The 57,671-nt window shown below is 38.3% G+C and carries 58 protein-coding genes and 2 pseudogenes (2 of these 60 only partly in view); 45 read left to right on the forward strand and 15 right to left on the reverse strand.

What is annotated here, in order from left to right; translation table 11 throughout:
* Together ACIROD_RS16125 and ACIROD_RS16130 are read right to left on the reverse strand one after the other, a co-directional pair.
* Window positions 1-182, reverse strand: the 5' portion of a protein-coding gene (locus tag ACIROD_RS16125; protein WP_101221634.1) for a DMT family transporter. 148 nt of this gene lie to the left of the window's left edge; only the first 182 of its 330 coding nucleotides appear in the window; its start codon is at window positions 180-182; its stop codon lies beyond the left edge, outside the window.
* Between the two features lie 757 nt (window positions 183-939).
* Window positions 940-1,431: a DEAD/DEAH box helicase family protein gene (locus ACIROD_RS16130; RefSeq protein ID WP_402942099.1), complete on the reverse strand. Its 492-nt coding sequence runs from the start codon at window positions 1,429-1,431 to the stop codon at window positions 940-942.
* 253 nt (window positions 1,432-1,684) lie between these two features.
* Here ACIROD_RS16130 and ACIROD_RS16135 point away from each other — a divergent pair, with 253 nt between their 5' ends.
* Window positions 1,685-2,146, forward strand: coding sequence for a GNAT family N-acetyltransferase (locus tag ACIROD_RS16135; protein WP_402942101.1), 462 nt, complete (start codon window positions 1,685-1,687; stop codon window positions 2,144-2,146).
* 71 nt (window positions 2,147-2,217) lie between these two features.
* Here ACIROD_RS16135 and ACIROD_RS16140 read toward each other — a convergent pair whose 3' ends face one another.
* Both ACIROD_RS16140 and ACIROD_RS16145 read right to left on the reverse strand, forming a co-directional pair.
* Window positions 2,218-2,520: a CotD family spore coat protein gene (locus tag ACIROD_RS16140; protein WP_402942103.1), complete on the reverse strand. Its 303-nt coding sequence runs from the start codon at window positions 2,518-2,520 to the stop codon at window positions 2,218-2,220.
* Between the two features lie 131 nt (window positions 2,521-2,651).
* Complete coding sequence (locus ACIROD_RS16145; RefSeq protein WP_402942104.1) at window positions 2,652-3,569, reverse strand: aminoglycoside phosphotransferase family protein; 918 nt, start codon at window positions 3,567-3,569, stop codon at window positions 2,652-2,654.
* A gap of 150 nt (window positions 3,570-3,719) precedes the next feature.
* Here ACIROD_RS16145 and ACIROD_RS16150 point away from each other — a divergent pair, with 150 nt between their 5' ends.
* The 3 genes from ACIROD_RS16150 to ACIROD_RS16160 all read left to right on the forward strand — a co-directional run bounded on the left by ACIROD_RS16150 (window position 3,720) and on the right by ACIROD_RS16160 (window position 5,484).
* A complete protein-coding gene (locus tag ACIROD_RS16150) occupies window positions 3,720-4,049 on the forward strand; it encodes an alpha/beta fold hydrolase (RefSeq protein WP_402942105.1) in 330 nt (109 codons plus the stop codon).
* Window positions 4,050-4,163: 114 nt separating this feature from the next.
* A complete protein-coding gene (locus tag ACIROD_RS16155; RefSeq protein WP_402942106.1) occupies window positions 4,164-4,427 on the forward strand; it encodes a hypothetical protein in 264 nt (87 codons plus the stop codon).
* 367 nt (window positions 4,428-4,794) lie between these two features.
* Window positions 4,795-5,484 (forward strand): N-acetylmuramoyl-L-alanine amidase family protein, encoded by a 690-nt coding sequence (locus ACIROD_RS16160; protein WP_260357265.1) that lies wholly within the window; start codon window positions 4,795-4,797, stop codon window positions 5,482-5,484.
* Window positions 5,485-6,501: 1,017 nt separating this feature from the next.
* Here the strand turns inward: ACIROD_RS16160 and ACIROD_RS16165 are convergent.
* Window positions 6,502-7,140, reverse strand: coding sequence for a LexA family protein (locus ACIROD_RS16165; protein WP_101221640.1), 639 nt, complete (start codon window positions 7,138-7,140; stop codon window positions 6,502-6,504).
* Between the two features lie 134 nt (window positions 7,141-7,274).
* Here ACIROD_RS16165 and ACIROD_RS16170 point away from each other — a divergent pair, with 134 nt between their 5' ends.
* Both ACIROD_RS16170 and ACIROD_RS16175 read left to right on the forward strand, forming a co-directional pair.
* On the forward strand, window positions 7,275-7,499 hold the full coding sequence (locus tag ACIROD_RS16170) for a helix-turn-helix transcriptional regulator (RefSeq protein ID WP_101221641.1): 225 nt from the start codon (window positions 7,275-7,277) through the stop codon (window positions 7,497-7,499).
* Window positions 7,500-8,256: 757 nt separating this feature from the next.
* Window positions 8,257-9,789 carry an esterase/lipase family protein gene (locus ACIROD_RS16175; protein ID WP_402942960.1) on the forward strand — a complete coding sequence of 511 codons (1,533 nt, stop codon included), beginning with the start codon at window positions 8,257-8,259 and terminating at the stop codon, window positions 9,787-9,789.
* A gap of 379 nt (window positions 9,790-10,168) precedes the next feature.
* Here the strand turns inward: ACIROD_RS16175 and ACIROD_RS16180 are convergent, their stop codons facing one another.
* Window positions 10,169-10,456, reverse strand: a complete 288-nt coding sequence (locus ACIROD_RS16180; RefSeq protein ID WP_101221642.1) for a hypothetical protein — start codon at window positions 10,454-10,456, stop codon at window positions 10,169-10,171.
* Between the two features lie 364 nt (window positions 10,457-10,820).
* Here ACIROD_RS16180 and ACIROD_RS16185 point away from each other — a divergent pair, with 364 nt between their 5' ends.
* Complete coding sequence (locus ACIROD_RS16185; protein ID WP_157830958.1) at window positions 10,821-11,435, forward strand: glucosaminidase domain-containing protein; 615 nt, start codon at window positions 10,821-10,823, stop codon at window positions 11,433-11,435.
* A 205-nt stretch (window positions 11,436-11,640) separates the two neighbouring features.
* Here the strand turns inward: ACIROD_RS16185 and lexA are convergent, their stop codons facing one another.
* Window positions 11,641-12,264, reverse strand: coding sequence for a transcriptional repressor LexA (lexA, locus tag ACIROD_RS16190; protein ID WP_101221643.1), 624 nt, complete (start codon window positions 12,262-12,264; stop codon window positions 11,641-11,643).
* A gap of 155 nt (window positions 12,265-12,419) precedes the next feature.
* Between lexA and yneA the strand changes: the two genes are divergently transcribed.
* From yneA to ACIROD_RS16220, 6 genes are all read left to right on the forward strand, one after another.
* Window positions 12,420-12,731, forward strand: a complete 312-nt coding sequence (gene yneA, locus ACIROD_RS16195) for a cell division suppressor protein YneA (RefSeq protein ID WP_101221644.1) — start codon at window positions 12,420-12,422, stop codon at window positions 12,729-12,731.
* A gap of 19 nt (window positions 12,732-12,750) precedes the next feature.
* Window positions 12,751-13,407 carry a YneB family resolvase-like protein gene (locus ACIROD_RS16200; RefSeq protein WP_101221645.1) on the forward strand — a complete coding sequence of 219 codons (657 nt, stop codon included), beginning with the start codon at window positions 12,751-12,753 and terminating at the stop codon, window positions 13,405-13,407.
* Between the two features lie 65 nt (window positions 13,408-13,472).
* The gene (locus tag ACIROD_RS16205; RefSeq protein ID WP_063592970.1) at window positions 13,473-13,706 is read left to right on the forward strand and encodes a DUF896 domain-containing protein; all 234 of its coding nucleotides are present in this window, start codon (window positions 13,473-13,475) and stop codon (window positions 13,704-13,706) included.
* Window positions 13,707-13,937: 231 nt separating this feature from the next.
* Window positions 13,938-15,941 (forward strand): transketolase, encoded by a 2,004-nt coding sequence (gene tkt / locus ACIROD_RS16210; protein WP_260357268.1) that lies wholly within the window; start codon window positions 13,938-13,940, stop codon window positions 15,939-15,941.
* A gap of 296 nt (window positions 15,942-16,237) precedes the next feature.
* A complete protein-coding gene (gene sirA, locus ACIROD_RS16215) occupies window positions 16,238-16,678 on the forward strand; it encodes a sporulation inhibitor of replication protein SirA (RefSeq protein ID WP_101221647.1) in 441 nt (146 codons plus the stop codon).
* A gap of 84 nt (window positions 16,679-16,762) precedes the next feature.
* Entirely contained in the window at window positions 16,763-16,978 is a 216-nt protein-coding gene (locus tag ACIROD_RS16220; protein ID WP_034312934.1) for a YneF family protein, read from the forward strand.
* Between the two features lie 323 nt (window positions 16,979-17,301).
* Here the strand turns inward: ACIROD_RS16220 and ACIROD_RS16225 are convergent.
* Window positions 17,302-18,111 (reverse strand): annotated as a pseudogene (locus ACIROD_RS16225) (zinc-binding dehydrogenase); the annotation flags it as partial.
* Window positions 18,112-18,231: 120 nt separating this feature from the next.
* Here ACIROD_RS16225 and ACIROD_RS16230 point away from each other — a divergent pair.
* The 6 genes from ACIROD_RS16230 to ACIROD_RS16255 all read left to right on the forward strand — a co-directional run bounded on the left by ACIROD_RS16230 (window position 18,232) and on the right by ACIROD_RS16255 (window position 21,373).
* A complete protein-coding gene (locus ACIROD_RS16230) occupies window positions 18,232-18,438 on the forward strand; it encodes a hypothetical protein (protein WP_230176530.1) in 207 nt (68 codons plus the stop codon).
* A complete protein-coding gene (locus ACIROD_RS16235; RefSeq protein ID WP_402942112.1) occupies window positions 18,435-18,734 on the forward strand; it encodes a spore coat protein in 300 nt (99 codons plus the stop codon). The genes ACIROD_RS16230 and ACIROD_RS16235 overlap by 4 nt, the downstream gene beginning before the upstream one ends.
* Before the next feature lie 179 nt (window positions 18,735-18,913).
* Window positions 18,914-19,333 carry an RrF2 family transcriptional regulator gene (locus ACIROD_RS16240; protein WP_101221650.1) on the forward strand — a complete coding sequence of 140 codons (420 nt, stop codon included), beginning with the start codon at window positions 18,914-18,916 and terminating at the stop codon, window positions 19,331-19,333.
* A 100-nt stretch (window positions 19,334-19,433) separates the two neighbouring features.
* Complete coding sequence (locus tag ACIROD_RS16245; RefSeq protein WP_402942114.1) at window positions 19,434-19,817, forward strand: IDEAL domain-containing protein; 384 nt, start codon at window positions 19,434-19,436, stop codon at window positions 19,815-19,817.
* Window positions 19,818-19,868: 51 nt separating this feature from the next.
* Window positions 19,869-20,183 carry a thioredoxin gene (gene trxA, locus ACIROD_RS16250; protein WP_230176528.1) on the forward strand — a complete coding sequence of 105 codons (315 nt, stop codon included), beginning with the start codon at window positions 19,869-19,871 and terminating at the stop codon, window positions 20,181-20,183.
* 68 nt (window positions 20,184-20,251) lie between these two features.
* A complete protein-coding gene (locus ACIROD_RS16255; protein ID WP_402942116.1) occupies window positions 20,252-21,373 on the forward strand; it encodes an NADH-dependent flavin oxidoreductase in 1,122 nt (373 codons plus the stop codon).
* 967 nt (window positions 21,374-22,340) lie between these two features.
* Here the strand turns inward: ACIROD_RS16255 and ACIROD_RS16260 are convergent.
* Both ACIROD_RS16260 and ACIROD_RS16265 read right to left on the reverse strand, forming a co-directional pair.
* On the reverse strand, window positions 22,341-22,739 hold the full coding sequence (locus ACIROD_RS16260) for a DoxX family protein (protein ID WP_101221655.1): 399 nt from the start codon (window positions 22,737-22,739) through the stop codon (window positions 22,341-22,343).
* Window positions 22,740-23,357: 618 nt separating this feature from the next.
* A complete protein-coding gene (locus ACIROD_RS16265; RefSeq protein ID WP_402942118.1) occupies window positions 23,358-23,489 on the reverse strand; it encodes a DUF4183 domain-containing protein in 132 nt (43 codons plus the stop codon).
* Between the two features lie 446 nt (window positions 23,490-23,935).
* Here ACIROD_RS16265 and ACIROD_RS16270 point away from each other — a divergent pair, with 446 nt between their 5' ends.
* Window positions 23,936-24,163, forward strand: coding sequence for a DUF4183 domain-containing protein (locus tag ACIROD_RS16270; RefSeq protein ID WP_402942120.1), 228 nt, complete (start codon window positions 23,936-23,938; stop codon window positions 24,161-24,163).
* Between the two features lie 252 nt (window positions 24,164-24,415).
* Here ACIROD_RS16270 and ACIROD_RS16275 read toward each other — a convergent pair whose 3' ends face one another.
* A complete protein-coding gene (locus tag ACIROD_RS16275) occupies window positions 24,416-24,589 on the reverse strand; it encodes an aspartyl-phosphate phosphatase Spo0E family protein (protein WP_101221656.1) in 174 nt (57 codons plus the stop codon).
* A 256-nt stretch (window positions 24,590-24,845) separates the two neighbouring features.
* Here ACIROD_RS16275 and ACIROD_RS16280 point away from each other — a divergent pair, with 256 nt between their 5' ends.
* The 8 genes from ACIROD_RS16280 (at window position 24,846) to ACIROD_RS16315 (ending at window position 33,302) form a co-directional block, all read left to right on the forward strand.
* A complete protein-coding gene (locus ACIROD_RS16280) occupies window positions 24,846-25,553 on the forward strand; it encodes a cytochrome c biogenesis protein CcdA (protein WP_402840790.1) in 708 nt (235 codons plus the stop codon).
* Window positions 25,554-25,966: 413 nt separating this feature from the next.
* On the forward strand, window positions 25,967-26,443 hold the full coding sequence (locus ACIROD_RS16285; protein ID WP_402942122.1) for a CcdC family protein: 477 nt from the start codon (window positions 25,967-25,969) through the stop codon (window positions 26,441-26,443).
* Between the two features lie 157 nt (window positions 26,444-26,600).
* Complete coding sequence (locus ACIROD_RS16290) at window positions 26,601-27,656, forward strand: YeeE/YedE thiosulfate transporter family protein (protein WP_402942124.1); 1,056 nt, start codon at window positions 26,601-26,603, stop codon at window positions 27,654-27,656.
* 40 nt (window positions 27,657-27,696) lie between these two features.
* On the forward strand, window positions 27,697-27,924 hold the full coding sequence (locus ACIROD_RS16295; protein WP_048685981.1) for a sulfurtransferase TusA family protein: 228 nt from the start codon (window positions 27,697-27,699) through the stop codon (window positions 27,922-27,924).
* Between the two features lie 127 nt (window positions 27,925-28,051).
* Entirely contained in the window at window positions 28,052-28,357 is a 306-nt protein-coding gene (locus tag ACIROD_RS16300; protein WP_101221659.1) for a DUF3219 family protein, read from the forward strand.
* Between the two features lie 80 nt (window positions 28,358-28,437).
* Entirely contained in the window at window positions 28,438-28,866 is a 429-nt protein-coding gene (locus ACIROD_RS16305; protein WP_137018029.1) for a DUF2621 domain-containing protein, read from the forward strand.
* A gap of 162 nt (window positions 28,867-29,028) precedes the next feature.
* Complete coding sequence (locus ACIROD_RS16310; protein ID WP_402942127.1) at window positions 29,029-30,174, forward strand: exonuclease SbcCD subunit D; 1,146 nt, start codon at window positions 29,029-29,031, stop codon at window positions 30,172-30,174.
* Window positions 30,171-33,302 carry an AAA family ATPase gene (locus ACIROD_RS16315; protein WP_402942128.1) on the forward strand — a complete coding sequence of 1,044 codons (3,132 nt, stop codon included), beginning with the start codon at window positions 30,171-30,173 and terminating at the stop codon, window positions 33,300-33,302. Before ACIROD_RS16310 ends, ACIROD_RS16315 begins: the two co-directional genes overlap by 4 nt.
* Window positions 33,303-33,365: 63 nt before the next feature.
* Here ACIROD_RS16315 and ACIROD_RS16320 read toward each other — a convergent pair whose 3' ends face one another.
* The gene (locus ACIROD_RS16320) at window positions 33,366-33,773 is read right to left on the reverse strand and encodes an Hsp20 family protein (RefSeq protein ID WP_402942130.1); all 408 of its coding nucleotides are present in this window, start codon (window positions 33,771-33,773) and stop codon (window positions 33,366-33,368) included.
* Window positions 33,774-33,823: 50 nt separating this feature from the next.
* On the opposite strand from ACIROD_RS16320, the gene ACIROD_RS16325 reads away from it, so the two are divergent.
* Entirely contained in the window at window positions 33,824-33,964 is a 141-nt protein-coding gene (locus tag ACIROD_RS16325) for a hypothetical protein (protein ID WP_402942132.1), read from the forward strand.
* A gap of 545 nt (window positions 33,965-34,509) precedes the next feature.
* Here the strand turns inward: ACIROD_RS16325 and ACIROD_RS16330 are convergent.
* The gene (locus tag ACIROD_RS16330; protein ID WP_402942134.1) at window positions 34,510-35,874 is read right to left on the reverse strand and encodes a citrate:proton symporter; all 1,365 of its coding nucleotides are present in this window, start codon (window positions 35,872-35,874) and stop codon (window positions 34,510-34,512) included.
* Between the two features lie 936 nt (window positions 35,875-36,810).
* Between ACIROD_RS16330 and ttdA the strand changes: the two genes are divergently transcribed.
* Together ttdA and ttdB are read left to right on the forward strand one after the other, a co-directional pair.
* Complete coding sequence (ttdA, locus tag ACIROD_RS16335) at window positions 36,811-37,722, forward strand: L(+)-tartrate dehydratase subunit alpha (RefSeq protein ID WP_402942136.1); 912 nt, start codon at window positions 36,811-36,813, stop codon at window positions 37,720-37,722.
* The gene (ttdB, locus tag ACIROD_RS16340) at window positions 37,719-38,330 is read left to right on the forward strand and encodes a L(+)-tartrate dehydratase subunit beta (protein ID WP_133345379.1); all 612 of its coding nucleotides are present in this window, start codon (window positions 37,719-37,721) and stop codon (window positions 38,328-38,330) included. The genes ttdA and ttdB overlap by 4 nt, the downstream gene beginning before the upstream one ends.
* Window positions 38,331-38,493: 163 nt before the next feature.
* Here ttdB and ACIROD_RS16345 read toward each other — a convergent pair whose 3' ends face one another.
* Window positions 38,494-39,285, reverse strand: a complete 792-nt coding sequence (locus tag ACIROD_RS16345; RefSeq protein WP_402942139.1) for a GntR family transcriptional regulator — start codon at window positions 39,283-39,285, stop codon at window positions 38,494-38,496.
* 876 nt (window positions 39,286-40,161) lie between these two features.
* Between ACIROD_RS16345 and ACIROD_RS16350 the strand changes: the two genes are divergently transcribed.
* The 7 genes from ACIROD_RS16350 to ACIROD_RS16380 all read left to right on the forward strand — a co-directional run bounded on the left by ACIROD_RS16350 (window position 40,162) and on the right by ACIROD_RS16380 (window position 49,094).
* On the forward strand, window positions 40,162-41,760 hold the full coding sequence (locus ACIROD_RS16350) for a long-chain-fatty-acid--CoA ligase (RefSeq protein WP_402942140.1): 1,599 nt from the start codon (window positions 40,162-40,164) through the stop codon (window positions 41,758-41,760).
* Between the two features lie 93 nt (window positions 41,761-41,853).
* The gene (locus ACIROD_RS16355) at window positions 41,854-43,122 is read left to right on the forward strand and encodes an MFS transporter (protein ID WP_101221668.1); all 1,269 of its coding nucleotides are present in this window, start codon (window positions 41,854-41,856) and stop codon (window positions 43,120-43,122) included.
* Between the two features lie 95 nt (window positions 43,123-43,217).
* Window positions 43,218-44,390: a thiolase family protein gene (locus ACIROD_RS16360; protein WP_402942143.1), complete on the forward strand. Its 1,173-nt coding sequence runs from the start codon at window positions 43,218-43,220 to the stop codon at window positions 44,388-44,390.
* Window positions 44,391-44,530: 140 nt separating this feature from the next.
* Window positions 44,531-45,679: an acyl-CoA dehydrogenase family protein gene (locus ACIROD_RS16365; protein WP_230176518.1), complete on the forward strand. Its 1,149-nt coding sequence runs from the start codon at window positions 44,531-44,533 to the stop codon at window positions 45,677-45,679.
* Window positions 45,680-45,748: 69 nt separating this feature from the next.
* Window positions 45,749-46,933 (forward strand): thiolase family protein, encoded by a 1,185-nt coding sequence (locus ACIROD_RS16370; protein ID WP_402942145.1) that lies wholly within the window; start codon window positions 45,749-45,751, stop codon window positions 46,931-46,933.
* An 86-nt stretch (window positions 46,934-47,019) separates the two neighbouring features.
* Entirely contained in the window at window positions 47,020-47,424 is a 405-nt protein-coding gene (locus ACIROD_RS16375; RefSeq protein WP_101221671.1) for a PaaI family thioesterase, read from the forward strand.
* Window positions 47,425-47,495: 71 nt separating this feature from the next.
* The gene (locus ACIROD_RS16380) at window positions 47,496-49,094 is read left to right on the forward strand and encodes a long-chain-fatty-acid--CoA ligase (RefSeq protein WP_402942147.1); all 1,599 of its coding nucleotides are present in this window, start codon (window positions 47,496-47,498) and stop codon (window positions 49,092-49,094) included.
* A 92-nt stretch (window positions 49,095-49,186) separates the two neighbouring features.
* Here ACIROD_RS16380 and ACIROD_RS16385 read toward each other — a convergent pair whose 3' ends face one another.
* Window positions 49,187-49,966 carry a hypothetical protein gene (locus tag ACIROD_RS16385; protein ID WP_402942149.1) on the reverse strand — a complete coding sequence of 260 codons (780 nt, stop codon included), beginning with the start codon at window positions 49,964-49,966 and terminating at the stop codon, window positions 49,187-49,189.
* A 231-nt stretch (window positions 49,967-50,197) separates the two neighbouring features.
* Here ACIROD_RS16385 and ACIROD_RS16390 point away from each other — a divergent pair.
* The 7 genes and pseudogenes from ACIROD_RS16390 to ACIROD_RS16420 form a co-directional block, all read left to right on the forward strand.
* Window positions 50,198-50,629: pseudogene (locus ACIROD_RS16390) on the forward strand (ATP-binding cassette domain-containing protein); the annotation flags it as partial.
* A gap of 223 nt (window positions 50,630-50,852) precedes the next feature.
* Window positions 50,853-52,073 (forward strand): M20 metallopeptidase family protein, encoded by a 1,221-nt coding sequence (locus tag ACIROD_RS16395; RefSeq protein WP_402942151.1) that lies wholly within the window; start codon window positions 50,853-50,855, stop codon window positions 52,071-52,073.
* 79 nt (window positions 52,074-52,152) lie between these two features.
* Window positions 52,153-52,977: a DUF3100 domain-containing protein gene (locus tag ACIROD_RS16400; RefSeq protein ID WP_402942153.1), complete on the forward strand. Its 825-nt coding sequence runs from the start codon at window positions 52,153-52,155 to the stop codon at window positions 52,975-52,977.
* Window positions 52,978-52,998: 21 nt separating this feature from the next.
* Window positions 52,999-53,442 (forward strand): hypothetical protein, encoded by a 444-nt coding sequence (locus ACIROD_RS16405; RefSeq protein ID WP_101221676.1) that lies wholly within the window; start codon window positions 52,999-53,001, stop codon window positions 53,440-53,442.
* A 1,011-nt stretch (window positions 53,443-54,453) separates the two neighbouring features.
* On the forward strand, window positions 54,454-55,773 hold the full coding sequence (locus ACIROD_RS16410) for a helix-turn-helix domain-containing protein (protein WP_402942155.1): 1,320 nt from the start codon (window positions 54,454-54,456) through the stop codon (window positions 55,771-55,773).
* A gap of 38 nt (window positions 55,774-55,811) precedes the next feature.
* Window positions 55,812-57,290, forward strand: coding sequence for a M81 family metallopeptidase (locus tag ACIROD_RS16415; protein ID WP_402942157.1), 1,479 nt, complete (start codon window positions 55,812-55,814; stop codon window positions 57,288-57,290).
* A gap of 22 nt (window positions 57,291-57,312) precedes the next feature.
* Window positions 57,313-57,671, forward strand: the 5' end (the start) of a protein-coding gene (locus tag ACIROD_RS16420) for an N-acyl-D-amino-acid deacylase family protein (RefSeq protein ID WP_402942159.1). The gene runs 1,264 nt beyond the window's last position; 359 of the gene's 1,623 nt are visible here — the first part of the coding sequence; the start codon lies at window positions 57,313-57,315; the stop codon falls past the right edge of the window.

Here is a 57,671-nt window from a genome sequence, read left to right on the forward strand (position 1 = left end):
GCATAAGCCGTTCCAAGCGGTATGGTTATTAATGATAATGACAGGCAATAAAAAGCCAAACCCATTCCAATTACCACACCAATGGAAGGGAATAACCTTTTAAACCCGTTTGATACTTTTAACATAGAACTGCCAAACACTTCACTTAGGATGGCTATTGCCAAAAACGCATAAGGATTCAAGATGAACTCCTCCTAAATATTGATCTATTTTCGACCACTTCCCCCAAGAATCTTATCATCTAAAGGACACATATTAAACTAAAACCACCTATAGTCAGTTTCATATTTTCTGTCTTTGCAATTCACGCTCAATATTCATCTTAAAGTGATACAATAAGCCGCTTCTTCGAACCGGTAGCAACATATAAGAAGGGTGAACAGGGATTTCTAGGAATTTTGTCGAATTATTCCTTTAACGATTACATTACTTAAGAAATAGGGAAACGGTAGAATATGAAATTAATTAATAGTTATTCGGATAAATTTACTTTTACACTGTGGGAAGAGCCTCTGTAAGTAGATAATTTATTTTAAAATATACCTTGATAGAATAAATTGATGATATAGCTAAACTTAGAATCCGTATTTCATCTCTATTAGAAACAACTATAATAGGATTAGGCTTCCCATTCTGCGGAGAATAGATCACGTTCACAACAATTTAGGTATCCCACTTTAGTGCATACTCTTTACAAAGCTAGTTAATTTAATCAGAGGTTACCGGGATGTAAAAAGGGATTTTCTATATGAAGATCCCTTTTTACTACTTCTTCTACTAACGACCCTTAAATCAAAAGCTAAACAAAAAGGGCTTTGGTAATACCGGTACGTTTATTTGGCTAAGAAAGCCAGCAGCAGACAAGAGTGGATTTTGAATAAACGTACGTATTTCATCAGAAAGGTCCATATCTGCATTTATAAGAAGATTTTCCTTTATTTAGGCAAGCTTCTCCATTATCCATTGTTTAATTAACTTAGCGACTTGGGGTGGCGAAGTGGTAGAAGTGTCCAAGGTAGGTATTGGTGGAACTGATGTTTTGGCTTCTTGAACTAACTTCTCAGATAGTTCATTCATATAATTAATACTGTCAGCCGTCCATTTGCCACGAGCCGATAATCGTTGTGTACGCGCTTCACCGTTACAATAAAGATGTAGGTAATGAACTGGATTAAATAAAGGGAAATGGTCGCAAATTTCAACATTATATGGATCGGGTACATTGCCGAATAATACGGAATTACGTCCGGAATAAGCACTATAATAGGCAACCTTCAACCAATTATCACATGCTGTTTGATAATCGTCATTGTTAACGATAAGATCCATATCAAATACATTGAAATCCACCATGATTTTCTGCAATTCCAGTGAAGTTGCTGATTTACCTGAGCCACTAATGCCAGTCACAATAAAAAGAGGGTAAGTCATGATCATCACCTTCCAGTATATTAAGGAAATAGGTTACTAATATCATAATGATATTTTCCACTTTATTTATTAGTATGTTCAAACTGTTAATTCGCATCTTTTTTTTACCCAGAATGAAAAAAGAACTTTGCCTGCCTCTCTAGGAATGTAATTCTTCTTTACGGCTATTGACTGGCCTATATAAATAATTGTACTTTGAATATGAACATTACTGGTATATGGAAATTCACAGGATATAGTCAGGGGGATAATTATGTATGTTAGTCAAACCAGGGATCATGAAGTAATTGCAAAACTAAATAGAAATGCCCACGATCTGCATGCAAAACTATATCCTAAGTATTTTAAGGAATATAATTATAGTGCAATGAAGGAATCTTTCAAAAGTTTGGTTGAAAATAACAGTTTTGTTTTTCTCGTTTTAAAAGAACATGAAGAACCGATCGGTTACGTATGGATTGAAATTAAAAAATATCCAGAAAGTGCTTTTAAAAATGCGTATAAATCAGTTTATGTGCATCAGCTTAGTATCGTTGAAAATCAAACCAAAAAAGGTTACGGTAAAATACTAATGAATGAGGTCTATGGAATTGCCAAAAAGAATGATATAGATTTAATTGAACTGGATTATTGGTTTGAAAACAAAGCTGCAAAAGAGTTTTATCAAAAACAACACTTTAAAAAGTATAGGGAGTTTGCATTTAGACAGTTGTAAATCCTTTGACACTCATTATTCAAAGGATGGAGGAAGGAATTAATAAAAACCCCGAATTGGGGTTTTTTTAATTAATATCTTACCATTCTCCTTGAAAAACTAGGGGGTTGAGGAACTCCACAAATAAAGCTTTGGGAATAACACTCTTTCACGATACTTCGGGTATGCGGTATATATGTGTTGAAGTGTTTATTCACCGTAGTTGTATGTGTCGGGTGAAAAACCGGAATCACCGTGTTGATGACATTGTTTTTTACATATTGCTTTGCTGGGGAGATTTGAGGTGGATTATACTGTGTAGGCATTCTGTGAGGTGGGCAATATTGTCGTGGACATTGACCGCCTTTCGGATGCCCCCAGGGCTTATTATACATTTAAACACCTCCTGGATTTTTTTTTGAAAGTCATTATTAGTTTATGAAAATAAATGATAAAGGGACTAGTATAAATGCCTTTATCAAAAATATCCTGGGCATATCAGATTTTTCACTCATTTTAAAAAGCATTAATTTAAACGAATTCGGTTAATCGCTTGACGAACAAATGACTTGTGTCTTTTTCGCCAATTATTTTCCTTGCTCTTTTCCAAGCCCCATTCAGGAAATGTAGATAACCGTAATGCGGCAAATAATTGCCAGTAGGGTAAGTTTGTAAAATTCACCTCAGGCATCAGGGTTTTATATTGATTGGTGAAGTCATTCATCGCTTGCATTCCAAAATGATAAAAGATTTCGAGTTGACTATTGGCAAGGTCAATCAAAGGGTCCCCTAAGCCTGAATCTTCCCAATCAATTATGGAAACTAGTTTACCCTCTATCCATAATAGATTTCCTGGCCAATAATCACCATGAAGAATCACTTCCTTATTAATGGACGGTAAAGGCGTGAAAAATTTTAACAAATCCCTAATCAAACTCATATTTAATGTTTCGTCCAGGATTACCCTATCTTTATTATTTAACATTTCGATATATGTATTTTCTAATTTAGGCAGGAATGATAAAGATAGATTTGCACAATCAACACGATGGATTTTTGCTAGATTTATTGCCGATTGTAAGATATGATCATTGAGATTTGAGGGTGTGAATTCTGACTTCCCTTCAATAAACTCAATAAGTATGCATGGCTTGGAAAAAATCTCGCACGATTGCTCTAGGTAATATGGCATCGGTACAGGCAAACCTGCAGCTTTCAATATCCCTAGGAGCTTGTGTTCATCAGCTGCAACATTTGGATTCCGTTTTAGGTCAGGATCACCATGCTGACGAACGATCATTTTCATGAGCCGTCCTGAAGGATGTAATACTTCAAGGCCTGTAACCTGAGCAGAAATTCCGCCTTTTAATTCCCATGCGCGAATTAGCTTGCTTCCTTGATCAAACTTTTGAACCAATTGTTCAAACTTACCATATTCATTCATCATACAACTCTCCTTTAAAAAATTTTAGCTATAGGATAAGTTTCCAGATAACTTTCGTAAAAATTAAAGCATTATGTTAGAACTTCAATAAATGAAACCAAAGCTTGTTACACTCGTAGAGTAATCTAAACAAAGTGAGGTGCGCTGATATTGAAAATAGAAAAATATAAAGTGGAAACACCAAAAGGGACGTTACAATATAATATTAGTGGAAAAGGCAAACCAAATATAGTTTTGATTAACGGTGGTTCTGGACCGATAGAGGGTTGGATGAAAATACTACCGGCAATTTCTGAAACATCATCTGTATTTTCCTATAATCGCTTTGGTGTTGCTGGCAGCGATAAACCTAAGGAAAGCCAAGACGGGAAAAGAATTGTTAACACTTTACGTGAGGCATTAACAATCGTGGGGTTTGAACCTCCATACTTATTGGTCGGACATTCGCTAGGCGGCCTATATGCTAATTTATATGCCTGACTTTACCCAAATGAAGTGGGGGGAATAGTTTTTTTAGAATCCAGTACAACGAAAGATATAAGCCTTAATGAATATCAAGGCAATGCCGTAAAAACCGTTAATAGGATGTTCAAGGTGTTTGATTCCTTATCCTCGCATAAACAATTCAATGAAGTTAATTTTGTAAAAAAAACTGTGGATCAAATCCAGCAAATTGATACATTTCCCGAAATGCCTGTATTTGTCATTACTGGTGGACAAGAAAATCGAATGATGCCAGAGGAAATTCGAAAAAAACGACTTAAGAATCAATTGGAATTGCTTTCATTGTCAAGAAACAGCAAACACATTGTCGCAAAAAAAGTGGGCATTTTCCGCAATTATCAGAACCAACTATAGTGATTGACTCAATCAAAGATTGTGCAGAACAATTAAATAAAACAAACCATAACTAAATAAATGCAAGCATTTAGTTAGAGTATTTTTGTTAATGTTGACTTTTTTAATCTCTCTATCTCCTTCTATCACTTTATTTGTAGACGCCCAATAATTCCTGATAGAAAAGTATAAAAATGGAAGAAGGCTTTTTAAAAATTCCGCGTCCATTTGGCGAATGTTATCGTATAATGCAAAACACCTTTAGGGTGTATTTTTTTTGGAACTGTGGCCGAGAGATGAATTCTTTATTTTGAAATTTCTTTAATCAGATAGTTATGTGTACAAGCATTTATTGATACGTAACATAAGATTAATAGAGGTGATAGAAATGGTAAAAGTATTTATTGATCCCGGCCACGGCGGTACGGATCCAGGCTCGGTGGGGAATGGATTGAGAGAAAAGGATTTAACTTTATCCATTGCAACTCGAATTAAAGACATCTTATTAATAGAATATAATAACGTTTCTGTAAAAATGAGCAGGTACCAAGATACGTACCCCTCTTTAAACGATAGGACGAATGCAGCGAACGCGTGGGGAGCCGACTTTTATCTCTCCATCCACATCAATGCCGGCGGCGGCACTGGGTATGAGGATTACGTTTATACGTCTACTAATCAGATTACGAAAACGTATCAAGATCATATTCATTCAGAGGTCTTGAAGCTTATCAACATCCAAGACAGAGGACAAAAAACAGGAGATTTACATGTGCTCCGTGAAACTGACATGCCTGCACTACTGACTGAAAATGGATTTATCGATAATGTCAATGACGCAGCCAAATTGAAAACGGCAGCCTTTATCGAATCACTGGCTCGCGGGCATGTAAACGGTTTAGTTAAATGCTTCGATCTTAAAAAGAAAAATACAGCTGTATACCACACAGTCGTTAATGGTGACACCGTATACTCCTTAAGCATGGCATATGGCAGTACGGTTCAGCAAATTAAAGATTGGAACGCTCTTGACAGTCAGTACACAATTACAGTAAACCAAAAATTGCGGGTTAAATGAATAATTAATAGTTGCCTGGTTAAATTATTTTTAACTTCCAGAAGCACACCACACAGGAAGCCCTTCTCAAAAAGAGTTTGTCTACAGTTTTTAAGGATTAGTACAATTTGAACGTTGATTTCCACTACAGGCACTCGTTTTCCGCGGGCGGTCCGGAAGCCTCCTCGACGCCTTTGCGCCTGGCGTGGACTTCCTTGGCCACGCATTTCCCTCAGGCGTCTCGCCACCCGCTCCAATCAACTTTGTTTTAACTTTTAGAGAGAACCTATTTTGTCTACAAACTCAGCCCCTCTCAAAAAGAGAGGGGCTTTTCCTCGTTCAGGAATATGCAAGTAATAAAATAGTCGTGTACATTCTACTGTCCTAAATGAGTACTTAGATAATAGCGGAAGAAGTGAAAGGGAAAAAAATTTGCACAGAAGGCAAAAGTGGAATTGAATATATACTCGCATTTTCCAAGAAACAAGCCTCTGACGGGATTCGAACCCGCACTCCTTTCGTAAGCATAGGCTAGGGGAGAACACGCTTCCCTACGGATTTTCACCGGCAGGAATTCCACCTGCCTCAGCGTATTTGCTTTTCGGTGCTTCTGAAACCCTTACCTTGCGACCCGGTGGCTACAAATGTTTTCCGGCGCTCTTCCCTTCTAGAGCTACAGAGGCAAATGCTTATCATCCTATTATAAGATTCCCATATGAGGTTGTGAACCGAATAATAAAAATATGATAATTTGATTGCCTAATACAGACAATTATATTCATTCTGCATGAAAGGGAAATCTGAAATAAAAGCCCGAGGAAGCTTATAGCTCCAAAAACATTCACTCAATGAAATAAGTAATCTGGGGAAAACGGATATGCCTTTGTTTATAGGCTGACACAAATTCTATTTATCCTTTGCAAAGACATATATAAAGAACAATACTAATAAGCACAAACCATGATGGCTTGTACCTAATATGTATCAGTCAACAAAGAGAACTAAATTAATACTCCATAAAGAAACTCTAAGTGGATATTAATCGTATATTTTAATGGCTTGAACCACTTTTCCTAAAATTCGAACTCTATCATTTTTGATGTTATAGGTTTTTTCTTCATAAAAAGGATCCGTGCTGCAGGGAGTGAGTGTGATGTTTTCTGCATCGATATTCACTTTTTTGACAGTGGCATCGTGACCATTTACCAAGACCACTCCGATTTTTCCTTTATCAACGTAGGTTGTTTTTTCAACGAGAATCAATGATCCGTCACTGAATTCTTTGTTCATGCTATTGCCATTCACTCTAAGGAAAAAATATTCTTTATTCGTTTTTAGCATCGAATTTAATGTCGGCATATAGGCTTCTATATATTCATTGGTAAAATTAGGCTCTCCAGCAGGGATATTGCCGTATACTCCAATTAATCTTACATTCTTTTCATTTAGAAATTCCATTCCTGGAGCATTTCTAACGTTAGGTGCTCCTTCAATGAGGTGGGATAGCGGTATTTCAAAGCATGAGGACATCATGCCCAATTTATCCATTAAAGGTTTATTCCGTCCGGATTCCCATGCTGATACTGCCGTTGGTGCCACCTTTAATATATTTGCCAAATCTTCTTGTGTCATTTTTCTTTCTTTTCTTAACATTTTAATCCGTTCACCAATGTGCATATTTCTTCACCTCTTACTTGAATATACACCATGAGTGAAGGTGAGTAAACTTAAAGTGCGTGAATTTTGCGAAAAATTGTTGGTAACTATACTTCAAGTGTGATATCATTTTTTTAGATAGGTGGTGACAAGATATGACAAACGTTAAGTTCACACTTAAACAAGCGAGGAAGTATAAAGGTTTAACACAGGAAGAAATGGCTAAAGTGCTGAAGATGGCCAAAAGGACTTACATTGACTATGAGCAATATAAGATTCCTTTGCGAATCGATAAGGCTTATTTGTTTGCTGAATGTGTAGGGTTCTCGATCGACGATATTATTTTTTTTGATCCCCACCTACACTTCAAATGTAGTTAAAGGATCAAGACTATTAATCATTTATTCACCAAAGTAACCATTCCTGGGGCAAAATTTAAGTAATGATCGAAACAGGGTGAAAAAATGGGAAAGGAAAATCAGATAAATAAATTATACAATTGGAAGAGCGAGCATAGCCCTGATATTATTTATCCAGTTCTCATTGTGAAATACGCGTATGGGCGTTTAGGGGAGGGCTTTAAGGAGTTAATAATCCAAATACACGATTGATACTAAGATCCCTATGAATGACATCCAATTGCTGTCAACAATTTACTTAATGTATAGGATGGACTTCAAAACAATATGAATATGAGCAATTGGACAGTGGCAAATTCGAAGAATAATATTTGGATGCTCATAAATAAAGTCAAGCCCTACATCCGTTGCAGGAGAAGGGCTTATTCTCTTTTTCTTCATGAACATACAGCATTCGATATATGGATTTCCTCTATAAGGATAATTTCATAATTGGAAAATGACTGTATACATAAACGAATTGAAGGCAAACCATCATACTATATCTCCATTTTTTTGAATTCTTCTAGTTTATTTCTCCTATCTTTATGAAGATAGCAGGTAATGGTATGCAAAAGTACAAATATATACTAATGAAGGCTATCAAAGGCATGGAAGGAGGGAGTTGAAAATAGGATGAGTTCGAAAGAATTCCACATGATATTGGAGGAGATAACAATTGAAAAGGAATGTAATCAATTATGTCGTTTTTCTTGTCCTCATTCTAACCATATTAATTATGGCCAAGCCAGACATTTCCTCAGCAGGAAAATTAAAGCCCCCTTCCGAAACTTTCAGTCCAGGGGATTGGTTTCTTGGAAGTATTCCTCCCAATCTTGATACAAAGAAACCACCGATCGTGTTTGTTCAAGGGAAAAACGGCAGTTCAACCAGCTGGTACGGTGAAACGGATTATCATGGTGTCAATGATATGTATACCAAAGCGTATGAAGCAGGCTACCAAACTGTTTTTGTTCAGCTTCATGATTCAGCTGGAAATGGATCAGTGAGCCAATATGCTAATGGAAGGCTTTTAGCTCAAATGCTTGCAGAAATCAGTAACCATTTCGGGGGTGAAAAAGTAAATATTATAGCTCACAGCAAAGGGGGCCCAGATACCCAAGCGGCTCTAGTGCACTATGGAGCACACCAGTATGTTGGAAGGGTGATCACTTTAGCTTCCCCCCATCATGGTTCTCACCTAGCTGATTTGGCTTATAGCTGGTATGCGGGCTGGCTTGGTTCCCTATTAGGTCAAAAAGATGAGGGAACTTATTCTTTACAAGTTGGTAAAATGGCTGAATTTCGTTCGGTCACGGATAACCATGTTAATTCTCGTAAAAACATGTATTTCACTGTGGCAGGCATGAACAGAGGCCCGGTTCTATCAGCCTTATCAATGGGTGGACAATATTTATCTTCATATGGGGAAAATGATGGTCTAGTGAATGTATGGAGTACAAAAATACCCTATGCAACACATTTATTTTCAGATCCCAACTTTGATCACGACAATATACGAGTCGGCTCAGCTGTATTTTCAAGAATTGAACCATATTTAAGAAGCACTTCCACCGCTGGAATCCCTGAATATAATGTCAATTATAAAGAACGGGTTGAAGATGATGTCATTACCACCGCACTCGCTCAAACCGTTCTGGGTGATGTCCTGAAACAAAATGTCTGGATCGAACTAAGCTTCCATGTAAATGAATCAGCCCCAGGCAATATAAACATATATACAGCATCAAATGATGTCGAGGTTGAAATGATTTCTCCATCCAATAAAAAGTATTCACCTTCCTTAATGGTTCATTCAGCCAAAAACGAAACTTCCTTTTTTAATGGTGCAACCGTCCAATCATTCAATAGAAACAACCTTGAAATTGGTGATTGGAAAGTGCGTATGAAGACTAAATCGCCAAAAGACGCCTACCTGTTCACAGCACAATTTAACGAAAAGAATCCCATTACATTAAGTATGGCCGGTAAAGTTAAGCAAAAAGATGCGAAATTTTTAATAAAGAACCCAATGAATGATAAAAAAAGGCCAATCAGCACAACATTTTTGTTTCATCTAATAGATGAAACAGGTAATGAAATTAGTGAAAAAAGCTCAATTAAGGCAATGGATACAGAAAATTTTACTGGCACCCTTCCGGAAGTACCTAAGTCAGGTGTTTATAATGTAACAATAGATGTCAAGGAAAAAAATGTGGATGGTACTGAAAGAACCCGGACAATGATTCGTTCGGTCTATATTGAGAAATAGTGAAATGCATTCTCTTCTTTGAGAGGGTATCAGACTGTAGACAAATTCGAAGTTTGCCTTCAGTCTTTTCTTGAATAATAGATCCAGTTGAATACAGAAATCCGCTCCCTTTCCGCAGATCCTACCAAGCCGCCTCGGCAGGAGTGTAAAAAACATAATAACCCACATTACATCCAAAAAATCCCTTCTCGTAATTGAAAAGGTTTTTTTGGATGTAATGTGGTGCTAACATGGGTGGTTTGTTTTAGCCAAAGGATTCAGCCAGTTTGTAATTACTAATACAGCGATTAAATTAATGGTGTTCGATGGGAAATAAAGCTAGTAAGGTCATCTAGCAATAAAAAGATTGATGAATTTCAGCTAGACAACAAGAATAGATTTAATCCGTCTTTTTGTAGGATTCTCTATAAGACAAAATACCAGTTTTGAGTGCAGCATAATTGCCTATGCTTGCATAGCCATAAAACCAGCCCATGAAAATTCCTGAAACCAAGTGATGACGATGACTGATGAAAATGGAAATGAACAAGCCAAGACCCAAAGCGATGGTAGGGACGAATTTTGGATGAATATGAAACATGACCTTAATAAGTTGAGTAAGAATCATGATGGTAGGAATGGCTATCACTGCATCCCAGAAGTTTGTATGGACGGTTGGGTAGTCCATGATTTCACCACCTTGAAATGAAGTTTTTAAAAATAGTTTTTGTTTTTCATCAAGGTTTTATACAAAAATAAATAATTACAAATTTAAAATTAACGAACAAGTTTTGAAGATTTTCAGTGTTCAATAGGAAAAGCCGTCAATCCATTTAATTAAATGGATTGACGGCTTTTCCTGTTTGGTAGGGAAATGGATAAATAATACTCGAAGCAGGCCACTCTAGGTAAGAAATCTATAATAAAAACAATTAGCCAAACATCAGAACCTTTTGTATGGGACTTGCTGTAACCTTTTTCATAGATGAGAATACGATAAGAATGAAGATGAACAGTGAAAAATAAAGTAAAACCATTGATGGGAGGTTCTAATGAGCAAGGAAACATTTATTAAGGAAATTGCTCCCTATGCCCAGAAAATTCAACAGGAATTTAAAATATTACCTTCTGTTGTCATTGCACAAGCTTGTTTGGAGAGTGGATATGGGACAAGTTTATTAGCAAGCAAAGGAAAAAATATATTCGGTACAAAAGGTGACTTCAAGGGTGAGTCTGTCATCATTCAGACAATGGAATATGTCAATGGCGTACCCGTTCAAGTATGGAACAAATTCAGAAAATACCCATCTTGGGAAGAAAGTCTTAGAGATCTTGCCAATTTATATGTAAAGGGGACTTCATGGAATAGAAGTCTTTATACGGCTGTCATTGGAGAAAAAGATTACAGAAAAGCACTCAAAGCAATTTTCGATGCTGGGTACGCCTCGGATCCCAACTATATTGAAAAACTGGTGAACCTTATCGAAACAAGCGATTTAACAAAATATGATGCAAGTATAGAAGAGGTTTATCATATTGTCCAAAAAGGGGATACCGTCTCTGCGCTTGCAAAAGCATACGGTTCTACACAAGTGCAGATTCAACAGTGGAACGGCTTGGTAGATCTTAACCTAATTAAAGTGAACCAAAGATTACGAGTGAAGTGAATTTTAACTGGGAGCGGTAGTTAAAGCTCTCTTTTTTATTGTAATCAGATTGTTACCAAAGTACATATTAGGCGATCATATACTTCCGTTCGTAATTAAGGACGTTTAAATTCCCATGAAAACTTGATTCTATTAAAATTCCATATGCATATTGAGAGAATTCGGGACATAGATTAAACAAACAAAAAAAGCGCGGTTAGCGCTTTTAGTGTATTTGTCTATATAAGCCTATTACTTTTCCAAGTATCGAAACATCTCGTAAAATAATTGGTTCCATATTCGAGTTCTCAGGCTGAAGCCTTATGTAATCCGGTTCCTTAAAGAATCGTTTTACAGTGGCTTCATCATCTTCCGTCATGGCCACGACGATATCTCCATTATTGGCATTGCTTTGTTGTTTCACGATGACATAATCCCCATCATGAATTCCTGCTTCGATCATACTTTCACCCATGATTTCCAGCATGAATACATGGTCATCATGTGGAACCATGCTTTCGGGAAGCGGAAAGTATTCTTCTATGTTCTCAATGGCCGTTATCGGCATTCCCGCTGTTACTTTTCCAAGTAACGGCACGTTCACGACATTGACTTTGGGAATATTGTTCGCTTCCTCCAAATTCATTATTTCAATGGCCCTTGGCTTGGTTGGGTCACGTCTAATCAGGCCTTTGCTTTCCAGGCGTGATAAATGCCCGTGTACTGTTGAACTTGAAGCAAGTCCCACTGCTTCACCAATCTCCCGTACGGAAGGTGGATACCCTTTTTGGCGGACCTCTTCTTTAATGAAATCAAGAATATCTTGCTGCCTTTTTGATAGTTTAGTCATATGTGCACCTCTTCCCCAATGTTCTTTGCTACATTATAGCATGGCCCCCAATTCTATACAAACATAAGTTCGAATTTTGTTGTTGACTGAAACAAACGTTCGTATTATAATTTGACCATAACATACGAACGAACATTCGCTTTGGAGGGATATTTATGAAAAATTTATACAAAAATTATATTTATACGATTCTATTAGCGGGATCAGTATTCATCTTTTCAATTTTATTCTCTTGTACATTGAACAATGATCCAAAAAAGGATTTCCTTTCTATAGAAGTAAGTGAAGGTGATACCCTATGGGGAATCGCTGAAGAATATGAAGAAGCAAATTTGACAAAAAAAGAATTCATTGGTTGGATAGAAGAGCATAATGGTGTCAGGGCGGATACAATTAAACCTGGTCAAGTCATCGTCATACCGGTTAAAGGGGAAGAACTTGTCCAGAATTTGGCCAGTGAGCAGTAAGCAGTGAAGGTAGGGTATTATGAAGGCGGTAATCTATTGTAGGGTCAGCACAGAAAAAGAGTCACAGGAAACATCATTGGCAAGGCAGGAAGATGAGTTAGTCAAATTGGCAGAAAAGATGGATGTTGAAGTTATATCCATAATAAAAGAGCAGGCAAGTGGTTATGAGTTGAATCGGGATGGCATTTTTGACATGCTCGAACTATTTAAAACTAAAGAAGCCGAAGTACTATTAATCCAGGATGAAACAAGGCTGGGAAGAGGGAATGCCAAAATAGCCCTTTTCCATGTCATCCTTAAAGAAAATGTTAAAATTTATACACTCTCACATGACGGGGAGCTTGAGTTATCGGATTCGGATGCCATGGTCATCCAGATAGTCGGTATTGTAGAAGAATACCAAAGGAAACTACATAATCTTAAAATAAAGCGCGGGATGATAAGAGCCGTTGAAAAAGGATACCGTCCTCAAAAAAACCTTCAGAATCAAAGGAATTCCACTGGAAGGGACCGTATGGAAATCCCTATTGAAGAAATTATTAAACTTCGGGCCAATGGATTGACATTCGCAGAAATCGCAGCCACTTTAAGGGGCTTTGGATACAATGTTTCAAAGGCTACTGTGAACAGGCGTTTTCTCGAACATCAACTGAATACAAATGAAAGTAAATCTTAGAACTTGTAATTTCGCTTTTTTTTTAATACCATGACAATATCCGGAGATTATGAAGGAGCGAAATTATGTTATCAAAAGAAAAAATAGCCCGTATTAATGAACTTTCTAAAAAGGCAAAGGCTGAAGGTTTGACGGAAGTTGAGGCGAAAGAGCAAACCCAATTGAGAAGTGAGTATTTGGAAACATTCAGAAAGTCCATGTCCGATACGTTGGAGCATGTGAAGGTCGTTGATCCAGAAGGTAATGACGTCACTCCTCAAAAGATAAAAAATATAAAAGAAAAAAGAAACTTACATTAATGCTTGGATCCTTCTGATAAAACATTCCGCTTGAGTATCCTGTTAGCATTTAGGAGTAAAAAGGGAGTGCATGCATGTATGTATTCTCCTATTTAGTTTAATCTAAATAGGGGACTTCTGTTATTATAGAAAATTGTAATATTGAGGCAGTAAATAGTGATTTTAGTTGTGATATTATGCTTGTCACTATAATATAAAGAGGTACATTACAGGAAGGGATGTTTTTACAATATGTTAGATAAATTAGATGCACTTTCTATCAATACGATTCGTACATTATCAATTGATGCAATTGAAAAGGCTAATTCCGGCCATCCAGGTATGCCAATGGGTGCTGCGCCGATGGCGTATAAACTATGGACCGAATATATGAACCATAACCCGAAAAATCCCGATTGGTTTAATAGAGATCGCTTTGTTCTTTCAGCTGGACATGGTTCTATGCTGTTATACAGCCTTCTTCATTTATCGGGCTATGGCTTATCTATCGATGATTTGAAAAGCTTCCGTCAATGGGGCAGTAAAACTCCAGGACATCCTGAATACGGTCATACGGCTGGTGTTGATGCAACAACCGGGCCGCTTGGACAAGGTATCGCAATGGCAGTAGGAATGGCAATGGCTGAACGTCACTTGGCAGAAAGCTATAACCGCGATTCTTATAATGTGGTCGATCACTATACATATGGCATTTGTGGAGATGGAGATTTAATGGAAGGTGTTTCTGCAGAAGCCGCTTCATTAGCTGGACATCTACAACTCGGAAGACTCGTTGTTTTATATGATTCTAATGATATTTCTCTTGACGGCGACTTAAGCCAATCATTTAGTGAAAGCGTAGCAGACCGGTTCAAATCTTATGGATGGCAATATATCCGCGTTGAGGATGGGAATGATCTTCAGGAAATTGCTAAAGCGATTGAAGAAGCGAAAACCGACGATGCACGCCCAACATTAATCGAAGTGAAAACGGTTATTGGTTACGGTTCACCAAACCGTTCAGGTAAATCTGCTGTTCACGGCGCTCCGCTTGGTGCAGATGAGCTGAAATTGACAAAAGAAGCATATAAATGGACATTTGAAGAGGACTTCCATGTTCCGGAAGAAGTGTATTCACACTTTAATGAATCTGTTGTTAATGCAGGCGCTCAAAAAGAAGAAGCTTGGAATGAATTGTTCAAAAATTACAAAGAAGCACATCCTGAGTTAGCACAGCAATTGGAGTTGGCCATCAAAGGTGAACTGCCTGCTGATTGGGATCAGGAAATTCCCGTCTATGAAGAAGGTAAAACATTAGCTTCCCGTGCTTCAAGTGGGGAAGTGCTAAATGCTATTGCCAAAAGGGTCCCTAGCTTCATTGGGGGTTCTGCGGATTTAGCCGGATCTAATAATACTGCCATCAAAGGTGAGACTGATCTATTACCTGGTAATTACAGTGGCCGTAATATATGGTTCGGTGTACGTGAATTCGCTATGGGTGCGGCTTTAAATGGAATGGCACTTCATGGTGGATTAAAAGTATACGGAGGAACATTCTTCGTATTCTCTGATTATCTACGTCCTGCCATAAGAATGGCAGCACTAATGGGACTGCCTGTAAACTATGTATTCACTCATGACAGCATTGCTGTAGGAGAAGACGGACCGACTCATGAGCCAATCGAACAATTGGCATCATTGCGTGCAATGCCTAACCTAGGGGTAATCCGTCCAGCTGATGGCAATGAAACGGCAGCAGCCTGGAAAGTGGCTATGGAGTCTACAAATAAACCAACTGCCCTTGTACTGACTCGTCAAGGATTGCCAACAATTAAAGATACTTCCGAAACTGCGTATGAAGGTGTTTCAAAAGGAGCTTACATCATCTCTGCTTCTAAGAAAGAAGTAGCCGATGCATTACTTCTTGCGACTGGTTCCGAAGTGAACTTGGCTGTGGAAGCACAGAAAGCTTTGGCGAACGAAGGAATTGATGTTTCTGTTATCAGCATGCCATCATGGGATCGATTTGAAACTCAATCTAAAGAATATAAACAAAGCGTAATCAATCCGGCAGTGAAAAAACGTCTAGCTATCGAAGTGGCTTCACCGTTTGGTTGGGATCGTTATGCAGGTGATGAGGGTGAAATATTGGCCATCAATCATTTTGGAGCTTCTGCACCAGGCGGAAAGATCATGGAGGAATTCGGTTTTACTGTAGAAAATGTAGTTGCTCGTGTTAAGGAAATGCTTAACTAATAGTAATGGAGAACTGACACCAACTAGTTTGGTGTCAGTTTTTTTATCAAAAACAATCCTGATTTATATTGTGTGCTTCTATTCTAAGGGAAATCTTCCATTCGACAAAAAAAGAAGAAAATTTCTCCAGCAAACAACATATCTTTTTAGTTTGTCAATATATAATGAGAATAAATAAATTTCGTTTAAATGTGTCAGTTAAAGGGGAAAGTTATTAATAGTGGAAAATAGTGGAGAATGTCCTGGTGGTTAGTTATTTTCGTGACCAAAATAGGAAAGCTAGGAGGCATTGGCTGATGAGAACCTATCAAATTTATTTAATCGAAGATGAATTTGCCCATCATTATTATGGAAGAGAAAGGCTATTTTTCAATTTGTTTTTGGAGTATATTCAAGCAAAGGGCAGACTGAAGAGTATTTTGCAAAAACAAATCGAATATGTCACCAAAACAGTCCCGATTATCCAGTTGCAGTTAGCCATTGAACAACGTTTGCAAAAAAAGATGAATTATTGGACTCAAAATGGAAAATACTATTTAGAAAAAACAAACGGATCAAGTAAGGCCGTTTTAATCATTCAGCATGATTCCATTATTCTAAAAGCTGAAGGAGACTATGAAGCGGAGACGGCTTTCTTTGAAAGTATTCGAAAATATGAAGCGAGCTTTCTGGCCATTGATTTTGAACATGAAAAATACGGTTGGTTAAAACCGATAAAAGAAAGAAAATTTGTCTAAATGGGGGACTTTTCAGTAGCGGGTATTGTATAATAACCTTTGGTCTAGTACACTGATGTTAGACAACACGAAGGAGGAAATAGTATGTGGGTTTACATTCTAGTTGGCGTACTGGCATTGATTGCTGGAGTAGTGCTGGGATTTTTCATCGCTCGTAAATACATGATGGATTACTTAAAGAAAAATCCGCCAATTAACGAACAGATGCTGAAAATGATGATGATGCAAATGGGTATGAAACCATCCCAAAAGAAAATTAATCAAATGATGAGCGCCATGAATAAACAACAAACAAAATAAGATAGCAATTATAAGATAAGCAAATCATAACTACCGTGAAGAGTGAATCTTTCATCATAAATTTTTCTTGTTTTTGCTTTATCTTTCGTTACTAATCCGAAACTTCTTTCTCTGGTGGAAACTAAATCAGAGAGAGGGGTTTTTTGTGTTGTAAGGAGATAAGCAAGAGGGCAATCATGGGTTTGAAAGGTTTCATATAGTGGGAATCTAGTTCATGTGACTTTCAAACTACTACACAGGATTCATCAAATTCAGAAACTTACTATAATTCATGTATCGTTTCTGAATTTGAATGCCTGGCCATTCAATTTTCTATATAATACTTACGGTTTTAACACCACTTTAATGCATCCGTCTGTCCTTGTATCGAATACTTGGTAACCATATTTAGCTTGATCCAATGGTAGTACGTGGGTTACGACATCGCCAGGATCAACTTTTCCTTCAGATATTAGATTATAGAGATATGGCATATAATGGATAACGGGAGCTTGTCCGGTCTTGATATCCACGTTTCTTTGAAATATATCTCCTGGCGGAAAGCCATTATAACGCCCTCCGTAAGCACCAGTTATTTGAATGGTTCTGCTTTACGGACCGCTTGTGAGGAGATTACAATACCACCCATTGCACCGCCATGAAGCTTAAGCCCCGTTGCAAGATATTCCATGGGAGCCATTTTACCACTCATGCCTGAACAGTCAATTACAATATCGGCTCCGCCTTTAGTTATGTCTTTGAGATAAACCCCTACGTTTTCATATTGTTCGAAATTTACGATTTCGACTTTATTTGTCCTTTTTGCATGTTCCAGACGATAGTTGAGATGATCGACGGCAATGACCCTTTTCGCTCCTTTGAACCAAGCGAATTTTTGTACGAGTAATCCAACGGGACCGCAGCCTAAGACGATTACAGTATCACCTGGTTTTACTCCTGCATGATCAACGCTCCAAAATGCGGTTGAAGCTGCATCGGCGAGTAATATCAATTTTTCATCTTCAATCTCACAGTCTTCTGGAATCTTAAAAGGAGTGAAATTCCCATAAGGGACCCGCATATATTCTGCTTGTCCTCCAGCATAACCGCCAGTTGTTTCTGAATATCCAAAAAAAGCCGCCCATTTCTCCATGTGACTACATGTTGTTTTCCAAATGGTTTTAACCTTCTAAAAAAATGAAAAGGAATGAATAAGAGCTTTTGAACAACGAAAGATAAGTAAGTGATTGTTACTGAAAGGAGAGATACTTCTTGTGGAAAAGTTGGGACTGCATGAAACGTTAGAAGTGCATGAAATATTGAACTTCAAAAGCCTTTGTCTATCAAAAGCTTCTACAATGAATGGGTTAGTCCAAGACACGGAATTAAAAAACATTCTTTTACAAGACATGAGCAGCGGAAGAGAGCATATTAAAAAATTACAGGAAATCCTGGTAAACCAAGGCGAGGGAAGACAATGACTAACTTTTTGCAAAATATGGCGGGGATGGGTGGTATGACCGATCAGGTTATTGCTACTGACTTTCTGAATTCTGCCAAATCAGGAATAAGAAATACGGCTTTCGCCATAACAGAAACAGCTTCCCCTGAATTGAGGGCTGCATTACGGGAACAGCTGAGGTATGCTGTAGAAACACATGGGCTAATAAGTGATTACATGGTTTCAAAAGGTTATTATCATCCTCAGGATATAATTGAGCAATCGAAAGTGAATCTAAAAGCGGCTAGTACGGCTTTGAATCTTTCTCAACGATGATATTATCGGTTTGTAAAATTAGCTGAATGAAATTCCCTCAATCCTTTGTGTATAGGAGGGAATTTCATAGCAATCATAAAGTAATCAACAAAGTTGAGAACTCTGTTGAGTTTTTTGAGTTGACTTTACCAACTGTAAACATTAAAATTACAGTAATCTCCTTGAGGAGGATGCGAAAAGTGAATAGTGATTTTACAATAGCTGTGCATAGTTTGGTCTATTTAGCTTATCTACCAGATCATATGGCAAGCAGTGAGTCTATCGCAGAAAACGTTTGTACAAACTCGGCAAGGATTCGGAAAATGATGAGCTGCTTAAGAAAAAAGGGATTTGTTAAAACGAAAGAAGGTGTGGGCGGAGGTTATATTCTAGACTGTAATCCTGAAGAGGTAAGTTTGGCAGATATTTATATAACGGTCTCACATGGAACCTTGAAACCGAAATGGTGTACAGGCGATCCGGAGAAAAAATGTGTCATATCCTCCAATACTCAGGTAGTCATGGATCAAATATTCGATGAAGCAGAATTGTATTTTGAAAAATATTTGGAAGATATAACTCTCAGCACTTTTTTGGAAAAAATTAAACAATGTCCGTGATATTGATTTAGTTTTTTCTTTGCACAAAATGTATATTTTATTAATACAGTTAATAACTATAGTTTTAATATTAAATGAATATAAAAGGGGTGTTAAGGAAATGGTTGAAAACAATCTGTTCAAAAATGGGGATTGGGTACAAGGAAAATCAAGAGATGGAGAACTTATCCATGGTTTCGTTGAAAACGTGGGCGATAATCGTGAAATTGTTAAAGTGAATGTGGTGGAAAGTGACAATGAAAAAGCGGTTGGGAAATCTATTTGGATTCCAAGTAGATGGACTGAAAAGCTGCCGGATCTAGAAATCAGTAACGAAACACATCTTTTGGCCTTAATTGATTTGGCTTTACTTTCTAAAGATGAAACATGGTTCATGGAGTTATCCGGTAAATTGGAATCCATCAAAATCCATCCGAAAATAAATGCCAGGAAATCAGAGGCTTTTATCCCGGGAAATAGAATCGCAAAACTTGATTTTAAATAGATGGTGAGTAAAGACCATAAATATTTCGGATAATACAAGGAGGAAATGATCATGACAATAGAACATGTTACAGATGATAATTTTGCTAGTGAAATCAAGGAAGGTTTAGTATTGGTTGATTTTTGGGCACCGTGGTGCGGTCCGTGCAAAATGATTGCCCCAGTTCTTAATGAAATCGATGAGGAAATGGGTGATCAGGTTAAAATCGTAAAACTTAATGTGGATGAAAATTCAAATACGACAAGCGAATATGGAGTGATGGGAATTCCAGCACTTATTCTATTCAAAGATGGAGAAAAGGTAGATCAAGCTATTGGCTTCCAGCCAAAAGAAGCCATTTCGGCATTAATCGTAAAGTATGCATGATATTTAAATTAGTTTGCGGATTTGATTTATTATACAAACCAGTGGGTTACAAAATGGAGGATTACTAAATGAATTCTAAATATACACCATTATTTGAATCGTTCAATTTAGGAAAGGGAATGGAATTGAAAAATCGATTGGTGATGGCACCTATGACAAATTTCTCTTCTAATTCTGACGGTACCGTTACCGACGCAGAAGTTAATTATTATGAACGCCGGTCAAGCGGTGTAGGCATGGTTATAACGGCTTGTACTTACGTGTCGGCTAATGGAAAAGGTTTTCATGGGGAATTTGGCGGAGATAAGGATGAATTGATACCTAGTCTAAATCGATTGGCATCAGCGATTAAAGCGAAAGGGGCAAAGGCAATTCTCCAGATTTTTCATGGCGGCCGAGAGGTTCCACCGGAATTAGTAGATGGTGATGTAGTCAGCGCAAGCAATATCCCGTCGGAAGGCGAAGGGAAAGCAGTTCCGCGTCCACTTTCTGAAAAGGAAATAGAATCGATCATTCTCGACTTTGGTGAAACCACCCGACGTGCCATTGAAGCGGGATTTGACGGTGTAGAAATTCACGGTGCTAATGGGTACTTGCTTCAGCAATTCTTTTCTCCTCATTCAAACCGTCGTGAAGACAAGTGGGGCGGTTCCCTTGAAAAGCGCCTGACTTTTCCATTATCGGTTGTGGATGAAGTGAAAAAGGCTGTTGCTGAACATGCAAAGGATCCCTTCATCGTAGGATATCGTTTTTCACCGGAGGAGCCGGAAACTCCAGGAATAACCATGGATGATACACTTGCATTGATTGATGGACTTGTAACAAAGGATTTGGATTATCTTCATGTTTCATTAATGGAATTCTGGTCGAAAGCAAGACGGGGAGCCGACGTTGACCGACCTCGGATAGAAATTATAAAAGAACGTATCGGAGATCAAGTTCCCGTCATTGGAGTTGGTTCCATCTATACAGCGGATGATGCGATTAAAGCACTGCAATCCGGGATTCCATTAATCGCATTAGGCCGTGAAATCATAATCGATCCTGAATGGGTACAAAAAGTGGAGCAAGGCAGGGAAGCAGAAATCGTGACAAAAATAAACAAAGATAATCAGCTGCAACTAGATATTCCAGATCCATTATGGCAAGCGATCATCCACTCTCCAGGATGGTTCCCAGGGGTAGAATAAAGTAAAAAATGCATTCTGGTTTTCAATAACCCCTGATAAGGATAAAAGTGTTCCTTATCAGGGGTTTTTATGTTTATGGAGATACCACTTATAGGAGTGAGAATCTATTAAGTGAATTTCAAATTGAATCCTTAAACTGAGTATTCTATTTCTTAGCTGTTTCGGAAAATAAAACAGGGGAAAGATTTAGAATTTTCATTGACTAGAAATTAAGTCTCATCGGAAGATGCATTCGGAAATTTTGGTGAGGAAAGGGGCTTTCTTTACGGAACACTTGAAAAAGGTTAGGAAGGACGTTAGGTAACACCAGAAGAGCAACCATTAATTAATGGTTGCTCTTCTGGTGTTACATTCTTTTTAACAGAATAGCTAATATCAAAGATATTTGCAGAGAAATGATAAGTAAAAGAGACAATATAAAATGTTCATCTAAAGAAGCATCATAGCTAAAGATAAAAAATAAAATCACTGATATTATTAGAATGCAAATGAAATTAATAATGACTTGCCTCATGGGGCCCCCATTCTAACAACAGATTAATAACACCCGGAGATAAAAGAACATGAGGTTATGATCATTCTCATTATTACTGTACTCTATTTTTCCTGATTATGAGTCTTGGTTTTTAGACATGATATTTCAAATTAGGAACAATTGTTTGCAGGAACATAAAGAATAGGATTCGAATTTAATGGCATTATTCCAACTCATTTGTAAAAATTACTGTACAGCAGTGATTTCACAGGTAGTTTGCATTTCAATATTGAAACCATCTTATTTAAATATGGGACAACCTATGTTCCTATTTCCTCAACACAATAATCGAAGTATCCATTACTCGATTTTTAAGCTTTAATAACCAAAATGAAAATTTCTGAGCAATGGGGAAAAAGAAAAAACACGGAGTGGATTAAACCCACTCCGTGTTATCCGTAATGTAGGGATTTAGCAAACCCACCGATTTCCTTAAAATAGAAAGGAATCAAGTGAGTATGGGCCAGCTCCCGTTAACGCTATGCCAATCGCCACTGCAAGGATGGCAAGATTATATTCATAACCGTTTTGAGTTGCCCAATAGCCATTTGCTCCATGGACTTTAACGATCGCAACGAGCATTGTAAGTGCAATCAATATACCTGCAAAGGGTGTAAAGAGACCTAATGCAAACAAAGCTCCGCCAATAAGCTCTGATAGACCAGCAAATAGGGCCATGGTAACTCCTGGCTTCATGCCAATCGAATCAAACCAGCCTCCTGTACCTTTCAAGCCATGACCGCCAAACCAACCAAATAATTTTTGTGCCCCATGACCTACAAACGATAAACCGATAACTACACGTATAACTAATAAGCCTATACCAATCATTTATGATTCCTCCTGGAATTTAATTTGAATTTAGATATCTTTAATTCGAGATTTGTGATTTTAAAAAAATGTTATCTCGAATTAATTTATCTTTAATTAAAGATAATCTTATTCTAGTGATTTGTCAAACATAATTTAATCTCTTATGGCTTATTTCAACAGGAGGGTTTTTGGAAAACAGATGAACTTAGCCTGGAGCAAAACAATAAGTCAGAACCGTAACACATTCCTTTTTCCTACTGTAGGTTAGCTTCAGTTTGAATTTCATAGTCGCAATAAAGGTCTTCAAACGGATACCCTACTGCTATATCTATCTTACTCGTAAATTTCACACTTTTACTCGTGAGGTTTGCTCATTTACTCGAGAATTTTGCTGATTTACTCGTGAGTTTGGCTCGTTTACTCGTGAATTACACTTTACTCATGCGTTTTACGCAATTACTCGTGAATTTTGCTGATTTACTCGTGAAATATGCTGATTTACTCGTAAGTTTTATACTTTTACTCGTGAATTACGCGCAATTACTCGTAAATTACTCAATTTTCCTCATGATTAGTATATGAAATTCAATTTCAATTTTATTTAATTTAGGAATCGTTTAGGAACAGGCCGCTCATTTAAATAATGAACATTTGCAAAATGATTGGTGTACCTTTTATTGGGATATCAATCGTATTCAATTTAAGTTTTCCTTTTTCAACGGTGTAATTATCGGGGGGCTGCAATACACCATTTATGAATAAATTCATATAGGATACATTTGATGGATCAAGTATTGTCTATGTCAGCTATTCCGTCTTTTTCTTCATAAATCCGTTGGCACCCATTTGCAATAGCATAAAATTCATAAGAAATGATTCTTTTTGGGATCCTCGTGCGAACTTCGTTGGGAGAGCACTTAGGGAAAAACAACAAAGGTCTCGGGATAGCTGTTTCTTCTTTAATGAAACGGAAATATTTACTGTGCATTTCTAAAACTCTCCCCTTTTCTTATCTCCTTATACATTTTATCTAAAGTACAGTTTATCGTGAGGACCATTTTTGGAAATTGTCTATTCAATTCCTTTTGCAAAAGTCATAGCATGGAGAAAAGAGAGGTGAATTTTTTGCCGTTAAAAATAATGAAATTAGCGATAGCGGCTACCTCGGTGATCAATGTGAATCCATTGGTCACCCGATTATTTTATGAGGTGCCGTGCCTGCCGCATCGACTGGTCCAACCACGCTTTCAATTGATCCAGCAAGCTTTTTCTCGGATACTGGTGACCCTGCGACTGTACTGCCTGTATTAAGTACTGAAAACAGTTCATATGAGGTGTTTATTAATGGGGTGCTGCAAATGGAGGATTTAACAACATACACACCAGGTGCCACTGGGGTAGGAAGTCTTGTGATCACTGTTCCGACGGTTCTTCCATCTTAGCTGGATCTCCTATCGTTCTTGTTGTGACAAACTATGCACCGACATCCGATGTTGATATTGCTACATGATTTTTAAGCATTATTTTAAATGAAAAAACAGGAAAACAGGCAGCGCCCATAGTGCTTGCCTGTTTTTTAATATAGCAAATGTCATGCCTATGTATTCAAATTGTGAAAGAATGAAAAAGGGGAGATTGACAGCAAAATAAATCATATAATAATATATGTGGTTATCAATGGGAGAGGTACTGGGTTAAAAATTTGTACCTGTTTTATAAAAAAGTTCATTATATTTATTTAATAATTGATCAAGTTGCTGGCTGTATTCAACGGCAACATTTGAGTTCAAACCATCTTTAGCGACAATCTTGATAAGTTCATTTCTCTTCAATTCAATCTGTTCGAGAAATTCATTCTTTTTAGCCATTATATTTCCTTTCTGGCCCAACATTTTTTCATGGTACCATTAATTTATGTGTTCGTTGTAAAATCTGTATGAATATAACAATTATATCGGCTTGGACTAATGAATTCAAATAAGTTATCTTATTGAAAATTAAACCGTCGCCCCATTCTGTTTTTAGGCAATTGGCTGTCATGAAATATTCACAGTTCCATAAATGTATTTTTTTATCTTATTTGTTACAATGTTTATAGGTTGACATACATAGGAGTGAGCTTATTTGAATGATATTAATATGTTTTTAGCATTTGGGGCGGGATTCCTGAGTTTTATTTCGCCATGCTGCTTACCGTTATATCCGGCCTTTTTATCTTATATCACTGGTATGAGTGTTGGTGAAATCAAATCCGAGAACGCCATGCTCCAAAGAAGGAGCATGCTGCATACCTTATTCTTCCTGCTTGGGTTTTCTCTGGTTTTTATCGCAATAGGTTTTAGCACATCATACCTAGGTTCTTTTTTCTCGGATTACAAAGAATTAATTCGTCAGATTGGCGCCATCCTGATAATCATTTTTGGTTTATTCATTGTAGGAATCTTTCAGCCGAAATCTTTGATGAAAGACAGCCGCTTTGAATTCAAGAACCGACCTAGCGGATATATAGGTTCCATTCTTATCGGACTGGCCTTTGCCGCTGGATGGACCCCTTGTGCAGGTCCGCTATTAGGCGCTGTCATTTCACTGGGTGCAACAAATCCTAGTGCCGCCATGAGCTATATGACTGCCTATATTTTAGGATTTGCCATACCGTTTTTCATATTATCCTTCTTTGTCGGAAAATTGAAATGGATCAAAAAGTACAGCCAATACATCATGAAGATTGGCGGATATTTAATGATTGTAATGGGTGTGATTTTGTTTTTTGATTGGATGACCAAAATAATTGCAGTCCTGTCTAGACTATTCGGTGGCTTCACGGGTTTTTAGTCCATAATAAGTTATTTTTTCAATATTCTAGTTGATTGCCTGCTATTAGGTCTTATGGTATCAATTTCGTTTATTTTGGGTATAAGGTCATTCACTGAATTGTCGGTATATCAAAATTAAATCCTGACCTAAGAAATTAAAAAGGAATTTCATGCCGCAAAGGTTATAATAAGCTCTGCTATAGGTGGTCAGCAAAAATATGGTTATCGAAGGCTATAGTAAGCCAGGGTGCAAGATTTTTTTCTTCAAGCCTTTGGACGAAGGCGGGACATTGGAAGCATCAAAAGATAGCTTATTCAATAACACCTCCTTGTTTATCTCAAATAGGTAATATATACTTTGTTTATAAATTGAAGTCATATATAATTTTTAATGGTACTTACCTATTTTTAGTTTAAAGGGATGGTTAAGAGATGATATATATATCAACAGGTATAGCGATCGTGATGGCTATAGGTGTTTTCATATTACGGATGAAGGAAACGAAAAAACCAGTGAATGAAAAGAAAATCATCTTACCGCCGCTGTTTATGAGTACGGGTGCTTTAATGTTTATTTTCCCGATGTTCCGTTTGACTCGATACGAATTGCTGGAGGCTATTGTTGCAGGGATGTTATTTTCCATCTTATTGATTAAAACATCTAAATTTGAAGTAAGAGATGAAAAAATTTATATTCTGCGCTCTAAAGCTTTCATATTCATATTGATTGGTCTCATGGTGATTCGACTGGTGGCAAAACTGATGCTTGGAAGCACGATTGAAATCGGTGTATTGAGCGGAATGTTTTTCTTACTTGCTTTCGCGATGATCGTTCCATGGAGAATTGCCATGCTTTACCAATATAAAAAAATTAAAGCAGCCAGTTTCGGCAGAAGCAGTATGGTGTGATAATCAAAAAAACCTGAGTCGATATTCATGATGACTCGGGTTTTTCATTTGCCTGGAACTTTTCATGAGTAAAAAAAATAATCCAAAAACCTAGTAATTTCATCCGGATTATATTATATTAGTATTATTATTATTTTACTTAAGGAGGAAACGGTACATGTTACAAATGATTGTGTTCGGGATTATTTGTGGTTTATTGCTTGGATTTGTGCTTCAAAGAGGCCGTTTCTGTGTTGTTGGTGCATATCGTGATTTGATTTTAGCTAAAGATGGACGGATGTTTTTGGCTACATTTGTTGTTATAGCGATACAAAGTATTGGTGTTTATGCATTGAATGATACAGGGGTCATTCAGTTTGGAAATGATGGTTTTCCATGGTTGGGAACAATCGTGGGTGGCTTTATTTTTGGTATTGGTATGGTTCTGGCAGGAGGTTGCGCCACTGGAACATGGTATCGTGCCGGAGAGGGCATGATCGGAAGTTGGGTTGCCCTTTTTGGATATATGCTAGGGGCAGCAATGACGAAATATGGTATATGGAAAGTGGCTGGAGATAATCTATTATCATATCGTACAAATGATACGTATATTCATGAAACGTTAAATGTTTCGCCTTGGGTGCTTGTGATTATTGTGACACTCTTGGTTGGCATATTGGTGATTCGTGAATTGAGAAAGCCGAAACTGCCAATTTTTAAAATGAAGCCGAAAAAGACGGGATTGGCCCACATCTTATTCGAGAAACGTTGGCATCCTTTTGTTACAGCATTATTGGTTGGCCTGATTGCAATCATGGCATGGCCGCTAAGTGCAATGACAGGCCGAATGTTCGGACTGGGAATTACAGCGCCTTCCGCGAACATTTTAACTTTCCTTATAACCGGAGATGATGCGTTAATCGATTTGGGTACGTTTTTAGTATTGGGCATTTTCCTTGGTGCTTTCATTGCAGCCAAAGGGAGCGGGGAATTCCGTTGGCGTTTACCTGATATGAAAACGTTACGTAACAATGCAATTGGCGGTGTAACCATGGGATTCGGTGCAAGTGTTGCCGGAGGATGCACAATCGGAAATGGACTGGTGAACTCGGCGTTATTTGCTTGGCAAGGTTGGATCGCGATTGTCTTTTTCCTGCTGGGTACATGGGTAGCAACTTATTTCACGATTATCCGTAAGCAAAAGCAGACAGCTGCTGCATCCAAAGCGGCTTAAGATACGAGCCGAAAATTTTTGATCAAGGAGTGGAATATAAATGGCAAAGGTATTGGAAACGACTGGGATGGTATGTCCATTCCCTTTAGTGGAAGCGAAAGAAGCGATAGTGGACATGGCAAAAGGAGAGGAATTGATCATTAATTTCGATTGCACACAAGCAACGGAGAGCATTCCCCGTTGGGCTGCTACCGAAGGTCATGAAATCACGGAGTTTGAGCAAATCGATGATGCTAAATGGAGAATAATCGTCAAAAAGGGAAAGTAAATTGATTGTAAAAAACGTGCGCGGGTTTCCTGTGCACGTTTTTTCATTTTTTCAAGGTTGAATGTTTGGCGCTGAAAGCTCCTAGTGATAACATGTCTTTAACCACTTTATTAAGGAGATGTTGATAATGGTAGACGAGGTCATTTTAAACGATGTTCCAATTCATGTTACTGATTTTCATGCTGAAAATGTAAAGGATTCTGAAGGTAAGGAAATCAGGAAAATCAGTTTTAACTTTAAGGTTACACATAGTGAATATCATGATATTACAACATTGCTTTATCAAATGGTATTTGATATAAAGATTCCACAGTCAAACGAGGAGTTTCGTGCAGAGATCTTTAACTATGCAACTTCGGTCACGAATCTATATGAAGAAAATGCGGTGGGGGATTTTTCGCTTGTCTTGCTGGAAGTGAACGGTCAAGAATGATTGCATTGCCAGTCTTGTAAAGATATGGGTTACTGTCTATAATAATAGTGACGATCATTCTATACATATGAGGTGGTACTTTGCTTAGCGGATGGTTTTTATGGTTTATTCTATTTTGGGTAGCCCTTTTAATTATATTGATGAGCATAGGTGGCTTTTTCATGTTTCGAAAGTTCCTGAAAAGATTTCCCAAAGAAGATGGGAAATCCGATATGGATTGGGAAGAATACTATTTGGAACAAACAAAGCACTTATGGTCAAAGCAGCAAAAGGAATTACTAGAAGATTTAGTGAGCCCTGTGCCAGAACTTTTTCGTGATGTTGCACGACATAAAATCGCAGGGAAAATCGGAGAGTTGGCGTTAAAGGAAAAAGCGGGCGATATTACGGAAGATTTAGTGATACGCGGCTATATCATTGCCACACCAAAACGTGATCATAAATTTTTACAAAAAAAATTAGCTGAAAGAAAGGTGAATATGGGTCCATATGAACACTTATTCAGCTAATGATGAAAAAAGCAGACTCTTTTGGAGTTTGCTTTTTTTATTCTGAATAATTCAAAAGAATGGTGCGGTGTGGTAAAAATTAGAACGTCTGTACCCAAACCATGCTATTCCTAAAATTTTTGATATAATAATAGTAAGTAAAAATTAGGACGGAGTGAAACTATGAAATTTATCCATACGGCTGATTGGCATTTAGGGAAAATCGTTTACGGGGTACATATGACAGATGACCAAAGGCATGCGCTCTTGCAATTCATAGAAATTGTCGAAGAGGAAAAACCGGATGCGGTTGTGATCGCCGGTGATCTATATGATCGTTCCGTTCCGCCGACTGAAGCGGTGGAGCTGCTTGATGAAATCCTTTATACGATTAATGTGAAAATGAATACACCGATCGTTGCGATATCGGGAAACCATGATTCTGCGGAAAGACTAGCATTCGGTTCATCATGGTATCGTCATAGCCAGTTATACATTCATGGGAAATTGACAAAAACATGTGAGCCGGTTCGCATCAAGGGAGTGAACTTTTATTGTGTTCCATATGCAGAACCCGGGACGGTTCGCCATCTTTTTGAAGATGATAGTATCCATTCCCATCAAGAAGCTATGAAGCGGATAACCGGAACGATTGCTGAGAATTTCAATAAGGATGAGCCGAATGTCTTCGTAGGACATGCTTTTGTATTAGGCGGAAAAACGAGCGATTCGGAAAGGATCTTGTCGGTAGGTGGTTCTGGCTGTGTTTCATCCGACTTATTCGATGCGTTCGATTATACGGCACTTGGGCATTTACATAGTCCAGACGCGATACGTCATCCTAAGGTGTTTTACTCTGGATCACTATTAAAATATTCTTTTTCCGAGGCCAAGCAGAATAAGTCGCTTTCGATCGTCGAAATGCAAGAAGATGGAAGCTTTGATATTCGCTATCGTTCTTTGGCACCCAAGTTCGATATGAGGGAAATATCCGGATCGATGGAAGAGTTGCTTGATCCCGTTTTTTATCAATCGCAAAAAAAGGATGACTATTTAAAAATAACACTAAATGATGAGGGGGCACTCATCGATCCCATAAATCGCTTGCGCCAGATTTATCCGAACGTACTACATTTAGAACGTAAATGGGATTTGACCGACCTTAGGAGAAAAAATTCCTTCTCTTCAGTAAAAGATGAACGGAAATCGGAATTGGACCTGTTCGAGACGTTTTATCAAGAAATGACAGATCGGGCCTTTGATTCCAAAAAGCAGGATTTGATGGTTTCGGTAATTGAAGCTGTTAAGAAAGAGGAGGCTTTGAAATGAGACCGGATATTTTAACGATGCAGGCATTCGGACCATATGCAGGAAGGGAAACCATTGATTTTAATTCCCTAGGAGAACGGACCATGTTTGTCATTTCTGGAAAGACAGGCGCAGGGAAAACAACGATATTTGATGGGATTAGTTTTGCGATATATGGTAAAGCCAGCGGTGAAGATCGCAGCGGGCAAGATTTGCGAAGTCAGTTTGCAGAAGATGATATGTTGACGGAAGTTTCATTACAATTTACCCTGCGAGGAAAAACGTATTTGGTGACCCGGTCGCCGCAGCAGGAACGCAAGAAAAAAGCAGGTGAAGGAACAACAACGGTTGGAGCAAAGGCTGAGTTATATGAGATATTGGCCGAAGGAAAAAAATTGCTGGGTGCAAATGTACGAGAAGTTGAAGAAAAAATAAAAGTGCTCATTGGACTTGATGCGAATCAATTTCGGCAAATCCTGATGATTCCTCAAAATGAATTCCGAAAACTGTTAACTTCCGACAGCAAGGATAAGGAACAGATTCTTCAGAAATTATTTCATACTGAACTTTATAAACGAATAGAAGAAAAGTTAAAAGAAGAGGCTTCGATCCTAAGAAAGCAAAGTGAAAAAAGTGCTCAGCGGAGAATCGAATTAATGAAAGGCATCCAGCCTGGCAATCATGAAAAATTGCAGGCGCAATTACAAGGGGAAGAGCCTAATGAACAGCAGGTCTTGCCCTTGTTACAGGAAGTCATTTTGCAAGCAACAGAAAAAAATGAGTATATAAATAAACAAATACAGGAAAAGCAAAAAGCCCGTGATCAAGTAAATCAAGAACTTTCAAAAGCTGTCGATTTATTAAATCGATTTTCGGAAAAAGAAACACTGCGAAAAGAAAAGGAAAACCTTGAAGCAAAGCTGCCAGAAATGGAACTAGTGAAAGTCCAAATAAAAATGGCACACAAAGCGGCATCGCTTGAAAAGCAGGAACAATACTATTTGCGTATCGGCAAACAAGTACAAGATGCTAGTACCGAACTTCAAAAGTTAAGTGAGCAATCCGATAAGTTACGGGCTGAGCGCATTGAGAAGCAGGATTCCTATGATAAGGAAATGTTGAAGGGAAATGAAAGAGAGCAGGCAGTCCGAACTGTTCATCAGCTTGAGCAGGTAAAAGAGGCTGTCAGGACTTTTGCAAGCTTAAAAGCACAGGTTACTTTAGACGAAAAAGAGTGGCAAACGAGTAAACGACTTCGTGAAAAAACTGTTTCGGAACATCTGGCGATTGAAGCGGAAGCAGAGAAAGTCGCTCAAGAAAAAACAGAAGCGGAAAAAGCAGCTGCCCTTTATCGTGATCAGGAAATTGAAGCAGAAAGAAATAATTCTTCGTTATCGAAAATTAAAAAGCTTCAAGAAGTTCTTAATGAAATAACTAATACGAAACGGGTTCTGGATGAAAAGAATATTCGGTTCCATGAGTTACAAAGAATACAAACTCAGGAGAAGGAAAAACTGGAAACCTTGAATCGGAACTGGAGATCAGGCCAAGCGGGTATGCTTGCCTCCATGCTGCACTCAGGAGAAAATTGTCCTGTTTGCGGTTCGCAAAGCCATCCAAAACCTGCGCAAATGCATGAGCATATGCCGACGGATTTGGAACTGAAAGAGCAAGAAAACAAGCTGAAATCTGCGGAACAACAAAAAAGCCAAGCGGAAAGTGAATATTATCAAGCGAAATCCAAATATGATGCACTGGCAGAGTCTTCACAAGAAAAGCTTTGTGACTTACAAAATGACTTGCCGGAGTTTAGGTTTGAGGATATTGAAGAGCATTTGACACGGTTTGTACAAAAAGGCAAAGTGCTGCAAGAGCAGCTAAAAGAATTGATGCGGAAAAAGTCTGTATTCAATGATCTGGAAAAAAGGTTACTTGATTTAAAAGACCAGGCAACCCAGCTAAAGGAGAATCTGATCTCTTTAGAAAGAAAAGAGGACGAAGGGAAAACCAGGTATATTGAAAACTCTACAAAACTAACAGGATTAACCGATTCCCTGCCAGACGGAATAAGGACAGAGGAAGAATATAATGCTGTTTATCAAATGGCTGTAAAAACACAGAAACGCTTACAATCGGCCTTGGAAGATGCACAAAAAAACCTTCAACTGGTGAAGGAAAGAGAATCGGCCATCATTGCAAAAACAGAATCCTTAAGTGGAAATATAGAGGCTATCAAGACAGAATTGAAAGAGGAGCGGGAAAAGTTAATTACGGAAATGACCAATCAGGGCTTTTCCAATTATAAAGAATATACGGCAGCAAAAAAATCGGAAGCTGCTCTTGGAAATTTGGAAGATCAAGTTCAGCAGTATAATCAAAATTGGCAAAGTGTTTTAAGTCTGTTTCATGACTTGGAAATGAAATTAAAAGATGTGACCAAACCGGATCTTGAAGGATTGAAAAAGACTTTCGATTTCATAGATGGAGAATTGGAGTCTTTACGCCTAAATCAGAATGAGTTGCAGGCTGAAAAACGGACTAACGAAGAAATCGATAGGAAATTGGCGCAAATCAGGGAAGAACAGAAAAGTTTGGATGAAAGGTACAGTATCGTCGGTCATCTGTCTGAGATTTCCAAAGGTCAAAACTCCTTCAAAATAACTTTTGAACGTTATGTATTGGCAGCCTTTTTAGATGATATTCTAAAAGAAGCCAATTCAAGGCTGCTGAAAATGACAAGCGGAAGATATCAGTTATTGCGAAAGCTTGATCCTACACGCAGGAATATCCAGAGCGGTCTGGAGTTATCTGTGTATGATCAATATACAGGACAAGAGAGGCATGTCAAAACCCTTTCGGGAGGAGAGAGCTTTAAGGCTTCCCTTGCACTTGCCTTGGGTCTTGCGGATGTTGTCCAGCAGAATGCTGGCGGAATTTCACTTGAAACGATGTTCATCGATGAAGGTTTCGGTACGCTCGACCCTGAATCTCTTGATCATGCAATTGAAGCATTAATGGATATACAAAGCACCGGGAGATTGGTCGGGATAATATCCCATGTCCCGGAATTGAAAGAAAGAATCGATGCCCAGCTTCAAGTCATTTCGACACAAAAAGGAAGTCGGACGTCCTTTTATTTTGCTGGGTAATCAACAAAAAAGAATGGCTAAGGGGAATTCCCCTGGCCATTCTTTTTATTTTTAATGAACGGACTACTCAATGTTAATATCTTCTGCTGTTTTTCCGGGGGAAAACTTATGGATGCGAATCACCAAGATCGGATTCGAGAATTCAGCGGTAATTCTGCGTGAGCAAATCGAAAAGGGGAAAGGGATTTTTCTCTGTGTGGGTAGTTTATCTTCTTTTTTATCAAGAAATGGCTTATGGGTATCGTCAACGATGATCGATAGCTCATTATCACTTAGGCATACTTTAATATCTTTCACATCATGATCTTCCAAAACCGCCTCCACCATATACTCATCGTCACTTTCGTATATATCAATTGAAAAAAGTTGATGATCCAACGCACAAGTTTCCGGATCCAGAAAAAAACTTTTTACCCATTCATCAAACTTTTCAACCTCATTCATTTGCGTTCCATGTTGATTGTCTTGCATGTTGATACCCCCGGTTTTCCTTTGAGGTATTATATGTTGGGGCATGAGGAATGGTGAATGAAAAAGTGAAATTGATGATGATAATAAGTTCTCCGAAAACGTGGTTGAAAAAAAGGAAAAAGCACCCAATGCAAAGGAACGATGGGTATGTGGGTATAAAAGAGAATCAAAAAGTAGAAGGAATTCAATAAAAAAGTGATGACCAATTTTAATTGAGTTGGTGATTTTTTTATAAACAATCAAGTTGATCGATCATGCTATTAAAGTTAATACAACTACAAATGTCATATTAAATGTATTTTTAATATAATTTACCAAAAATAATTGCGATTCTGAAGATACGATCTGTTTCCTCTTAAGCAATCTATGTTATAAATTCAGCAGAAACGTATATTTCAGTTGAAACTTAGTTCATTATGGATTCACTAGATATATAGTTAGAATGTAATGATAATGGCAAAAAAATCAACGAGATCCTTCCTGTAAATAGTAATCTAGTGATTCGCGTCGTAACTTTTAGGGGAATTTTGCTTTGAAAAAAGGATTACACAAATTAGTCCTTACTAATTTGTGTAATCCTTTTACATCTTTTCAATAAACACGCCTTATATTCAGTAGCAGCTACAAGATTTTGATAGAATGCTTTTATTCTTGTGTATGTACATTCTGCGTATATTTGTGTTGCAGTGAAATGGAAGATATTTGTTTCAATCAAGCTCTTATAAGGACTTTTTTTCTATATCGGCAATGCCCCGGTTAATGTATAAACAACTAGGTATATAAGTATGATGGGCCAAGCATAAATTACATACTTTATTTGAAAGTCTATAAAGTTTGTCTCCGTAGAATCAACTAACATATATAGAGCTGGAATAACTGGTGAAATTAGACGGAATGCTTGTCCCACCATGGAAGCTACAGCTGCTTCGCTAGCAGAAATTCCATATTGGCCCATAACATCTGACATAACGCCGGCAATCCCAAAATAGAAAGCATCTTGCGGTAAAAATGTAATTGCAGGTGCTGCAATTAATGCGTAGATTGGTGCCATATTTGAGCCTAGTGATTCTGGGATCATAGCTGTAATAGATGTTGCTAAAGCGGTTGACATCCCGCTACCTGTTAAAACGCCAGAGAAAACCCCGGCAGCCAAAGTTGCCAAAGCTGGTGCTAAAGCATCTGCCGCTAAGTCATCAATTCGTTTATTAATAAGACTTGTAGACTTATAGTTTACCGTAAGGGCAATTGCTGCACCTATACCAAATAAAACACCGCCATGTGCAACATCCATCACCAGCATAACTAAAATAGCAAGCGTTAAAATCAAATTAAAAGCATATAGTTTAGGTCGCTTTAATTCAGGATCTTTTAGACGAATAGCGTTTAACATACTTTCCAATTGCTCTGGAGAAATATCTTTAGCTGTCTTAGGATCAAAGTTTAAGCGTTTTCTTTCTTTTATTCCGATAAAATAAGCCATAAAAATTGCAAATACTTCAGCAACTAGCATTCCTGGCAATAAATCTTTAAACAATTCGCTAATACTTACACCCATTGCTGTGCTTGCAGCAATTGTTGGGCCTCCCCATGGTAACTGATTAAAAATTCCAATAGGGGTAACGATAATTACTGCTAAATAAATTAGCTTAATATTCATTTGTTTATAAAGTTGAAGGAAAGCAGCAACACAAATGATAATGGTTGTAGTAGTATCACCATTCATAGTGACTACTGTCGCAGTTAAAACGGTTGCCATTGTAACTTTCAATGGGTCCCCTTTTGCTTTTTTTATAAAGAATTCACATAAAGGGTCAAACAAACCGACATTAAGCATTAAACCAAAATACAACACCGCAAATAAGATAACGATAGCAGGTGAAATAACCCCAGTAGAAACCTTTCCTGTTTCTTCATCTACACTAAATAAAATACCTTCTTTAATCCATTCAAACAGATCCAAAAAGGAAGCGCCCGTTACAAAGGTTGCAATTGCTCCAAAGACAAATGGAATAATTGTTAATGCCCCGAAAACAGATAATTTATTTTTTGAGAGAAGTACAATGAATACAATGATCATTAATAATGCTAGGAATGTTAACATACAAACCAGCTCCTGTATAAAGTATGAACCTAAGTTTTTTGTAATTTTAAATAGTTAAGTATATGACTACGAAATTAAGCTTTGAATATATTTATCTTTTATCCAGAACCTTATCATAAGGGCCAACTTTAAATGAGGTTCTAGGTTCTTTTTCATTTATTTGATGAAACTAACTCGCTAGCAATGGAAGCGTATACAAAAATGTTCATCACATATGATAATACGAAAAAACAAATTGTGGATGTAGGAGAATACATTGGTAGGGCAATGTTATTAAACGTTCTCTTTTTTTACGTACACCCCCATTTCTATAATCTTTGAGTGACAGGACTTTTTTCTAAAATCTAAGTTCTCCAGATTAAGAATGATTACAAATGGAAATTTTGCTCGAAAGCGCGACCAATAATATCACTCCTTGTATTTCTAATTTTGATTGTATGTTAATGTATACGTTAATGTCAACTTAATTTTTAGAATATTCAACCTTTTTAATATGAGATTTATAAAATAATGTAGAAAATACATAATATATTGGAGAAGTTACGTTTATACCCGGAAATTAATTTTAATAATATGAAATAAAACTATTGACTTTAATGTATACGTTATTTAATAATTAGCTCATAAGATATTTACATTACTCTGGTTCACATGCAAGAGATGTGAATAGTGGTAGGAGAGCTAGTAATGAAGGAAAAATCTTTTTTTGCATCTATCCCTGATGAAGAAATTTGATTCCTCCCTTTAAGGTTGTGGGTATATCGAAAATGGGCATATGGTGGATGCTAAGGGATTTAGAAAAGCTTTACTTAGCAATTGATATAGCTGAAGCCGGAGTTTTGATGTCAGAATATTCTTACATTGATCTTTGAAGACAGTTACCAATTTTCTTCTCTTTCTACACAAAGTATTAAAGATAAAAAAAGGAGAGTTATTATGAGTGCTATTATGGAAAAGTTACAGCAAAAAGAAAAGATGACTGATTTGATGGCAAGGTTTGTCTCCCTTGTCAGCTACAAACTTCCCGATGATGTGGAAAATAAACTGAAAGAACTAAGTGAAGAGGAAGATAATAAGCTTGCAAAAATCATTTACAAAACCATGTTTGATAATCAAAAGCTGGCTTATGAGTTAAAGAGACCTTCATGTCAGGATACAGGTGTTCTCCAGTTTTTTGTTAAGTGCGGACAGAACTTCCCCCTGATTGGACAGTTAGATAGTATTCTGAGGGATAGTGTGTATAAGTCAACTCAAGAAACTCCATTGCGACACAATTCTGTAGAAACATTTGATGAGTACAATACAGGAAAGAACATCGGTGACGGTTCACCAAGCATCTTCTGGGAAATTGCAGAAGACAGTGATAAAGTGGAAATCTATACTTATATGGCAGGAGGAGGTTGTACCCTTCCTGGAGTGGCGACGGTTTTAATGCCGGGTGAAGGCTATGAAGGTGTGGTAAAGTTTGTTCTCGATCGGATGACTAGTTATGGAATTAATGCCTGTCCTCCACTTCTTGTTGGTGTGGGCGTCGGTACTTCTGTAGAAACAGCAGCTATGAACTCTAAAAAAGCTCTTATGAGACCTGTTGGAAGTCGTAATGAAAATGAAAATGCTGCTAAGATGGAAAAGCTTCTTGAAGATGGAATTAACGCTATTGGCCTTGGACCTCAGGGGCTTAAGGGATCTAAATCTGTCATGGGTGTAAATGTTGTGAATACGGCAAGGCATCCTTCTACTATTGGTGTGGCAATTAATACAGGGTGCTGGTCCCATAGAAGAGGAAAGATCACCTTTGACAGTAATTTGAACTATGAAATTAGTACTCACGAGGGGGTAACACTATGAGTAAAAAAGTATTAACCACACCTATAAAAGATGAGGATCTTAAGGACATAAGAATTGGAGACATTATCTACCTATCAGGTACACTGGTTACTTGCAGAGATGTTGCCCACAGGAGACTTATAGAAGAGAAGATCCCTTTACCTGTAGATCTTAAGGGCAAAGCCATATTTCACGCAGGTCCCATTGTTAGAGACCTTGGAAAGGAACAGTACGAAATTGTTTCTATTGGTCCAACAACGAGTATGAGAATGGAAAAATTCGAAAAGGAATTTATAGAAGAAACAGGTGTTAAACTTATTGTTGGAAAAGGTGGAATGGGGAAGAATACTGAAGAAGGATGCAAGAATAATAAAGCGCTGCATCTCGTCTATCCAGCCGGAAATGCAGTTTATGCGGCAACAAAGGTTGAACAGATCAGAGAAGTACACTGGAAAGACCTTGGGATGCCAGAATCTCTTTGGGTATGTGAAGTGAATGAGTTCGGTCCTCTTATCGTTTCCATTGATACAGAAGGAAATAACATCTTTGAAGAAAATAAGGTGGAGTTCAATAAAAAGAAGGAAGAACAATATGAGTTAATCAGTAAACAAGTGAGATTCATCAAGTAAGTTATGGAGTAAGAATCTATCATTAATAAATTAAGGCTGTAGAGATTTCACAGAAATCAACTACAGCCTTTTTTAATATTATGGAATTTCCATAATGGGTTAGTTTATGATGATAAACCAAATATCAAAACTGATTTATCAATATTAAGTACGACTGTCTAAATCATGGAAAAGTCTCGTTATTTCCCGTTTCTTCCGGTAATGAAGGCATAGATTGAAGAGCATCTAGAATTTCGTTGCGCGCTCTATAGCGATGAGATTGCAACATAGTTCTTACAGCTTCAGGCTCGCCTGCTCGCATGACTGCTAAAATCGCCTTATGTTCAGTCACTGATCGTGTTGGCTTTGGTCGAAGCCCAATTGTGTATAAGCGTGCGCGATAGAGTTGGTCAGACTGACTATCAACAATCCCTCTTAGGCGTGGGTTTTGAGCTAGATCAACAATATAATTATGAAATTGATCATCGAGTTCTGTCCATGCAAGTAGATCGTTTAGTTCTAGTGCCTTTTCTTGTTCTTCAATCAGATGTTCAAGTTGGTTTAACTCCTGGTGAGTAGCACGACCGGTAGCGAGTCTGCCAGCAACACCATCGAGCGCTTCCACCACTTCATAAATCTGTTGAAGATCATCTGCTATAAGTGGTGCAACAATAAAACCACGACGCGGTATGAGCCGTACCCAGCCTTCCGTTTCCAAACGGACAAGTGATTCACGTACAGGTGTCCTGCTCATGCCCAGGATTTCTGCCATCTCCCTCTCTAGTACAGTCTGTCCAGGCGGCAATTGAAGGTGGCGAATCGCATGTCGAACAGCTAGATAAGCACGTTGTGGCAATCGTGACTCTCCATTTACATCTAAATTAGATAAAAATGAACGAACAGCTAGAGAAAGGTCAGACTGATCTAGTCTTTTAACATTAGAATCAGGTGTTTGAGGTGTTTTTTGATTATTCATTTCCTTATCACTCATCCCGACAAATTTCAAATTTTATGTAATACATAACCAAATAATGTTGAGTAGGTTATGGTTAACAAGGTTATATTATGACTTTACAAGTAAATCATAACAGAAAAACAATCACTCTCTCAATTGGTAAAATTGAAAAACAGATAATCTTGGTAAAGGTCATAAGTGATGATTATCTTATTATCCACAAAAAAACACTCTATATCCAGAGGATTTGAGGGGGCTTTCGTTAAACAACGGGGTTGCTGCGGCAGCCCCTTTTCTTAATCGACACATAGTTTATATGAATTGTTCATCAAACAAACGCTAAGAGAGATACTAAAAAGTGAAAGAACGAGATATTAGGTCTTAACAGGATGGTCCGATTGATTGAACCAGTTATGTGGCTTGGGTGAATCTTGGATTCAGCGCTGGAAAAATCAGTCTGCGAATGCGCCTACGCTAAAAAATCCTGGAATGGAGATTGAGCTCTTTATTTAATACACTCATAAGCCAAGTTTCATTAAATATTACACTTGCCCATCCTTAGCTGGATAGGCTTTTCAAATTTCTTTATACACCATGATAAACTCAAAATCATGATTTGTGAGTAGATGTAATCTATAATATGGAAAAAACCTACTTTTTAAAATCGTTAGAAAACCAATCGGAGTTTGTTTGAAATTCAAAAATGAATTATGGGCATTTCGATGAATCCTCTACAGAAAGGCATTATTTGTGTATAAAATTCATAAATGAATTGAGTTGTACGTAAAATCTTGCTGTTTTACTCCTTTATAGGACTTGGCATGCAAGTTGCATAATCATATAAGTATAAAATAAACATGCACGATATGAAATTCGTTTATGTGTGGAGGGATAATGGTGCGAAAAACGATAAATAAACCATGGGAGCAATGGTATGTTGAAAGTATGAAATCTATGAAGCTACCGGAAATATCCGTCTATTCACTGCTTGATATAACAGCAAGTAAGTTTCCACACCATACAGCCATCATTTATGAAGACCAGTCAATGGATTATAAGAATTTAAAATTGCAGGTGGACAAACTTGCTGGTAAATGGAGGGAAATGGGCTTTGTTAAAGGTGAACGAATTGGTCTGATGATGGCCAACCATCCTTATTTCATTATCAGTTATTACGCTGCCCAGGCACTAGGCCTGTTGGTTGTACAAATTAATCCCATGTATAAACCGCGGGAACTATTGCAAATTTTAATAGACTCAAATACAAAAAATATCGTATTTGACAATACGGCCGCAGTTACAATCGAAGAAACGAAAGCGATATTTGAATTTGATGTTTGCATTGATACGGAAAAAGATCAAAACGGCTCTTATTCCCTTCAAACGATGATTAAGACCGGTGATGCCATTAAGAAGCCCGTAATGATAAGCCCGCATGAAGATACTGCAGTCATCCAATATACTGGCGGCACCACTGGGAAAATGAAGGGTGTCATGCTCACTCACCATAATTTAACCTCCAATGTCGTGCAGAGCTTTGAAATGTATGGGGATTCCTTGAAACCTGGCGAAGAAATCGTTTTGGCAGCTACGCCCCTTTACCATGTTTATGCCATGACAAGTGCAATGAATCTAGGTATCTATATTGGAGCTGCCATCCTCTTATTTCCTAAATTCGAACTTGAAGAAGTACTTGCAAAAATAAAAAAGCATCGTCCGACATTCTTTCCAGGAGTTCCAAAAATGTATAATGCATTTGTCAATCATCATGGAATTGAAAACTATGGACTGAATTGTTTAAAAAGTTGTTCTTGTGGATCGGCGCCCCTGCCAGTTGAAGTAATTAAGCGATTCGAGGAGCTGACCGGTGCCAAAATCGGAGAGGGTTTCGGTTTGTCGGAGGCCTCACCATCCACTCATCGTAATCCGCCTTTCGGAAAAAGGAAAATAGGAAGCATTGGCATCCCTTTTCCAGGCACTGACTGTATGATCATTGACGATGAAAATAATGAAGTGCCTAACACATGCGTTGGGGAGTTGCTCATAAAAGGTCCGCAAATCATGAAGGGTTATTGGAATAACGAAGCCGAAACCAAAAAGGCCTTACAGAATGACTGGCTATATACTGGCGATCTTGCTGTGATGGATGACGAAGGTTATTTCTATATCGTCGGCAGGAAAAAAGAAATGATCATCGTCGGCGGATTCAATATTTACCCGCAGGAGGTAGAAGGGGTTCTGTATGAACATCCGGCAGTTAAAGAGGCAGCTGTGGTGGGCATCCCCCATAAAGAAAAAGGCGAAATAGTAAAAGCATTCATCGTACCTAAAGAAAGCGCTTCCGTAGATCTTGAAGAAATAGAAGGATATTGTTATTCCCAATTGACGCCTTATAAGGTACCAAAAGTATTTGAATTGAGACAAGAACTTCCGCGAAATACAGTGGGAAAACTTTTAAAAAGATTGTTAGTTAAAGAGGAATTAGAAAAGGATTGAAAGAGGGGGAATGTGGTTCCAACGTATAAGTTGAAGCTTACGTTGGAAGGCATGCCAGATTGTGAACAAAAATAATGAAGAGGAGGGATTCATATGCGTTGGGTTGTTCTCATTCTATTATTCTTTGGAGCCGTCATCAATTTTGCAGATAAATCGATCGTAGGTCTCGCAGCTGTTCCCATCATGAAGGAATTCGATCTTACCTATGCGGAGTGGGGTCTTGTTGGAAGCAGTTATTATTGGCTCTATCCAGTAACAGGGATTTTTGGGGCAGCATGGGCCGATCGGCTGGGGGCTAAAAAGGTACTGGGATTCATCATGCTGACATGGACCGTTTTGCAATTTGGGGTCTTAGCCATCACCGCTCTTCCATTATTAATTCTATACAGGATTTTGCTGGGAGCATTCGAAGGGCCTTATAGCCCGATTGCTTACAGTCATGCCGATAAGTGGTTTCCGCCGAAACTGAAAGGCTTTGCCAATTCGGTGGTGGTTGGCGGAGGGACCGTTGGTGCGATGATCGTGGCACCGATCCTCGTTTCATTAATTACGATATTCGGCTGGAAGGTTGCCTTTGCAGCACTTGGTGCAGCAAGCCTTGTTTGGTTCTTCCTCTTTCAATTTTTAACAAAGGAAAATCCAGTTGAAGTATATGAAAACGTACAAAAGAAAAAGAAACAAAAACTTGAAAAAATAAAAGTGAAAGACTTTTTGCTGCTACTGGCCTCACCTACTGCTTTGTTTACTACACTAGCTTATTTTTCAACATATATTTTAGTTGTTTGGTTTTCAGTTTGGCTCCCGATTTATTTAGTGGAAGCCGTAAAAATGACTCCAGGTCAAATGGGAACAAGTGTTGCGATAATCGGAATCGTTTCCGTATGTATTTATATGGGTGTTTCGATGGCGTCCGATCATTTATTCAAGAAGAATCAGAATTGGCGATCATCAAGGGTATTCGTCGTTGCGGGCGCCATGATTCTTGGTGCATTGTTCTTTTCCTCAATCATGGTATTTCAAAATCCAATCTGGGTGATAGTCGCCATGTGTTTAGCAAAGGGCCTTACATATGCCATTTTACCGATCGGACCAACGATCATGATCAATGAAATGCAGGAGCGGGGGGGATTGATGACAAGCATCTTAACATCATCAGGAAATCTAGCGGGAATTGTTGCACCTCTATTAACTGGCTATATCATAAGTCTAGCTGGAGGAAATCAACTATTGGGTTATAATCTATCGATATTGTTCATGGCCATCCTTGTCCTGGCTTTTGGCATCCTGTTTGCCATATTCGTTAAACCGGCCGGGAAACTTAAAAATAAAAGTTCTGATAATTTTGACCTTAAGTCCTCATAAGCAGGGTCGAATCTGCTTACATTCAATGAAACTAGTGAAGAGAAGGAATGCCTTCAAATAATGGAGTGAATAAAAGGAAAAGGAGCGGATGGGACATGAATAGAGAAGCCGTCATAGTTTCTGCAGTTCGAACAGCAATTGGAAAGCAGGGAGGTGCACTTTCATCTGTTCCTGCCCATGTATTTGGAGCAGAAGTGATGAAAGAAGCCTTGAAACGAGCGAATGTCGAACCTCGAATGATAGATGATGTAATCATGGGGAATGTGTTAAGCGGGGGTGGAAACATTGCCAGGTTAACTGCACTGGAAACTGGCCTCTCAATTCATCTTCCGGGACTGACTGTCGATCGTCAATGCGGCTCGGGAATAAATGCTGTCAACTTGGCTGCACAAGCGATCCGGGCTGGCGAAGGAGATGTCTATATCGCCGGTGGGGTCGAGAGCATGAGCAGGGCGCCATACTTGATGGATCGTCCGGAAAAAGCATACAGTGCAAAGCCGCCACAGTTCAGAAAGTCACGGTTGTCCCCGAAGGCGATCGGCGATCCCCCGATGGGAATCACTGCTGAAAACTTAGCGGAAAAATATGAGGTCAGCAGGGAAGAACAAGATGAATTCGCTCTACAAAGCCAAAAAAATATGGCCAGAGCCGTGGAAGAGGGCCGTTTCAATGAGCAAATTGCGCCTATTTACATTCCCGTCAGAAAAGGTGACGATATTGAATTTAAATTGGATGAACATCCACGACCGCAAATAACGAAAGAAGGGCTAGCCAAATTATCGCCTGCATTTTTAGAAGGCGGGTCCGTGACTGCAGGCAATAGTTCGGGATTGAATGATGCAGCATCAGCATTGGTCATCATGTCGAGGGAAAAAGCGGTGGAATTGGGGATTAAGCCTTTGGCGACGATCAGGGCACAGGCCGTTGCAGGGGTAGATCCAAATTATATGGGAATAGGACCTGTTCCCGCTATAAAAAAGGTAATGGAGAAATCAGGGCTTTCCTTAAATGAAATGGACATCATTGAAATTAATGAAGCATTCGCCGCTCAAGTCATTGCTTGCAATCGGGAGCTTGATATGAATCCCGCCAGAGTGAATGTGAATGGGGGAGCCATAGCACATGGACACCCACTAGGTGCGACGGGTGCCATCCTCATTACGAAAGCGGTTTATGAATTGAAGCGTTCTGCCGGAAGGTTTGCTCTTATTACGGCTTGCATTGGAGGCGGACAGGGAATTGCTACGATAATTGAACGTGAAGCTTGATTTTGTAAGTGTGTTTAGCAGAATACATTGAATTCCGTTAAATGGTTAGATGACACAGCATTCAGCTCTTCTATATGCCCTATTAAGAAAACTTGTACAATGGCTGCTATACATGAACAGACCTAAGGAGGAATAAACTCATGACAATCACTTTAACCAAGGAAATGCAGCAAATGAAGGAAATGATCCGTAATTTTGTTGAAAGGGAAGTGGAGCCCTACGCCTTACAAATTGAAGAAGAAGATGCCATCCCTGAGCATTTGGTGGAAAAAGCAAAAGACCTTGGCTTATTCGGGATAAGCATTCCCGAACAATACGGTGGTATTGGCTTAAATTCGGTGGGAAAAGCTACCGTATTAGAGCAGTTAGGAAGGACACATAATGGTTTTGTTTCTTTAATAAGCGCTCACACCGGGATTGGAAGTACAGGTCTTGTTAAGCTTGCATCCGAACATTTGAAAAATAAATACTTGCCAGAAATGGCAGCAGGCACTAAAATTGGTGCCTTTGCTTTATCTGAACCAGGAGCGGGATCGGATGCAACCAATTTGGCAACAAGTGCAGAAAAGAAGGGTGATTACTGGGTGATGAACGGGACGAAACATTTCATCACGAATGGGCCGATTGCTGATGTGTATACAGTATTCGCTCTAACGGATAAAGATAAAGGGGCAAAGGGGGGGATTACCGCTTTTTTAGTAGAAAGAGATTTTCCCGGTTTGACTGTCGGCAAAAAGGACAAAAAAATGGGGTTGAGGGGATCATATACCTCACAGGTCATTTTCGAGGATTGTATCATACCTGAAGAAAATGTTATCGGCGAAGTCGGAATGGGATATATCTCTGCCCTGAAAATTTTAGGTGAAGGGCGTGTAGGTTTGGCTGCAAGAGCAGTGGGGTCAAGTGGTAAATTAATTGAATTATCAGCCAAATATGCAAAAGAGCGCATTCAATTCGGTAAACCAATCGCAGACAACCAAGCGATCCAATGGATGCTTGCTGATATGGCAACCGAAACGGAAGCCGCAAGGGCATTGACGATGATGGCGGCACAAAAGATTGATGAAGGAAAAAAAGTGATCAAGGAAGCATCAATGGCAAAATTGTTCGCTTCAGACGTTTTTAATCGGGTGGCGGATAAAGCGGTTCAAATTCATGGCGGAATGGGATATATGGCCGAATATCCAGTTGAACGTTTTTATCGGGATGCCCGCATAACGAAGATATATGAAGGAACGAATGAAATCCAACGTTTAATCATTGCTAGGAATGTCTTGGAAGAGTGTTAAGTGTTTACTGTTTTTTTCGGGCAGGTTCTCTTTTGCCCAGGTATCCGGATTTTAAGGGGGAGGAACGAAATGGGAGAAGATATCGTGATCGTGAGTGCTGTACGAACACCAATTGGAAGGTACGGTGGAGCATTTAAAGAAATCAGTTCCGGTCATTTGGCGAGCATTGCCATTAAAGAAGCGATCAAGCGGGCGAATATTGCAGCTGAACAAGTGGATGAAGTCATTTTCGGGGAGGTTAGGCAAACGACCGAATCCTCGAATGTAGCCAGAGTTGCAGCACTGCGCTCAGGAATTCCCGATTCGGCACCGGCTTTTACGGTAAACCGCTTATGTGCATCCGGAATGCAGGCCATCACCTCAGCAGCACAGCAAATAAGCTCAGGTCAAGCAAATATAGTCCTTGCCGGCGGTACGGAAAGCATGAGCCGCGCACCGCTTTATTTAAGAAGTGCCCGTTTTGGGGGAGACCGGACAAGACTAGTGGATTCTAATACTGAAGCTGGACAGCAGCCTCAAGAAATTTATGGAAAAAGTTTAGGGATGGGAATTACCGCTGAAAATGTCGCACAGCGATACAACATTTCCAGGGAAGAACAAGATGCCTTTTCAGTGGAAAGTCAACGAAGAGCGGCGCAAGCGATAAAAGAAGGAAAGTTCAAGGATGAGATCGTTCCTGTCCAGGTCTCTGACAGGAAGGGTACGGTTACAATTGAAACGGATGAATATCCACGCCCCGATACCACAATGGAAAAGCTTGCAAGCTTAAAACCGGCATTCAGGGAAAACGGAACCGTCACTGCAGGGAACGCTTGTGGCCGTAATGACGGGGCAGCTGCATTGGTATTAATGAAGGCCAGTGAAGCGGAACGGTTGCAAGTACAGCCAATCGCAAAGATCGTCGATTGGGCGACTGCCGGAGTTTCTCCTGAAGTGATGGGAATTGGTCCAGTACCAGCCGTTGGAAAACTTATGGAGCGCACCGGGAAAAAAGTTGAAGAAATTGGGCTTTTCGAATTAAATGAAGCGTTCGCTTCACAAGCATTGGCAGTAATCAGGGATTTATCGCTAGATGAAAACAAGGTGAATGTAAACGGAGGCGCCATTGCACTTGGGCACCCAGTCGGATCGACGGGCGCAAGGATCGTGACAACGCTAATTCATGAACTGATTCGCAGGAAAGAAAGATATGGAGTTGCTACACTTTGTGTTGGCGGCGGACAGGGAATGGCTATCATGATTGAAACGATTTAGGCCAACGATAAAGGAGTGGAAACCCTATACGTTTCTGCTCCTTTCCGTATATAAGTTGAATCGCGCATAAGTGAGGGGGAGAAAGATTGCCAGTTGAAGTGGAGGATATTCGGAATCAATTCGAAAGTAGTGCATTCTTTTCACATATAGGGTTTGAAATCATTCGGTTTGAAGAAGGAAATGTAACAATAAAGCTAAACATTGAAGAACATTTACTTAATGTTAATGGATCACTGCACGGGGGCATTCATGCCACCATGCTGGATACCATTCTAGGAATGGTGACTCGTTCCGTTACCAAATCTAAAGTTGTGACGACAAGCTTAACTGTACATTATTTAGCCAGCATATCAAGCGGAGAACTATTCGCGGAAGCAAAAGTCCTTCAAAAAGGATACAAAATTGCCTTTACTGAAGGAGAAATAAAAGATACTGAAGGCAACATCATTGCAAAGGGCACAGGAATTTTTAAAATCATTCGTGATAAATGAGGCAAGGATATCAAGTTGGCTGATAAGTGACTATGCTCCATTTTACTAGAAAAGAATGAGGTGTGAAAAAATTGACTAGAGCTTGGCATGGATTTTATCCAAAAGAAACTCCTGCTGAAATTGATATTCCAACATTGTCATTATATGGACTCCTTGAACGTTCAGCCCAACTTTACCCAACCAGCAAAGCCGTAATAGATGGGGATCGGGAAATGACATATATGGAATTAAAGGATGCCTCAGATCGCTTTGCTGTGAATTTAGACAAACGAGGATTTCAAAAAGACGATCGCATAGCAATCATGCTGCCAAATTGTCTAGAATATATCATTGCCTATTATGCCATTCATCGTTTGGGAGGTATTGTCGTTCAAGTGAACCCGCTATATCGTTCAAGTGAATTGGATTATATATTACGGGATTCAGAAGCCAATTGGTTCATTGGGCGTGAGGAACAAAGGGGAAAATTAGTGCTAACAAGTTTTTCTGATAGATTAACGTTCATATCTGCCGAGGAATTAATAGAAACTGGAACGGATTTATCAAGGAAAGATAAGGAACTTCCTGCCCTGGCTATCGACCCCAAGGAGGCTGTGGCTGTTCTTCAATATACAGGAGGGACTACAGGGAAATCAAAAGGGGTCATGCTTACGCATTTTAATTTGATCTCGAATGTATGCCAAGACTTTGCCTTCACTGCGAATGCACTTCATCTCCAAAGGCCTGGCGAACGGATGCTTGGCTTGACCCCATTATTCCATGTGTTTGGTAATGGACGATTGAATAGTGCCATATATGCCGGATCAACTTATATCACATTAGAGAGATTTGAAATAGATAAGGTAGTGGATTTGATTCGAACACATAGGCCAACCATTTTTCCTGGTGTCCCGACCATGTATATTGCTTTACTGAATCACCCGGATATAACGGCTGACGATTTAAGTTGCTTTAAGTACTGCAGCAGTGGCTCTGCGCCGCTCCCGATAGAAATCATTCATCAGTTCGAAAAAAAATTCCGTGTTACAATATTGGAGGGTTTTGGAATGTCAGAAACATCTCCCACTACCCACCGCAATCCAGTCATAGGACAGAAAAAACCAGGAAGTATCGGAATTCCGTATCCCAATACCGATGCTAAAATCGTCGATCTGAAATCAGGTGTTGATGAATTGCCAGCAGGAGAAACAGGCGAACTGATCATTAAAGGTCCGCAAGTAATGAGGGGATATTGGAAAAATCCAGAGGAAACGGCAACAGCTTTGCGAGATGGATGGCTTTACACTGAGGATATCGCGACGATGGATGAAGACGGATATTTTTATATCGTAGGCAGGAAGAAAGATATGATCATTGCAAGCGGTTATAATGTTTATCCAATTGAAGTCGAGGATATTATTTATCAGCATCCAGCCGTAAAAGAGACTTGTGTGTATGGAGTACCGGATTCATACCGTGGGGAAACGATAAAAGCGGTTATAGTCTTAAAGAAAGGAAAGTCAGTCTCGGAGCAGGAAATCAGGGAGTTTTGCATGCAACGATTGGCCAGATATAAAGTGCCGCGAAGTTTTGAGTTCAGGGAGCAACTGCCAAAATCAGCTGTCGGGAAAATATTGCGCAGAATATTAATGGAGGAAGCAACGCAGAGTCCTATTGCCGGGGAGAGATAAGCATATCAGTTATCAGTGAGCTCAGATGAAACCTTAAATAAGTGAAACCTTTTTTCGAGGTTCCCCTTATTTAGGGTTTATAGACTATAAAACTACTTTCCTTTTAGGGGAATTTCAAATGAAGTCCCATCCACCAGTAATTCATGAGACTCACCATCCGCTATATCATCGGTAGTGAATGAAAAGGAATCGAGCCGATCTAATTTTGCCTCTGGATCGACCAATAAACCAATTGTGCCTTTTCTCAATTCTCCTGGTTGGTAATCTGATCGACTTACTTTTTTTGTCCCTATAAAAGTATCCCCGGAATGGATGAAACTTTTAGAAGGCACATCATATGTAAGATCATCATTGAAAGTAACATTTTCCATGCTGAAGAACTGAAGTTCCTTCGAATCTTTATTTTCAATAGAATAAGTTATCTCTAGATAAGAAACCTCTTCATCGATATCCGTTTTAGACAACGCCGCCTGTTGATCGATTTCCTCCATGGATAAATTCTCTTTATAATATATCGAATAGGCCTCTTCAAAACTCAATCCTGTATAGGACTTGAGCTCCTCCTTTGCTTCATCTGTGAGTAATGATAATTGAATCCTGCGGATATCCTTGACTGTGATGACCATCGGTGCCAATTCAAATGACTCATTAATAGACTTCGATTCTAGTAATGTGAATGATCCCCAATTTTTTTGGCGAACCTTATCGCCGACTTCTTTAAGATGGATCCCGCCATATTCCTCCACCTCAGGAATTTTGGATTCCTTGGCTTCCGCATTTTTCCCTTTTTCAGTTTGATCGCTCTCAAAATAATTGTAGGCAATTACACTTATACAAATAAGCAATAACCCAACAATTGTTGAAATGATCAATCTTTTACGGATACTTCATCACTCCTTGTCTTAAAACGTTGATGTCATAAACTATAATATACCATTTTTTCGCAAATGGCGGGATTGGGTAACTAAAGAAATTAAAAGGCATGAGCCGGTAGATTTCCGGGTTCATGCCCTCAAAGCTGTGCTTATTTACATAAAGTGTCTAACTTTTTGGGTTCACTGGGACGAGGTTACATATCGTATGCCAGCTACCATTCAGTTCCCCTTGTAAAGGACATTAATTTTGAACTTATACAAAGGAAGGTGCTGGGTCTCGTTGGGGAAAATGGTAGTGGTAAAACCGTTACAAGTATGTCCATTTTACTGCTGCTTGACCGGAAAACAACGACAATAGAAGGCAGCATTACCATACATGAACGCAACTTGACTGGTTTATATGATAAAGAAATGCGTGAAATTCGAGGCTAGTACATCGCCTTTATTATGCAAAATCCGATGAAGGTATTTACGCCTGTTTTTATAATTGGCAATCAATTTGTAAACGATTAGATCTCATACCTCATTGAATAAAAAACAAGAAAAGGGACTTGCCATCGTTGCGATCCAAATGTAAACCTACCAAATCCCGCAAAATCATTAAAAAGCTATCATTTTCAATTGTGTGGATGTATGCTTCAACGCGTGATGATTGCTCTCCTTTTTGAACACTCGCTTGAAGAGAATAGTGAATTTTTTGTATTTTCAATATTTACAGTCAATATTTGAAATGGTAGTATAACAATATCTATTAAGAATTTTCAAATAATAAGGTTTTTTCGAAATAATCATTTTTTTATTATAATGAAAGTTTTTCAAGCTGAAATATTATTATTATAGTTAGAATATTTTGTATTTATTTTTCTTTAGGGGATGAATGATGATGAGTATCAAAAAAATGTCAAATTCAATAAAGTCAACTGAAATAGTAGAGCAAACATCTGGAATATATGAAGAAGCTGTGAGATTAAGAAGAATGATCCATGAAAATCCTGAACTTGGATTTGAAGAGCATAAAACAGCTGAAATAATTGCGAATTATTTAAAAGAGCTTGGAATAGAAGTGACAACCGGAGTAGCTAAGACAGGAGTAGTGGGTATTCTTCGTGGAGATAAAGAGGGGCCTGTGCTTGCTTTACGAGCTGATATTGATGCTTTACCTATTCAAGAGAAAACGGATGTAAGCTACAAATCTAAAAATCCAGGGGTTATGCATGCTTGCGGACATGATATGCATACCGCAATGTTACTATCTGCCGCTAATATTTTATCTCAAAATAAGCATCATATTGCGGGTACAATAAAATTCATTTTTCAACCTGCTGAAGAGATGAAGGGCGGGGGAATAATGATGGTTGAAGAAGGTGTATTAAGCAACCCTCCCGTAGACCATGCTTTTGCTTTTCATGTTTGGCCTGAATTAGCTACTGGAACATATGGTTTTAGAAATGGTGCGATTATGGCAAGCATGGATTCTTTTGATGTTGTATTAAAAGGTAAACAAGGTCACGGGGCGGCACCGCATCAAGGAGTAGATGCTATTGTGGGTGCTGCTCATGTTGTAACAGCGCTACAAACAATTGTTAGCAGAGAAACAGATCCAGTAGATTCTGTTGTTATTACAATCGGAACAATTGAAGCAGGGGATGGCTATAATATTATTCCTGAAAAAGCTAGTTTTAAAGGAACTGTACGAACACTTAATGCGAACACTCGTAAGGAAGTGGCTGCAAGTATTCAACGAATTATCGAAGGAGTGGCTTCCGCACTTAAATTAGAAGTTGAAATAAACTATAACTTTACAGTGGGGTATCCTGTTACAATGAATGATCCAAAATTTAATGAACATGTTGCTGCTATTGCTACTGATTTATTTGGAGAAAACTCAGTGCAGTGGTTGACTAAACCAAGTATGGCAAGTGAAGATTTTGCTTTCTATTTAGAAAAAGTCCCGGGTACATTTGTCTTCTTAGGAGTAGGAGAAAACCCAGAGGATCCGATGAAGCTGCATAGTGACGTATTTTTACCAGATGAAAAGGCGATGATCCAAGGGATTTCCCTTATCGTAGGACTAGCTATAAATACTACTGAAAAAATTCAATAAGTTAAAAAATGATAAGTAAAAATAGTGTTGGTTTTCCTTTTTAGAATCAGCATAATTTGTAGAAAAGGAGTGTAATAAAGTGCAAGAAAATTCTCTGCGTAATTGGAAAATTCATTTATTTGTTTTGATATTAGTCTGTGTTACAGAATTTATTGGCTTAAAAACGTTTAACATTGGGATTGGAGCCATTGCATTATTTCCAATGCTGTATGCATTAATTATCGGAGCCATTATTAGTTTACCTTCTTTCAAAATTTTAAAAATGAAGGAAATGAATGTAGCGGCCAATATTTTAGGAATTTCATTCATGCTTTTTGTAGCCAAATTGGGAATGTTAATGGGGCCTTCATTGCCGAAGATATTTGATGCTGGGATTTCTTTAGGATTACAAGAAGTGGGACATTTCGCAGGGACAATACTATTAGGGTTACCGATTGCTTTATTACTTGGAATGAAAAGAGAAGCAGTTGGTGCTACTTTTTCAATCGATAGAGAACCTAACTTAGCCATTATTGCTGAAAAATATGGATCGGATTCACCAGAAGGACGGGGAGCACTAGGCGTATATGTTTGTGGTACTTTGTTTGGGGCTTTATATCTGTCAGTGTTAGCAAGTTTTTTGGCTCAAACTGGTTGGTTTCATCCAATTTCACTAGCCATGGGTGCGGGTGTAGGTTCAGGTAGTATGATGGCTGCCATGTCAGGAGCATTAGCTGTTATATTCCCAGAATCCGCAAAGGATATCGCAGTTTTTGCGGGTGCTGCTAACTTAATTACAACAATTTTAGGAACGTATATATGTGTATTCTTTTCTCTTCCTTTAACAAACTATTTATACAAAAAGTTTGAGCCTATTTTAGGGCGAAAGTCAAAAAAAGATCAAATGAAAAATATTGAAGCATAGGATATTAAGGGGAGATTTTATATGAAAGATAAAATATTGACATTTATAATTATTGGTATAATAGCTATTATGGGAAATTGGGTTGGATACAATGTTTCACCAATTGACGCATTACCAGGTATGATGATTATTGTTGCTGTAACGATATTAGGGTTCTTTTTCGCAAAAATCTCCCCTATCAAACTACCAATTGTTGTTTGGGTTTCTATGTTAGCCTTATTGGTTACAACTCCGATTTTTCCAGGAAACGCAGGAATCATTAAAGTAACAGAACAAGTTAATTTTATGGCCTTGGCCACACCTATTTTGGCTTATGCTGGCCTTTCCTTCGGGAAAGATTTGAAAGAATTTAAAAAATTAGGATGGCGTATAGTTGTTATATCTCTAGTTGTATATACAGGAACATTTTTACTATCAACTCTAGTTGCAGAAATTGGTTTTAGATTAACTGGTAAATTCCATTAAGTTATTGTGATCGTGCTACTAGTATTTAACTTAAAACCAAGGAAACGAAAAATTGAAAGAGCTTATGGCGACTATAGAACGAATATTGAAGTTGTCTACACTGTATGAGATGTCAAAAGAGCAGTACAGTTTTACCTTAACTTTAATAGCTTAATAAAATGTCCGATTCTAATATTATGGAATCGGGCATTTTTTTATGCAAGGAAAGCATCAATTTCCCCAGTAAGAACTGAAGTATTAGTTTCCTAGATTGTTATCTAATTTCCAATGGATATAGATATGATTAGCAAAATATCCTACGCAATGTATAGCCATTTATACTCTTTAACATTGAAGCAGCCAGAGGATTGCAGTTGTTTAGTTATTTCAATGTCCGTTCCATATAATGAAGCAACTTATAAACAGTTAGAAGGAAAAGAAAAGCAACAAATATCACATGAATTAGATAAATAGAAGCATCTTTCTTAAGTAGTCTAATGTAATTTAAGGAATATATTGATTTAACAATGGAAGGGACATTCTAACTGTATAGCTAATGCCTGATAAATCGGTCTATCTTCTCGATTTAATGTCGGCTTTCATGTCATTGGATATTCTTCAAACGAATTAATAGGCACAATCCTCATCCTTTTTTCATACATTTATAAAATTGTATGGCAACAAATTCAAATCCATAAATTCCTTTAATTTTATCAATATTTTTTAAATGTAGGTCTTGATAAACAATGATATGTGGCTGATCTATTATCCATATCACACGTTAATTGGTTAATATTGGGAAAAATATGTCTATTTGCCAATAAAGGCCCAGGGCGAACTGGATGCACGAAGATATAGTATTCTCTAGTGGAAAAGGAATGGAGAAAGCCCAAATAAATAACTGACTGCTCAAAAAAAAGTATTTCGGTCCATTAACAGACATTTACTTTTATTATTTAGATAGTTAAAGTTATAAACAATAATAAAAACTTACTATTCAGTATTATTCGAAAAATAAAAATGGAGGATCGGATGAATACAAAAGTATTAGTAATAGGTCCTATAGATTTAGTAGAACTAGTGTTTACTATCGGCCAATCGTACTCTGACATTACCATGTTACCTGCACCTTACAAACATGAACAGGAAACAATAGATGTGATTAAAAGAAGAGTCGACGAGGCGGATGTTTTATTTTTTTTAGGGATAATTCCTTATCAAATGGCAAAGAATCAAAATATTACAAAACCTATGGTATTTATCCCCTCAACAGGAACATCCTTGTATCGTACTCTTTTTAAGATCATTACAGAAACTTCTTTTAATCCAATCAAGGAACCGTTAAGGATTAGTATAGACACATTGCCAAATAGAGAAGTAAAAGAGTGTTTTGAGGATTTAGAAATATATCCAGAAAAGATGTTTCTGAAAGCTGATCAAAAAGCGGATGAATTGGTTCATTTTCATTATGAATTATGGAAAAATAATCAAACTCAGGTGGCCGTTACCTGTGTTAAATCCGTATACGAATCGTTAAAAGGGCTAGGGGTACTAGTATTCAGGGTTCTCCCTACAATGTCCGCCATTCGAACTAGCTTGAATAATGTTCTTTTGGAGGGGAAGGCCTTGCTTCAAAGCGATACACAAATTGCCATTGGTATCCTGCATTTTAATAACTTGCTTTCTTCTTTAAAAAAGCCCATATCAGAATATGGGGAACAGCGAAAAAAGGCTGCACTTCAAAATCTTCTAATCGATTTTTGTGAAGAGGTCCAGGCTATTTTTGACTGGTCAGAACGAGATGAAGTCCGATTTATAACCACTCGGGGCGCCATTGAAAGGACTACCCACAAATATAAAAAAGCTCCGCTATTAGATGAGATAGCCATGAAAATTGATGTAGAGACCACCATTGGAATAGGATTTGGACATACAGCAAACGAAGCGGAAGTGAGTGCTCGTAAAGCACTTATGAAAGCGAGAGTTAATAAACCGAGTTGCTTTGTGGTTGACATGGATGGAACTGTTTTTGGGCCTGTCGGAAAAGATGGGAAATTGAAATATTCCTTGCGGAGTGACGACCCACATCTAATGAATTTAGCAAAAACAGCTGGGCTCAGTATTGCAACCATAAACAAATTACTTTCCTTTTGTGAGTGCTTTGGCAATAGATGCATCACTTCAAATGATCTTGCTAACGGATTAGGTTTGACCATTAGGAGCGCTAGGAGAATCCTGAATACCCTTGAAAATACGAATCTAGCTGTCATCGTGGGTGAGGAACAGCCCATTAACCGGGGGAGACCCCGACAGTTATATGAATTTCAATTTTCCAGGGAGTCAGTCAAATAGGGTTTTATTCATTTAATAGTGAAGAAAGGGGAAATTTTATGAGAATAGCAATTGGTCAGTTGGCTCACGAAACGAATACATTTTCTCAAGTAAGAACGACAGTCGACTTATTTAAAGTATGGGAATGGACCCAAGGAGAGGAACTTCTCGATAGGCATACTGGTGTATTGGATTATTTGGGTGGGATGATCCATCGGGGAGAAGAGCTAGGGATTGAAATTGTGCCGACCTTTGCAGCCATGGCCAATCCATCAGGAACGATAACACCTGAAACGTTTCAAAAAGCAAAAAATCTATTAATATCAAGCATTATGAATTCGGGCAAACTGGACGGGATTTGTCTATTTCTTCATGGAGCAGGAGTAGCAGAAGGTATTGACGATATTGAAGGTGAGATTTTATCGGAATTAAGAAGCATTTTGGGATCAGAAATACCAATCGTAGCTGCTTTGGACCTGCATGGTAATATTACGGAAACCATGGTTAAAGAAGCAGATGTACTACTTGGCAATATAGATTACCCTCATACGGATTCCTATGAAAGGGGGATAGAAGCGATTGATGTAACTGCTCGTATCATTCAAGGTAAAGTTAACCCGGAAATGTCTCTAACTAAATTACCATTACTTATTCCTACTACTACTTCCTACTATTCTCCAATTAAAGAAATCAATGAATGGTGCCAGGAATGGGAAAAGCATCCTAAGGTGCTTGATTGTACCTTATTTCACGGCTTCCCATATTCAGATATCCCTCACGCAGGAGTTTCAGTAATTGCCATTACGAACAATGAACCCTCATTAGCACAAAAAATTTCAGATGATATAGCTGTTAGAATTTTTGAGAAAAAAGATGAATTTTTTCCTATATTGCCTTCACCAAAGAAAGCCATTACATATGCTTCTTCCCAGAAGGAAATGCCCATCATCATTAATGAAGCTTCCGATAACCCTGGTGCGGGTACACCAGGAGATGGCACATTTTTATTGCAGGAAATGATAGAAGCAAACATTCCAAATAGCTGCTTTGGATTTATTTTTGATCCAGGAGTTGCGGAAATGGCGCATAAAGAAGGTGTGGGTTCCCTAATTCAAGTCGAATTAGGCGGTAAAACAGATACATTACACGGCAGTCCTCTAAAAATATCAGCTTATGTAAAAAGTCTATCTGATGGCAAGTTTATTCAATCCTCACCGATGTGGAAAGGAAGCAAAGTGAACCTGGGTAGGAGTGCAAGATTATTGGTTGGAAACGTGGATATCATTGTATGCTCTGTAAATTCACAGACATTTGATGAACAAATTTTCCTCCTTCATGGAATAGATGTTGAGAAATCAAGTATTGTTGGATTGAAATCATCTCACCATTTCCGGGCAGCCTTCATGCCTATTGCTAAAGAAATTATAACTATTGACTCGCCAGGGTTAAGCAGTGCAAAGCTATCAACCTTTAATTACAAGAATATAAGCAGACCTATTTACCCTTTTGATTCTAGTTTAAATAATCTATTAGTCTAACTAAAATATAGGATGTGATCAAATGCTAGACGTAATAATAAAAAATGGAAGGGTTTATGATGGAACAGGAAACCCATGGACGAAAACTGACATTGGAATAGAGGATGGAAAAATTGTTTTTATGGGAAATTTAAGCGGTGAACAAGCTGTACGAACTATCGATGCCAATGGGTTGGCAGTTTCCCCAGGATTTATTGATCCTCATGTCCATTCTGATTTGCTCTGCACCGTTCCGGAAGTTCATAAAATAAAGGCACTTCAGGGTGTGACTACAGAGTTATTTGGACAGGATGGCATTTCTGTCGCTCCTGTATCGGAAAAAACAAAGCCGTTATGGCAAAAACAATTAAGTGGACTAAATGGCGATATCGGGGAGTGGCC

The sequence above is a fragment of the Peribacillus sp. NPDC101481 genome (assembly GCF_044767165.1).
GTDB lineage: Bacteria > Bacillota > Bacilli > Bacillales > DSM-1321 > Peribacillus.

Bases quoted from the DNA above. Each gene is read 5' to 3' on its own strand.
- ACIROD_RS16370 (WP_402942145.1), top strand. From the start codon at position 45,749: ATGGGAGAAGATATCGTGATCGTGAGTGCTGTACGAACACCAATTGGA.
- ACIROD_RS16130 (WP_402942099.1), bottom strand. From the start codon at position 1,431: ATGACTTACCCTCTTTTTATTGTGACTGGCATTAGTGGCTCAGGTAAA.
- ACIROD_RS16220 (WP_034312934.1), top strand. From the start codon at position 16,763: ATGTGGGTTTACATTCTAGTTGGCGTACTGGCATTGATTGCTGGAGTA.
- ACIROD_RS16275 (WP_101221656.1), bottom strand. From the start codon at position 24,589: ATGGCTAAAAAGAATGAATTTCTCGAACAGATTGAATTGAAGAGAAAT.
- ACIROD_RS16160 (WP_260357265.1), top strand. From the start codon at position 4,795: ATGGTAAAAGTATTTATTGATCCCGGCCACGGCGGTACGGATCCAGGC.
- ACIROD_RS16355 (WP_101221668.1), top strand. From the start codon at position 41,854: ATGCGTTGGGTTGTTCTCATTCTATTATTCTTTGGAGCCGTCATCAAT.
- yneA (WP_101221644.1), top strand. From the start codon at position 12,420: ATGAAAAATTTATACAAAAATTATATTTATACGATTCTATTAGCGGGA.
- ACIROD_RS16140 (WP_402942103.1), bottom strand. From the start codon at position 2,520: ATGTATAATAAGCCCTGGGGGCATCCGAAAGGCGGTCAATGTCCACGA.
- ACIROD_RS16260 (WP_101221655.1), bottom strand. From the start codon at position 22,739: ATGATTGGTATAGGCTTATTAGTTATACGTGTAGTTATCGGTTTATCG.
- ACIROD_RS16415 (WP_402942157.1), top strand. From the start codon at position 55,812: ATGAGAATAGCAATTGGTCAGTTGGCTCACGAAACGAATACATTTTCT.
- ACIROD_RS16175 (WP_402942960.1), top strand. From the start codon at position 8,257: ATGGCCAAGCCAGACATTTCCTCAGCAGGAAAATTAAAGCCCCCTTCC.
- ACIROD_RS16165 (WP_101221640.1), bottom strand. From the start codon at position 7,140: ATGCACATTGGTGAACGGATTAAAATGTTAAGAAAAGAAAGAAAAATG.
- ACIROD_RS16325 (WP_402942132.1), top strand. From the start codon at position 33,824: ATGGTGAATGAAAAAGTGAAATTGATGATGATAATAAGTTCTCCGAAA.
- tkt (WP_260357268.1), top strand. From the start codon at position 13,938: ATGTTAGATAAATTAGATGCACTTTCTATCAATACGATTCGTACATTA.
- ACIROD_RS16360 (WP_402942143.1), top strand. From the start codon at position 43,218: ATGAATAGAGAAGCCGTCATAGTTTCTGCAGTTCGAACAGCAATTGGA.
- ACIROD_RS16180 (WP_101221642.1), bottom strand. From the start codon at position 10,456: ATGGACTACCCAACCGTCCATACAAACTTCTGGGATGCAGTGATAGCC.
- ACIROD_RS16285 (WP_402942122.1), top strand. From the start codon at position 25,967: ATGATATATATATCAACAGGTATAGCGATCGTGATGGCTATAGGTGTT.
- ACIROD_RS16300 (WP_101221659.1), top strand. From the start codon at position 28,052: ATGGTAGACGAGGTCATTTTAAACGATGTTCCAATTCATGTTACTGAT.
- ACIROD_RS16345 (WP_402942139.1), bottom strand. From the start codon at position 39,285: ATGAATAATCAAAAAACACCTCAAACACCTGATTCTAATGTTAAAAGA.
- ACIROD_RS16405 (WP_101221676.1), top strand. From the start codon at position 52,999: ATGAAAGATAAAATATTGACATTTATAATTATTGGTATAATAGCTATT.
- sirA (WP_101221647.1), top strand. From the start codon at position 16,238: ATGAGAACCTATCAAATTTATTTAATCGAAGATGAATTTGCCCATCAT.
- ACIROD_RS16135 (WP_402942101.1), top strand. From the start codon at position 1,685: ATGTATGTTAGTCAAACCAGGGATCATGAAGTAATTGCAAAACTAAAT.
- ACIROD_RS16255 (WP_402942116.1), top strand. From the start codon at position 20,252: ATGAATTCTAAATATACACCATTATTTGAATCGTTCAATTTAGGAAAG.
- trxA (WP_230176528.1), top strand. From the start codon at position 19,869: ATGACAATAGAACATGTTACAGATGATAATTTTGCTAGTGAAATCAAG.
- ACIROD_RS16235 (WP_402942112.1), top strand. From the start codon at position 18,435: ATGACTAACTTTTTGCAAAATATGGCGGGGATGGGTGGTATGACCGAT.
- ACIROD_RS16290 (WP_402942124.1), top strand. From the start codon at position 26,601: ATGTTACAAATGATTGTGTTCGGGATTATTTGTGGTTTATTGCTTGGA.
- ACIROD_RS16320 (WP_402942130.1), bottom strand. From the start codon at position 33,773: ATGCAAGACAATCAACATGGAACGCAAATGAATGAGGTTGAAAAGTTT.
- ttdB (WP_133345379.1), top strand. From the start codon at position 37,719: ATGAGTAAAAAAGTATTAACCACACCTATAAAAGATGAGGATCTTAAG.
- ttdA (WP_402942136.1), top strand. From the start codon at position 36,811: ATGAGTGCTATTATGGAAAAGTTACAGCAAAAAGAAAAGATGACTGAT.
- ACIROD_RS16295 (WP_048685981.1), top strand. From the start codon at position 27,697: ATGGCAAAGGTATTGGAAACGACTGGGATGGTATGTCCATTCCCTTTA.
- ACIROD_RS16365 (WP_230176518.1), top strand. From the start codon at position 44,531: ATGACAATCACTTTAACCAAGGAAATGCAGCAAATGAAGGAAATGATC.
- ACIROD_RS16205 (WP_063592970.1), top strand. From the start codon at position 13,473: ATGTTATCAAAAGAAAAAATAGCCCGTATTAATGAACTTTCTAAAAAG.
- ACIROD_RS16410 (WP_402942155.1), top strand. From the start codon at position 54,454: ATGAATACAAAAGTATTAGTAATAGGTCCTATAGATTTAGTAGAACTA.
- ACIROD_RS16330 (WP_402942134.1), bottom strand. From the start codon at position 35,874: ATGTTAACATTCCTAGCATTATTAATGATCATTGTATTCATTGTACTT.
- ACIROD_RS16245 (WP_402942114.1), top strand. From the start codon at position 19,434: ATGGTTGAAAACAATCTGTTCAAAAATGGGGATTGGGTACAAGGAAAA.
- ACIROD_RS16145 (WP_402942104.1), bottom strand. From the start codon at position 3,569: ATGAATGAATATGGTAAGTTTGAACAATTGGTTCAAAAGTTTGATCAA.
- ACIROD_RS16200 (WP_101221645.1), top strand. From the start codon at position 12,751: ATGAAGGCGGTAATCTATTGTAGGGTCAGCACAGAAAAAGAGTCACAG.
- ACIROD_RS16315 (WP_402942128.1), top strand. From the start codon at position 30,171: ATGAGACCGGATATTTTAACGATGCAGGCATTCGGACCATATGCAGGA.
- ACIROD_RS16265 (WP_402942118.1), bottom strand. From the start codon at position 23,489: ATGAATTTATTCATAAATGGTGTATTGCAGCCCCCCGATAATTACACC.
- lexA (WP_101221643.1), bottom strand. From the start codon at position 12,264: ATGACTAAACTATCAAAAAGGCAGCAAGATATTCTTGATTTCATTAAA.
- ACIROD_RS16170 (WP_101221641.1), top strand. From the start codon at position 7,275: ATGACAAACGTTAAGTTCACACTTAAACAAGCGAGGAAGTATAAAGGT.
- ACIROD_RS16310 (WP_402942127.1), top strand. From the start codon at position 29,029: ATGAAATTTATCCATACGGCTGATTGGCATTTAGGGAAAATCGTTTAC.
- ACIROD_RS16395 (WP_402942151.1), top strand. From the start codon at position 50,853: ATGAGTATCAAAAAAATGTCAAATTCAATAAAGTCAACTGAAATAGTA.
- ACIROD_RS16185 (WP_157830958.1), top strand. From the start codon at position 10,821: ATGAGCAAGGAAACATTTATTAAGGAAATTGCTCCCTATGCCCAGAAA.